48 protein-coding genes and 4 pseudogenes (1 of these 52 cut by a window edge) are annotated in these 56734 nt (G+C 72.9%); 22 read left to right on the top strand and 30 right to left on the bottom strand.

Annotated elements, in window-relative coordinates:
• From ACFY3N_RS13830 to ACFY3N_RS13855, 6 genes and pseudogenes are all read right to left on the bottom strand, one after another.
• Window positions 1-200: pseudogene (locus ACFY3N_RS13830) on the bottom strand (ABC transporter permease); the annotation flags it as partial.
• Between the two features lie 98 nt (window positions 201-298).
• Complete coding sequence (locus ACFY3N_RS13835) at window positions 299-1171, bottom strand: glycosyltransferase family 2 protein (protein ID WP_390817192.1); 873 nt, start codon at window positions 1169-1171, stop codon at window positions 299-301.
• A gap of 8 nt (window positions 1172-1179) precedes the next feature.
• Window positions 1180-1959 (bottom strand): CDP-alcohol phosphatidyltransferase family protein, encoded by a 780-nt coding sequence (locus ACFY3N_RS13840; protein ID WP_390816874.1) that lies wholly within the window; start codon window positions 1957-1959, stop codon window positions 1180-1182.
• Window positions 1937-2998, bottom strand: coding sequence for an iron-containing alcohol dehydrogenase family protein (locus tag ACFY3N_RS13845; protein WP_390816876.1), 1062 nt, complete (start codon window positions 2996-2998; stop codon window positions 1937-1939). Before ACFY3N_RS13845 ends, ACFY3N_RS13840 begins: the two co-directional genes overlap by 23 nt.
• Window positions 2986-3738: a sugar phosphate nucleotidyltransferase gene (locus ACFY3N_RS13850; RefSeq protein ID WP_390816877.1), complete on the bottom strand. Its 753-nt coding sequence runs from the start codon at window positions 3736-3738 to the stop codon at window positions 2986-2988. The genes ACFY3N_RS13845 and ACFY3N_RS13850 overlap by 13 nt, the downstream gene beginning before the upstream one ends.
• On the bottom strand, window positions 3735-5555 hold the full coding sequence (locus ACFY3N_RS13855) for a DUF5941 domain-containing protein (protein WP_390816878.1): 1821 nt from the start codon (window positions 5553-5555) through the stop codon (window positions 3735-3737). Before ACFY3N_RS13855 ends, ACFY3N_RS13850 begins: the two co-directional genes overlap by 4 nt.
• 286 nt (window positions 5556-5841) lie before the next feature.
• Between ACFY3N_RS13855 and galE the strand changes: the two genes are divergently transcribed.
• The 3 genes from galE (at window position 5842) to idi (ending at window position 8648) form a co-directional block, all read left to right on the top strand.
• A complete protein-coding gene (gene galE / locus ACFY3N_RS13860) occupies window positions 5842-6813 on the top strand; it encodes a UDP-glucose 4-epimerase GalE (protein WP_390816879.1) in 972 nt (323 codons plus the stop codon).
• A gap of 144 nt (window positions 6814-6957) precedes the next feature.
• Window positions 6958-7896, top strand: a complete 939-nt coding sequence (locus ACFY3N_RS13865; RefSeq protein ID WP_390816880.1) for a cation diffusion facilitator family transporter — start codon at window positions 6958-6960, stop codon at window positions 7894-7896.
• Between the two features lie 158 nt (window positions 7897-8054).
• On the top strand, window positions 8055-8648 hold the full coding sequence (idi, locus tag ACFY3N_RS13870; protein WP_390816881.1) for an isopentenyl-diphosphate Delta-isomerase: 594 nt from the start codon (window positions 8055-8057) through the stop codon (window positions 8646-8648).
• 1 nt (window position 8649) lies between these two features.
• On the opposite strand, the gene ACFY3N_RS13875 is transcribed toward idi, so the two are convergent.
• Both ACFY3N_RS13875 and ACFY3N_RS13880 read right to left on the bottom strand, forming a co-directional pair.
• A complete protein-coding gene (locus ACFY3N_RS13875; RefSeq protein ID WP_390816882.1) occupies window positions 8650-9111 on the bottom strand; it encodes an ATP-binding protein in 462 nt (153 codons plus the stop codon).
• A gap of 138 nt (window positions 9112-9249) precedes the next feature.
• Complete coding sequence (locus ACFY3N_RS13880; protein ID WP_390816883.1) at window positions 9250-9912, bottom strand: HdeD family acid-resistance protein; 663 nt, start codon at window positions 9910-9912, stop codon at window positions 9250-9252.
• A 102-nt stretch (window positions 9913-10014) separates the two neighbouring features.
• Between ACFY3N_RS13880 and ACFY3N_RS13885 the strand changes: the two genes are divergently transcribed.
• Window positions 10015-10764, top strand: a complete 750-nt coding sequence (locus tag ACFY3N_RS13885) for an enoyl-CoA hydratase/isomerase family protein (RefSeq protein WP_390816884.1) — start codon at window positions 10015-10017, stop codon at window positions 10762-10764.
• On the opposite strand, the gene ACFY3N_RS13890 is transcribed toward ACFY3N_RS13885, so the two are convergent.
• Window positions 10757-11392, bottom strand: a complete 636-nt coding sequence (locus tag ACFY3N_RS13890; protein ID WP_390816885.1) for a DJ-1/PfpI family protein — start codon at window positions 11390-11392, stop codon at window positions 10757-10759. The two genes, ACFY3N_RS13885 and ACFY3N_RS13890, sit on opposite strands and share 8 nt — an antisense overlap.
• 10 nt (window positions 11393-11402) lie before the next feature.
• Entirely contained in the window at window positions 11403-12365 is a 963-nt protein-coding gene (locus ACFY3N_RS13895) for a GlxA family transcriptional regulator (RefSeq protein WP_390816886.1), read from the bottom strand.
• A gap of 156 nt (window positions 12366-12521) precedes the next feature.
• Here ACFY3N_RS13895 and ACFY3N_RS13900 point away from each other — a divergent pair, with 156 nt between their 5' ends.
• Both ACFY3N_RS13900 and ACFY3N_RS13905 read left to right on the top strand, forming a co-directional pair.
• Window positions 12522-12653, top strand: coding sequence for an LPFR motif small protein (locus tag ACFY3N_RS13900; protein ID WP_390816887.1), 132 nt, complete (start codon window positions 12522-12524; stop codon window positions 12651-12653).
• 105 nt (window positions 12654-12758) lie between these two features.
• Window positions 12759-15119 (top strand): Tex family protein, encoded by a 2361-nt coding sequence (locus tag ACFY3N_RS13905; protein WP_390816888.1) that lies wholly within the window; start codon window positions 12759-12761, stop codon window positions 15117-15119.
• Between the two features lie 165 nt (window positions 15120-15284).
• Here ACFY3N_RS13905 and ACFY3N_RS13910 read toward each other — a convergent pair whose 3' ends face one another.
• The 6 genes and pseudogenes from ACFY3N_RS13910 to ACFY3N_RS13935 all read right to left on the bottom strand — a co-directional run bounded on the left by ACFY3N_RS13910 (window position 15285) and on the right by ACFY3N_RS13935 (window position 23235).
• The gene (locus tag ACFY3N_RS13910) at window positions 15285-16931 is read right to left on the bottom strand and encodes an ABC-F family ATP-binding cassette domain-containing protein (RefSeq protein ID WP_390816889.1); all 1647 of its coding nucleotides are present in this window, start codon (window positions 16929-16931) and stop codon (window positions 15285-15287) included.
• A 48-nt stretch (window positions 16932-16979) separates the two neighbouring features.
• A pseudogene (locus tag ACFY3N_RS13915) lies at window positions 16980-17120 on the bottom strand (oxidoreductase); the annotation flags it as partial.
• Window positions 17121-17284: 164 nt separating this feature from the next.
• Window positions 17285-19006 carry a BCCT family transporter gene (locus ACFY3N_RS13920; protein ID WP_390816890.1) on the bottom strand — a complete coding sequence of 574 codons (1722 nt, stop codon included), beginning with the start codon at window positions 19004-19006 and terminating at the stop codon, window positions 17285-17287.
• A gap of 140 nt (window positions 19007-19146) precedes the next feature.
• Entirely contained in the window at window positions 19147-21099 is a 1953-nt protein-coding gene (locus ACFY3N_RS13925) for a Xaa-Pro dipeptidyl-peptidase (RefSeq protein ID WP_390816891.1), read from the bottom strand.
• 147 nt (window positions 21100-21246) lie between these two features.
• The gene (locus ACFY3N_RS13930) at window positions 21247-21726 is read right to left on the bottom strand and encodes a macro domain-containing protein (protein WP_390816892.1); all 480 of its coding nucleotides are present in this window, start codon (window positions 21724-21726) and stop codon (window positions 21247-21249) included.
• Between the two features lie 42 nt (window positions 21727-21768).
• Complete coding sequence (locus ACFY3N_RS13935; protein WP_390816893.1) at window positions 21769-23235, bottom strand: amino acid permease; 1467 nt, start codon at window positions 23233-23235, stop codon at window positions 21769-21771.
• Window positions 23236-23452: 217 nt separating this feature from the next.
• Between ACFY3N_RS13935 and ACFY3N_RS13940 the strand changes: the two genes are divergently transcribed.
• On the top strand, window positions 23453-24148 hold the full coding sequence (locus ACFY3N_RS13940; protein WP_390816894.1) for a MerR family transcriptional regulator: 696 nt from the start codon (window positions 23453-23455) through the stop codon (window positions 24146-24148).
• Between the two features lie 30 nt (window positions 24149-24178).
• Here the strand turns inward: ACFY3N_RS13940 and ACFY3N_RS13945 are convergent, their stop codons facing one another.
• Genes ACFY3N_RS13945 through ACFY3N_RS13955 form a run of 3 tightly spaced genes read right to left on the bottom strand, consistent with a single transcriptional unit; the run spans window position 24179 to window position 28773 of the window.
• On the bottom strand, window positions 24179-26356 hold the full coding sequence (locus ACFY3N_RS13945) for a 3-hydroxyacyl-CoA dehydrogenase NAD-binding domain-containing protein (RefSeq protein ID WP_390816895.1): 2178 nt from the start codon (window positions 26354-26356) through the stop codon (window positions 24179-24181).
• 39 nt (window positions 26357-26395) lie between these two features.
• Window positions 26396-27610, bottom strand: a complete 1215-nt coding sequence (locus ACFY3N_RS13950; protein WP_390816896.1) for an acetyl-CoA C-acetyltransferase — start codon at window positions 27608-27610, stop codon at window positions 26396-26398.
• A gap of 11 nt (window positions 27611-27621) precedes the next feature.
• Window positions 27622-28773, bottom strand: a complete 1152-nt coding sequence (locus ACFY3N_RS13955) for a CaiB/BaiF CoA transferase family protein (RefSeq protein WP_390816897.1) — start codon at window positions 28771-28773, stop codon at window positions 27622-27624.
• 452 nt (window positions 28774-29225) lie between these two features.
• On the opposite strand from ACFY3N_RS13955, the gene ACFY3N_RS13960 reads away from it, so the two are divergent.
• Window positions 29226-30404, top strand: a complete 1179-nt coding sequence (locus ACFY3N_RS13960; protein WP_390816898.1) for a saccharopine dehydrogenase family protein — start codon at window positions 29226-29228, stop codon at window positions 30402-30404.
• Window positions 30405-30422: 18 nt separating this feature from the next.
• On the opposite strand, the gene mmpA is transcribed toward ACFY3N_RS13960, so the two are convergent.
• From mmpA to ACFY3N_RS13975, 3 genes are all read right to left on the bottom strand, one after another.
• Entirely contained in the window at window positions 30423-30569 is a 147-nt protein-coding gene (gene mmpA, locus ACFY3N_RS13965) for a morphogenic membrane protein MmpA (protein ID WP_390816899.1), read from the bottom strand.
• Window positions 30570-30631: 62 nt separating this feature from the next.
• Window positions 30632-31375 carry an endonuclease V gene (locus tag ACFY3N_RS13970; protein ID WP_390816900.1) on the bottom strand — a complete coding sequence of 248 codons (744 nt, stop codon included), beginning with the start codon at window positions 31373-31375 and terminating at the stop codon, window positions 30632-30634.
• Between the two features lie 78 nt (window positions 31376-31453).
• Window positions 31454-31777: a plasmid stabilization protein gene (locus ACFY3N_RS13975; protein ID WP_390816901.1), complete on the bottom strand. Its 324-nt coding sequence runs from the start codon at window positions 31775-31777 to the stop codon at window positions 31454-31456.
• Between the two features lie 367 nt (window positions 31778-32144).
• Here ACFY3N_RS13975 and ACFY3N_RS13980 point away from each other — a divergent pair, with 367 nt between their 5' ends.
• Window positions 32145-32558: an SsgA family sporulation/cell division regulator gene (locus tag ACFY3N_RS13980; protein ID WP_030818754.1), complete on the top strand. Its 414-nt coding sequence runs from the start codon at window positions 32145-32147 to the stop codon at window positions 32556-32558.
• Window positions 32559-32936: 378 nt separating this feature from the next.
• On the opposite strand, the gene ACFY3N_RS13985 is transcribed toward ACFY3N_RS13980, so the two are convergent.
• Window positions 32937-33581: a GPP34 family phosphoprotein gene (locus ACFY3N_RS13985; protein ID WP_390816902.1), complete on the bottom strand. Its 645-nt coding sequence runs from the start codon at window positions 33579-33581 to the stop codon at window positions 32937-32939.
• 313 nt (window positions 33582-33894) lie between these two features.
• Between ACFY3N_RS13985 and ACFY3N_RS13990 the strand changes: the two genes are divergently transcribed.
• The 4 genes and pseudogenes from ACFY3N_RS13990 to ACFY3N_RS14005 all read left to right on the top strand — a co-directional run bounded on the left by ACFY3N_RS13990 (window position 33895) and on the right by ACFY3N_RS14005 (window position 39227).
• Window positions 33895-35517, top strand: a complete 1623-nt coding sequence (locus tag ACFY3N_RS13990; protein ID WP_390816903.1) for an ABC-F family ATP-binding cassette domain-containing protein — start codon at window positions 33895-33897, stop codon at window positions 35515-35517.
• A 10-nt stretch (window positions 35518-35527) separates the two neighbouring features.
• A complete protein-coding gene (locus ACFY3N_RS13995; RefSeq protein ID WP_390816904.1) occupies window positions 35528-37792 on the top strand; it encodes an ATP-binding cassette domain-containing protein in 2265 nt (754 codons plus the stop codon).
• Between the two features lie 54 nt (window positions 37793-37846).
• Window positions 37847-38044: pseudogene (locus ACFY3N_RS14000) on the top strand (N(G),N(G)-dimethylarginine dimethylaminohydrolase); the annotation flags it as partial.
• Window positions 38045-38249: 205 nt separating this feature from the next.
• Complete coding sequence (locus tag ACFY3N_RS14005) at window positions 38250-39227, top strand: acyl-ACP desaturase (RefSeq protein WP_390816905.1); 978 nt, start codon at window positions 38250-38252, stop codon at window positions 39225-39227.
• A gap of 9 nt (window positions 39228-39236) precedes the next feature.
• Here ACFY3N_RS14005 and ACFY3N_RS14010 read toward each other — a convergent pair whose 3' ends face one another.
• The 4 genes from ACFY3N_RS14010 to ACFY3N_RS14025 form a co-directional block, all read right to left on the bottom strand.
• Window positions 39237-39482: a WhiB family transcriptional regulator gene (locus ACFY3N_RS14010; RefSeq protein ID WP_390816906.1), complete on the bottom strand. Its 246-nt coding sequence runs from the start codon at window positions 39480-39482 to the stop codon at window positions 39237-39239.
• Window positions 39483-39610: 128 nt separating this feature from the next.
• A complete protein-coding gene (locus ACFY3N_RS14015; protein WP_390816907.1) occupies window positions 39611-40405 on the bottom strand; it encodes a VOC family protein in 795 nt (264 codons plus the stop codon).
• Between the two features lie 326 nt (window positions 40406-40731).
• Complete coding sequence (locus ACFY3N_RS14020; protein WP_390816908.1) at window positions 40732-41772, bottom strand: LacI family DNA-binding transcriptional regulator; 1041 nt, start codon at window positions 41770-41772, stop codon at window positions 40732-40734.
• Between the two features lie 85 nt (window positions 41773-41857).
• On the bottom strand, window positions 41858-42844 hold the full coding sequence (locus ACFY3N_RS14025; RefSeq protein WP_390816909.1) for a multicopper oxidase domain-containing protein: 987 nt from the start codon (window positions 42842-42844) through the stop codon (window positions 41858-41860).
• Between the two features lie 282 nt (window positions 42845-43126).
• Here ACFY3N_RS14025 and ACFY3N_RS14030 point away from each other — a divergent pair, with 282 nt between their 5' ends.
• Complete coding sequence (locus tag ACFY3N_RS14030; RefSeq protein ID WP_390816910.1) at window positions 43127-45556, top strand: ThuA domain-containing protein; 2430 nt, start codon at window positions 43127-43129, stop codon at window positions 45554-45556.
• Entirely contained in the window at window positions 45556-47760 is a 2205-nt protein-coding gene (locus tag ACFY3N_RS14035) for an OmpL47-type beta-barrel domain-containing protein (protein ID WP_390816911.1), read from the top strand. Before ACFY3N_RS14030 ends, ACFY3N_RS14035 begins: the two co-directional genes overlap by 1 nt.
• 60 nt (window positions 47761-47820) lie before the next feature.
• Here ACFY3N_RS14035 and ACFY3N_RS14040 read toward each other — a convergent pair whose 3' ends face one another.
• Complete coding sequence (locus ACFY3N_RS14040; protein WP_390816912.1) at window positions 47821-49011, bottom strand: zinc-dependent alcohol dehydrogenase; 1191 nt, start codon at window positions 49009-49011, stop codon at window positions 47821-47823.
• 210 nt (window positions 49012-49221) lie between these two features.
• On the opposite strand from ACFY3N_RS14040, the gene ACFY3N_RS14045 reads away from it, so the two are divergent.
• The gene (locus ACFY3N_RS14045; RefSeq protein ID WP_390816913.1) at window positions 49222-50220 is read left to right on the top strand and encodes a DUF3048 domain-containing protein; all 999 of its coding nucleotides are present in this window, start codon (window positions 49222-49224) and stop codon (window positions 50218-50220) included.
• A gap of 18 nt (window positions 50221-50238) precedes the next feature.
• Here the strand turns inward: ACFY3N_RS14045 and ACFY3N_RS14050 are convergent, their stop codons facing one another.
• Window positions 50239-50703 (bottom strand): MarR family winged helix-turn-helix transcriptional regulator, encoded by a 465-nt coding sequence (locus ACFY3N_RS14050; RefSeq protein WP_390816914.1) that lies wholly within the window; start codon window positions 50701-50703, stop codon window positions 50239-50241.
• 206 nt (window positions 50704-50909) lie between these two features.
• Here ACFY3N_RS14050 and ACFY3N_RS14055 point away from each other — a divergent pair, with 206 nt between their 5' ends.
• Genes ACFY3N_RS14055 through pcaD form a run of 6 tightly spaced genes read left to right on the top strand, consistent with a single transcriptional unit; the run spans window position 50910 to window position 56167 of the window.
• Window positions 50910-51665, top strand: coding sequence for a CoA transferase subunit A (locus tag ACFY3N_RS14055; protein ID WP_390816915.1), 756 nt, complete (start codon window positions 50910-50912; stop codon window positions 51663-51665).
• Window positions 51665-52309 carry a CoA transferase subunit B gene (locus ACFY3N_RS14060; protein ID WP_390816916.1) on the top strand — a complete coding sequence of 215 codons (645 nt, stop codon included), beginning with the start codon at window positions 51665-51667 and terminating at the stop codon, window positions 52307-52309. Before ACFY3N_RS14055 ends, ACFY3N_RS14060 begins: the two co-directional genes overlap by 1 nt.
• Window positions 52306-53085: a protocatechuate 3,4-dioxygenase subunit beta gene (gene pcaH / locus ACFY3N_RS14065; RefSeq protein WP_390816917.1), complete on the top strand. Its 780-nt coding sequence runs from the start codon at window positions 52306-52308 to the stop codon at window positions 53083-53085. Before ACFY3N_RS14060 ends, pcaH begins: the two co-directional genes overlap by 4 nt.
• Before the next feature lie 6 nt (window positions 53086-53091).
• The gene (gene pcaG / locus ACFY3N_RS14070) at window positions 53092-53697 is read left to right on the top strand and encodes a protocatechuate 3,4-dioxygenase subunit alpha (protein WP_390816918.1); all 606 of its coding nucleotides are present in this window, start codon (window positions 53092-53094) and stop codon (window positions 53695-53697) included.
• The gene (pcaB, locus tag ACFY3N_RS14075) at window positions 53694-55025 is read left to right on the top strand and encodes a 3-carboxy-cis,cis-muconate cycloisomerase (RefSeq protein WP_390816919.1); all 1332 of its coding nucleotides are present in this window, start codon (window positions 53694-53696) and stop codon (window positions 55023-55025) included. The genes pcaG and pcaB overlap by 4 nt, the downstream gene beginning before the upstream one ends.
• Window positions 55022-56167 (top strand): 3-oxoadipate enol-lactonase, encoded by a 1146-nt coding sequence (gene pcaD, locus ACFY3N_RS14080; protein WP_390816920.1) that lies wholly within the window; start codon window positions 55022-55024, stop codon window positions 56165-56167. The genes pcaB and pcaD overlap by 4 nt, the downstream gene beginning before the upstream one ends.
• Here the strand turns inward: pcaD and ACFY3N_RS14085 are convergent.
• Window positions 56164-56734: pseudogene (locus tag ACFY3N_RS14085) on the bottom strand (ATP-binding protein) (it continues 2109 nt past the right edge of the window). The gene pcaD and the pseudogene ACFY3N_RS14085 overlap by 4 nt on opposite strands.

The following is a 56734-nucleotide window of genomic DNA, read 5'->3' on the forward strand; positions in this document are numbered from 1 at the left end:
TGGGCGGTCAGCTTCGCCCGGGAGAAGGCGAGGATGAAGTGCCGCCGGTCCCACAGCTGACGGACGTACTCGACGAGGGACGGCCGGGCACCGCTCACGGACAGTCCGTACTTGGCGGCGAGCCGGTCCGCCGTCAGGCCCTCGTCGGGCGGCACGGACGCGCTCACCGCGACCGTGCCGTCATGCGTTGTCTCACTCACTGGTGGAAAACTTTCGTCCTCGAGATGCGCGGCCCGCGGGGGCCTGGCATGAGCCGGGGAGCCTGGGTACGGCCCCGATGTTCCCGGATACGAGCTTGTCAGATGACGGGGGGCCGGCCCAGTCGGGTCAGCCGCCACACCGTACGCCACCTCATGGGCCGGCGGGGACCGCAGGGGGTGGCCCAGCCCTCCCGGAATCCGCCGAACCACGCCTTCAGCGCGGGGCGCGAGGGCCGGCGCAGGAGGGTGAGGAGCATCCAGACGCCCAGGTAGACCGGGACCAGGGGCGCGGGGAGGTTGCGGCGGGCCAGCCAGACCCGGTTGCGGGCGACCATGCGGTGGTAGACCGCGTGCCGGGAGGGGGCGGTGGTCGGGTGGTACAGCACCATGTCGGACCGGTAGTCGATCATCCAGCCGGCGTCGAGGGCCCGCCAGGCCAGATCGGTCTCCTCATGGGCGTAGAAGAACTCGTCCGGCAGCCCGCCGACCTCGGCGAGGACCTTGGTGCGCACGGCGTTGGCGCCGCCGAGGAAGGTGGTCACGCGGGAGGAGCGCATCGGGTCGGAGGCGCGCAGCCGGGGCACGTGGCGGCGCTGGGTGACCCCGGTCTCCGGGTCGGCGATGCGGAAGCTGATGATGCCGAGCGCCGGGTCGGCGGCGAAGGCCTCGCGGCAGAGTTCGGCGGTGTCGTGGCCGGCGAGCAGGCCGTCGTCGTCGAGGAACAGCAGGATGTCGACGTCGGTGCCGCCGGGGCCGAAGGCCTCGATGCCGACGTTGCGGCCGCCGGGGATGCCGAGGTTCTCCGGCAGTTCGACGGTGCGTACGCCCTCGGGTACCTCGGGGACGGGCGAGCCGTTGCCGACGACGACGACCTGGACCGGGTCGCCGTCCTGCTTGGCGACCGAGTCCAGCAGGGCCCGCAGCTCGTCGGGGCGGTTGCCCATGGTGATGATCACCGCGCCGACCTTCATGCCGGCGCTCACTTCAGCCTGCTGGAGGCGAGGACGGACACCAGGTGCAGCAGGGTCTGCAGCAGGGCGATGCCGGCGAGGACGGCGGTGCCCAGACGGGTGAAGAACAGGTCGCCCCGGGCCGCGTCCGCGATCGCGAGGACCAGGATCAGCAGGGACGCCTCGATGCCGAGGATCAGGCGGTGGAACTTGAAGGCGGCGGCGGCCCGGCGGGCCAGCGCCATGCCGGAGGAGCGCATCTCGGAGGCGGCCTCCTTCACCGGCGGCAGCCCGTTCTGGTGGCGGGCGACGCCGACGAGGTCGGTCTCGGCCTTGATCAGGACCGCGCCGAGGGCGGCCAGGGTGCCGAGGAAGGCCCAGAGCCAGTCGATCCGCCCGGGACCCCACAGGTCGGCGGCGCGCAGGCCGAGGCCGACCAGGACGGCCGCGTCGGTGAGGTAGGCGCCGACCCGGTCGAGGTAGACGCCGCCGAGCGAGTACTGCTTCCGCCAGCGGGCGATCTCGCCGTCGACGCAGTCCAGCAGCAGGTACAGCTGGACGGCGACCACGCCGAGCACGGCCCCCGTGATCCCCGGCACCAGCAGCGCCGGGGCCGCGAGGACGCCGAAGACGGTCATCAGGTACGTGAGCTGGTTGGGCGTGACCCTGGTGTTCACCAGGTAGCGGTCCACCCGCAGGGACACCTCGCGCATGTAGAGGCGCCCCATCCAGTGCTCACCGCTGCGCCGGTCCTTGACCCCCGGGGGGTGCACGACCGGACGGAGTTCAGCTACCGATGGCCTTGACATAGTCGGCGTAGACGTCCTTGATCTGTTCGGTCTTCAGGTCGAGATGTTCGAGGATGGTGAAGCGTCCGGGACGGGTCTCCGGGGCGAACTCGACGGCCCGGACGAATTCGTCCGGCGTGAACCCGATCTCCTCCGGCAGCACCGGGAGCCCGTGCCGGCGCAGTACCTCGGCCATGTGGGCCGATTCCTCGTGGGCGCCGCGCAGGTACATCGCGAAGGCGGCGCCCAGTCCGCACTGCTCCCCGTGGGCGGCGGCCCGCTTGGGGTAGAGCAGGTCGAAGGCGTGATTGATCTCGTGGCAGGCGCCGGAGGAGGGACGGGAGTCGCCCGACACGGACATGGCGATGCCGGTGAGGACCAGCGCCTCGGCCAGCACCTGCAGGAAACCGTCGTCGCCGACCCCGCCCGGGTGGCGCAGCACCGCCTCGCCGGCCTGCCGGGCCATGGCGGCGGCCAGACCGTCGATCTTCTCCCCGTTGACACGGTTCGCCAGTTCCCAGTCGGCGACCGCGGAGACGTTGGAGATGGCGTCGCCGATGCCGGACCGCACGAAACGGACCGGGGCCTCGCGGATGACGTTGAGGTCGATGACGACCGCGATCGGGTTCGGTACGCCGTACGAGCCGCGGCCCGCGTCGTTGTCGAGGGTCGCGACCGGGGAGCAGAGGCCGTCGTGCGCGAGGTTGGTGGCGACGGCGACCAGGGGCAGGCCGACGCGCGCCGCCGCGAACTTGGCGCAGTCGATGATCTTCCCGCCGCCGAGGCCGACGACCGCGTCGTAACGGCCGGTCTTCATGGCGCCCGCCAGCCGGACCGCGTCGTCGATGGTGCCGCCGCCGACCTCGTACCAGTCGGCGCCGGGCAGCGAGGGCGCGATCCGCTCGCGCAGCCGGGCGCCCGAACCGCCGCTGACCGCGATGGCCAGCCGGCCCGACTGCGAGATGCGCTCGTCTGCGAGGACGCAGGCCAGGTCGTCGAGGGCACCCGGGCGGATGTCCACGACGACCGGCGAGGGGATGAGCCGGGTCAGTACTGGCACGCGATCTCCCGTCCGCGGGCGAGGTCGTCGTGGTTGTCGATCTCCACCCACTGGACGTCGCCGATCGGCGCCACGTCGATCCGGAAGCCGCGGTTCACCAGTTCCTGGTAGCCGTGCTCGTAGAACTGCTGCGGGTCGGTCTCCCACACGGTCTTCAGCGCGTCGGCGAGCTCGGCGGCGGCGTCGCCCTCGATGAGGGTGACGCCGATGTACTCACCGGTGGCCTCGGCGGGGTCCATCAGCTTGGTGATCTTCGTCATGCCCTTGGCGGGGTCGACGACGACCTTCATCTCCTCGTCGGCGAGCTGCTTGACCGTGTCGAGGGCGAGGATGATCCGCTTGCCCTCGCCGCGGGCGGCGAGCAGGGTCTTCTCGACGGAGACCGGGTGCACGGTGTCGCCGTTGGCGAGGATCACGCCGTCCTTGAGGGCGTCACGGCCGCACCACAGGGAGTAGGCGTTGTTCCACTCCTCGGCCTTGTCGTTGTCGATGAGGGTGAGCTCGAGGCCGTACTTCGCCTCCAGGGCCGCCTTGCGCTCGTACACGGCCTCCTTGCGGTAGCCGACGATCACCCCGACCTCGGTCAGACCGATCTCGGCGAAGTTGCCGAGGGTGAGGTCCAGGACCGTGGGTTCGCCCTCTATGCCCGCGGGCCCCACCGGCACCAGCGCCTTGGGAAGGCTGTCGGTGTAGGGGCGCAGACGCCGTCCGGCGCCGGCCGCCAGCACGAGGCCGATCATGCGGGTTCTCCTTCATCGTGTACGGCGGGCGCCCCTGCGGACGCCCAGAAGCGGATGCTCTCGACGAGCACCACCAGGGCCACGGCCACGGCGAGGACCGTGAGCGCGACGGTGAACCGGGAGGCGGTGAGCAGTGCCGCCAGGACGGCGACCACCAGGGTGCGGCCCTCGTGGCCCCCGATCACCCGCACCAGCCAGTGCGGGGGCGCGCCCGCGTCGCCGCGGATGCGGTAGACCGTGTCGTAGTGATGGTAGGCGACCGCGGCCACCAGCCCGTAGGCCGCGGGAAGCGCTCCGTTCACGTCCGCCTTCGCCGCCAGGGCCAGGACGGTTCCGTACTCGGCGGCGCGGAAGAAGGGGGGGACGAGCCAGTCGAGGGCGCCCTTGAGGGGGCGGGCGACGGCGAGGGCGGAGGTCAGGACGTAGGCGCAGGCGGCGACGACCGTCCAGGGGCCGCCGAAGCCGGTGAGCACGGCCGTGGCGACGACGGCGAGGCCGCCGAGCAGGCCGACTGCGGGGGCGGTGAAGCCCGGCAGGCGGCGGGCGGGGCTCTTCAGCGGGCCGGTGAGGGCCTGGGCGAGCGGGCCGGAGTCGGCGAGGTCGGCGAGCGCCCGCGCCGCCCGGTCGGTGCGGCGGGCCTTGCGGGTCAGCGAGCGCAGGACGCGGCCCGCGGTGGTGTACATCGCGGCGAAGGCGCAGCCGACGAGCAGGGCGTAGAAGGTGATCCGGGGGGTGGTGACGGCCGTGAGGACGGCGATCATCGCCCAGCGTTCGCCGATGGGCAGGACGATCATGCGGCGCAGCCAGACCGTCCAGCCGACGCTGTCGAGCCGGTCGGAGAGGGCTGCGGTGGGGCTCGTGTTGGCGGTGGCGTCGTGGTTGGCCTCGTTGAAGGAGAAGTCGACCACGTGCCGGCAGGTCTGGAGGACCATCGCGCCGAGGGCGAGGGCCCATACGTCGTCGCCGCCGCGGGCGGCGCCGAGGGCGAGGCCCGCGTAGTAGGCGTACTCCTTGGCGCGGTCGAAGGTGGCGTCGAGCCAGGCGCCGAGGGTGGAGTACTGCAGGGAGTAGCGGGCGAGCTGGCCGTCGGTGCAGTCCAGCACGAAGGAGGCGATGAGCAGCACGCCGGCGGCGACGAAGCCGCCGCGGGTGCCGGTGGCGGCGCAGGCGGCGGCTATGAGCGCGGTGAGCAGGGAGGCGGTGGTGACCTGGTTGGGGGTCAGTCCGCGGCGGGCGCACCAGCGGGCGAGGTAGCGCGAGTACGGGCTGACGAAGTGGGTGGTGAAGAAGCCGTCGCGGGCCTTGACGGCCGACTTCAGGCGCACGGCCTCGTCGTCGACGGCGGCGACGGCCTGCCGGGCCTCGTTGCGGGTCTGGGGGTCGCCGGGGACGGTGGCGACGAGGCTGCCGAGCTCGGGGCGGTGCACGTCGGCGCCGTCGGCGCCGAGGGCCGCGACGACGCGGTCGGCGAGGCTGTCGACCAGGGTGGTGCCGCCGGCCGGCTCCGCGGTGGCCGCGGAGTTCTCGCGGGTCATCGCGCGGCTCAGGGCCTGGCGGCCGGCCGGCTGGGCGGTGACGGCGCCGGGGATCGCGGAGAGCGGGAAGCGCGGGTCGGTGAGGCCGAGGCGCAGCGCGTGCGCGTGGCCCACGAAGCGGGCGTCGACCACGGCGACCCGCTGTCCGGCGGGCACCCCGGCGAGCAGGGCCTGGGCCTCGGCGGCTCCGGAGGCGATCCGTACGTCGAAGCCGAGGGAGCGCAGATCGCCCTCGAGTGACGAACCGGGGACCGGCTGGCCGGTGAGGATGGCGGTCGACAACCGAATCTCACTCCCTGGGTGCCGACGCGTCGACGCCGGTCATGTACACGATGAGGCGCCCGTACGGACCCCCGGGCGGCATGTCGGCAGAGGTTATCGGATGCCCGGAAGTCCGAGTTCACCGCCCGTTCGACGACTGGTCCGGCACGGTTCGCCCGCGCGCCGCTGCCGCGATCATCATCGGTGATGCGGGGCCCGGCCCACAAACCGCCGTACCAGAACGGTCATTTGAGACGAACCCGAACATTGGGGACCATGGAGTCCGCTCGGCATAGGGTGGGCGACCATGACATGGCTGATCACCGGCGGGGCCGGTTACATCGGGGCACACGTGGCGCGGGCCATGACCGGTGCCGGGGAGCGGGTCGTGGCTCTGGACGACCTCTCGGCCGGGGTGCCCGCGCGGCTGCCCGCCGACGTCCCGCTGGTCAGGGGCTCGTCGCTGGACGGCGGGCTGCTGAGGCGGGTGTGCGCGGAGCACGGGGTGACGGGGGTGGTGCACCTCGCCGCGCGCAAGCAGGCCGGCGAGTCCGTGGCGCAGCCGACCCGGTACTACCGGGAGAACGTGGGCGGCCTCGCGACGCTCCTGGACGCCGTCGCCGACGCCGGGATCGAGCGCTTCGTCTTCTCCTCGTCCGCGGCCGTGTACGGCGACCCCGGGGTGGATCTCATCACGGAGGACGCCCCCTGCGTCCCGGTCAACCCCTACGGCGAGACCAAGCTCGCCGGTGAGTGGCTGGTCCGGGCGGCGGGCCGGGCGCACGGCATCGACACGGTGTGCCTGCGCTACTTCAACGTGGCGGGGGCGGCGGCGCCGGAGCTGGCCGACACCGGTGTCTTCAACATCGTGCCGATGGTCTTCGACCGGCTCACCCGCAACGAGGCCCCGCGCGTCTTCGGCGACGACTACCCGACGCCGGACGGCACGTGCGTCCGTGACTACATCCACGTGGCCGATCTGGCGGAGGCGCACCTGGCGGCGGCCCGCGGGCTGGCGCGGGGAGACATCGCGGGAGACCTGACGGTGAACATCGGCCGCGGCGAGGGCGTCTCGGTGCGCGAGCTGATCACGGTCATCGGCGAGGTCACCGGCGACACCCGGGCCCCGCTCGTCGAGGGCCGCCGCCCCGGCGACGCGCCCCGCGCCGTGGCCTCGGCCGCCCGCGCGGCCGAGCGGCTCGGCTGGACCGCCCGGCGCCCGGTGCCGGAGATGATCGAGTCGGCGTGGCGGGGGTGGCTGCTGCACCACGGCGGCTGAGCGGCGGACGGCGCCGGCCACCGTCTGACCTGCGGATCGTTTGCGCAGGTCAGAGCAGATGACAACGGTGTTCAGTGCCGCGTTGCGGATACCCCCTCCCCGTAGTTCACTGTGATCCGGACGGGGCACGGGAAGGGGCCTTTCATGGGGGCTGGGCACGCGCACGGGCACGCGCACGGCGCGCCCGCCGGCGGTACCGCGGGCGCGGCGTACCGCGGCAGGCTGCGGGGGGCACTGGCGATCACCCTCGGTGTCATGGTCGTGGAGATCGTCGGCGGGGTGCTGGCCGACTCGCTGGCGCTGGTGGCGGACGCCGCGCACATGGCGACGGACGCCCTGGGGCTCGGCATGGCCCTGCTGGCCATCCACGTGGCGAACCGCCCGCCGAGCGAGCGCCGCACCTTCGGGCTGGCCCGCGCGGAGATCCTGGCCGCGCTGGCCAACTGTCTGCTGCTGCTCGGCGTCGGCGGCTACGTCCTGTACGAGGCGGTCGAGCGGTTCGTCACCCCGGCCGGCACCGAGGGCGGGCTGACGATGGTGTTCGGCGCGATCGGCCTGGCCGCCAACGCGGTGTCGCTGACGCTGCTGATGCGCGGGCAGAAGGAGAGCCTGAACGTGCGCGGCGCCTTCCTGGAGGTGGCGGCGGACGCTCTCGGCTCGGTCGCGGTGATCCTCGCCGCGCTGGTGATCCTGGTCACCGGCTGGACGGCCGCCGACCCGATCGCCTCCCTGGTGATCGCGGTGATGATCGTGCCCCGGACCTGGAAGCTGCTGCGCGAGACCCTGGACGTGCTGCTGGAGGCGGCGCCCGAGGGCGTCGACATGGGACAGGTACGGGCGCACATCCTGGCCACGGAGGGCGTGGAGGACGTGCACGACCTGCACGCCTGGACCATCACCTCGGGGATGCCGGTGCTCTCCGCGCACGTGGTCGTCAGTTCCGACGTCCTGAACGCCATCGGGCACGAGAAGATGCTGCACGAACTGCAGAACTGCCTGGGCGCCCACTTCGACGTGGAGCACTGCACCTTCCAGCTGGAGCCCGGCGGGCACGCGGAGCACGAGGCGCGCCTCTGCCATTAGGACCGGTCCGGGCGCGCCGCCGCGCGCCGACGCGCCCGGGAACGCAGCCCTCCGCCCCCGCGGGGAGCGTCCCGGGACATGCGGGTGCGTCGGGGAGTGCCGGGAGTGCCGGATTCGTGCGGCAGACTTGGGGCGCGAAGACCGAGTGAAGGATGGGTATGCCGATCACACCTGCCACCGCGACGAACAGCCCGTCGAGCGGCACCGCCGAGCCGATTTTGCTGGAACTGGTCGACGAGGACGGCGTGACGATCGGCACCGCGGAGAAGCTCGCCGCCCATCAGCCGCCGGGGCGGCTGCACCGGGCGTTCTCGGTTTTCCTGTTCGACGAGCGCGGACGGCTGCTGCTGCAGCAGCGGGCGCTGGGCAAGTACCACTCCCCCGGTGTGTGGTCCAACACCTGCTGCGGTCACCCCTACCCCGGTGAGGCGCCGTTCGCGGCGGCGGCCCGGCGGACCTTCGAGGAGCTGGGCGTGTCCCCGTCCCTGCTCGCCGAGGCCGGCACCGTCCGCTACAACCATCCGGACCCGGCCTCGGGCCTGGTGGAGCAGGAGTACAACCACCTCTTCGTCGGCATGGTGCAGTCGCCGCCGCGGCCGGATCCCCAGGAGGTGGCGTCCACGGCGTTCGTGACCCCGGCCGAGCTGGCGGAGCGGCACGCCGGGGACGTCTTCTCGGCGTGGTTCCCGACCGTCCTGGACGCGGCCCGCCCGGCGGTCCGCGAACTGACCGGACCCGCGGCGGGCTGGTGACCTAGCCGATCCGCGAGGGCTTGAGCGGCAGGACGGCCCAGACCACCTTGCCCCCGGTGGCGGTGTGCTCGACGTCGCACACCCCGCCCGCCTCGCGGGTGATCTCCCGCACCAGGAGCAGTCCGCGGCCGCCGGTGCGGCCGTGGTCGGTCTCCAGGGCGGTGGGCCGGTAGGGGTGGTCGTCCTCCACGGAGACCCGGACCCGGTCGGCGCCGACGGCGACCTCGACGGCGAGCGTCGGGGACAGCAGCGCCGCGTGCCGTACGGCGTTGGTGACCAGCTCGGAGACGATCAGCAGCAGTCCCTGTACGACGTCGTCCGCGACCGGCACCCCTTGGCGCAGCAGCAGGTCCCGTACGGCGTGGCGGGCCTGCGGGACCGAGGCGTCGACGGCCGGGGCGGTGAACCGCCAGACACCTTCGTACGGCAGCGGATCGCCGCTCTCACGCTCGATTGTCACCACACGTCGAGTGTTGGTACCGATCGGCTCCGCACCTCGGCCCTGAACAGAAGTCAGCGGATATCGAGCGTTTCCGACCGCCCGTGTGCGACGTGGTCGCTTTCGGGGCCGTTCCGGTCCGCCCGGTGCCGGATCGGCGCACTATTCGGGTGGTACGGGTTTGGCGGCCCGGTGATCGTCGCCGTACCCGTGCGGCCCCTTCCCCGGCGCCCGCGCGGTCTCCTCGCCGGCCAGCCGGCCGGAGACCATGCCGACGATCCGGCGTCCGCCGTAGCCGGTGGCGATCAGGCCGAGCCCGTCGAAGAGCAGGGAGAGGGAGAAGAACGTACCGATGACGTACTTGCTGCTGCTGGGCCAGGTGGCCAGTACCAGGACGCCGAGGAGGAGTCCGAAGGCACCCTGCACCAGCGTCCAGCCGAACTGCGGTCCGCGCACCACCAGGCTGCCGACGAGGCGGAACAACCCGCCGGTGAGGAACAGCAGCGCGGCGAACATGGTGAGCGCCTCGGCCGCCGCCTCCGGTGTCTTCAGGACGACCACGCCGGCCGCGAGGTTCAGGGCCGCGACGACCACGCCGAGCCAGAAGAAGCTGGTGTGCCGCGCCTGGACGGCGTGCAGCAGTCCGACCAGGCCGCCGATGAGCAGCAGCCAGCCGAACAGCACCATCGAGGTCAGGGTGGCGAGGCCGGTGTAGACCAGGCCGACCAGGCCCGCGACGACCAGGATCACGCCGAGTACGGCGAGCCAGCTGAAGCCGCGGCTCAGTTTCGCGGCCTCGCCCTGGGGCTTGGTGGACTTGGCCATGACTGCCTCCTCGCTCCCGTTCCCCCCTCTCCCAGTCTCCGCCGTCCGCCCGCCCCCCGCCGGGTGGAGTCCCGGCCGGCCGGGGCGGATAGCATCCGGCGCATGGAGCCCCAGCTGCTGCACGGCGTCACCGAGCACGTCGCCACGGTCGTCATCCGCAATCCGGCGAAGCGCAACGCCATGACGGCCGGGATGTGGGGTTCCCTGCCACCGCTGCTGGAAACGCTGGCGGCCGACCCGGACGTACGGGTGCTGGTGCTCACGGGTGAGGGCGGGACGTTCTGCGCCGGCGCCGACATCTCCACGCTCCGGGGGTCGCCGCTCCGGGCGCAGCGGCTGGCCGTGGCGGCGGAGGAGGCGCTCGCCGCCTTCCCCAAGCCGACCCTGGCGGTGGTCCGCGGGCACTGCGTGGGCGGCGGGGCGCAGTTGGCGGCCGCCTGCGACCTGCGATTCGCCGAGGAGGGGGCGCGGTTCGGGGTGACCCCGGCGAAGCTCGGCATCGTCTACCCGGCCTCCGCGACCCGGCGGCTGGTCTCCCTGGTCGGCCCGGCCACCGCCAAGTACCTCCTGTTCTCGGGCGAGTTGATAGAGGCCGGGCGGGCGCTGCGCACCGGTCTGGTGGACGAGGTGCTGCCCGAGGGGGAACTGGACGGGCGGGTGGCCGGGTTCACCCGGATCCTGGCGTCCCGCTCGCAGCTGACGCAGGCGGCGGCGAAGGAGTTCGCGAACGGCCGCACCGACCGGGACGCGTACTGGGACGAACGGGCCGGGGAGAGCGGCGACACCGCGGAGGGCGTCACCGCGTTCCTGGAGCGCCGGCCGCCGCGCTTCACCTGGAGCGCGTCTACGTGAGGACGAAGCGGCTCTTCGACCGGAACTCCTCGACGAGGTGCGCGGGCGCCTTGTGCGGGGAGCCGGCGTCGTAGGGCGGCTGCGGGTCGTACTCGGTGAGCAGTTGGACCGCCCGGGCGTGTTCGTCGCCGGCGATCCGGCCGAGCAGGGTGAGCCCCATGTCGATGCCGGAGGAGACGCCGGCCGCGGTGACGTACTTGCCGTCGGTCACCACCCGCTCCCCGGTCGGCTCGGCGCCGTACCGCCCCAGGTGGCCGAGCGCGAGCCAGTGGGAGGTGGCCCGGCGCCCCCGGAGGAGTCCGGCCGCGGCCAGCAGCAGGGAGCCGGTGCACACGGACGTCGTCCAGGTGCTGGTCGCGTCGGCGCCGCGCAGCCACTCCAGCAGGGCCTCGTTCTCCATCTGGGGCGTCTGGCCGGGGCCGCCGGGGACGACCACGATGTCCGGGCGCGGTACCTGCTCCAGGGTCTTGTCGGCGGTGATCGCGAGGGCGCCGGTGTCGGTGCGCACGGGCCCGGTCCGTTCGGCGACGAACACGGTCTCCGCGTCCGGGAGCCGGCCGAGGGTCTCGTAGGGGCCCACCGCGTCGAGGGCGGTGAAGCGGTCGAAGAGGACGATGGCGATCTGCATCGGTGGCCTTTCAGGTGTGGGTGGGTGCGGGCCGGAACCGGCGGCGGTACTCCGCCGGGGACGCCCCGAGGGTCCGGACGAAGGCGCGCCGCATCGCCTCGGGGGTGCCGTAGCCGCTGGCGCGGGAGATCTCCTCGACGCCGCCGCCGGTGTCCTCCAGCAGCCGCCGGGCGTGTTCGAGCCGTACCCGGTCGACGTAGCGGCCCGGCGTCACGCCGGTCTCGGCGTGGAAGGCGCGGGCGAAGTGACGCGGCGAGAGGGCCGCGCGGGCGGCGAGCGTCTCGACGGTCAGATCCGCGTCGGGGTGCTCGGTGATGTGCCGCTGGACCTCGCGCAGCGGCTCGCGCCGCGCGGTCTGGGCGGCGAGCTGGGCGCTGAACTGGGCCTGGTTCCCGGGCCGGCGCAGGAAGACCACCAGGTGCCGGGCCACGGTGAGCGCGACGTCGCGGCCGAGGTCCTCCTCGACCAGGGCGAGCGCGAGGTCGATGCCCGAGGTGACGCCGGCGGAGGTGGCGACCCGGCCGTCCCGGACGTAGATGGGGTCCGGGTCGACCTCGACGGCCGGGTGATCGCGGGCCAGCGTGTCGCAGTGGGCCCAGTGGGTGGTGGCGCGCCGGCCGTCCAGCAGCCCGGCTCCGGCGAGCAGGGCCGCTCCCGTGCAGACGGAGACCAGCCGCTCGGCGCGCGGCCCGTGCCGCCGCAGCCAGTCGGTCAGCCGCGGGTCGGGCCGGCGGGTGCCCCGGCCGCCGGGCACCAGCAGCGTGTGCGGCTCCGGCGCGTCCGCCAGCGCCCCGTCCGGTACGACGGTCAGCCCGCTGGTGGTCCGTACGGGAGCACCGTCCAGGGAGGCGGTGCACAGCCGGTACGTCCCCGGCGTGTGCTTCTCGGCGCCCGCGAAGACCTCCACGGGACCGGTGACATCGAGGCTCTGCACGTCGTCGAAGAGGACGACGAGAACGGTTCGCTGCGCCATGCCGTCGATTCTTGGCGGGTCCCCCCGCGGCCGCAACGACGGGTTCCCCACCTTTCCTGCCGCGCCCGGACCGGGACGGCAGGCATGTCGAAGCGTTGACGAGGTACACGCAGTCAGACCCGGCCGACCGGGCCGGGGAAACGGAAGGAGAACATCGTGCTGCGTGCCGTCGCGGACGTCCTGCGCCAGATCGGCGGGGCCGTCGCCACCGTGGTGACCCTGCCGTTCCGGGCTCTCGCCAGGCTCTTCGGCGGGGCCTCGTCCACCGCCCGGGGCCGCCGCGCCTGACGCCGCCCGGGCGGTCCCCCGGCACGTCGCCGCCCTGCTCCCCGATTGTCGGCGCCGCCTGCCACAATTGCCGCGCAACCTCAGTGGAGAAGGCGGTACGGGAACGTGACGACACCCCTGACAGGGTCCATCGAAGGCAGGATCGCCGAGGAGCTCGGCGTACGGGAGCGGCAGGTCAGGGCTGCGGTGGAGCTGCTCGACGGCGGTTCGACCGTGCCCTTCATCGCCCGCTACCGCAAGGAAGCGACCGAGATGCTCGACGACGCGCAGCTGCGCACGCTCGAGGAGCGGCTGCGCTACCTGCGGGAGCTGGAGGAGCGTCGTACGGCGATCCTGGAGTCGGTGCGCGAGCAGGGCAAGCTCACCGACGAGCTCGAGGCCCGGATCCGGGGCGCGGAGACCAAGGCGCGCCTGGAGGACGTCTACCTGCCGTACAAGCCCAAGCGCCGCACCAAGGCGCAGATCGCGCGCGAGGCGGGCCTGGAGCCGCTGGCGGAGGGGCTGCTCGCCGATCCGGGCGTGGAGCCCCTCGCCGCGGCCGCCGCGTTCGTGGACGCCGACAGGGGCGTCGCCGATCCCCAGGCCGCCCTGGACGGTGCGCGGGCGATCCTCACCGAGCGGTTCTCGGAGGACGCCGACCTGATCGGCGAGCTGCGGGAGCGGATGTGGGTGCGCGGGCGGCTGGCCGCGAAGGTGCGCGAGGGGAAGGAGGAGGCGGGCGCGAAGTTCGCCGACTACTTCGACTTCGCGGAGCCGTTCACCGAGCTGCCCTCGCACCGCGTCCTGGCGATGCTGCGCGGCGAGAAGGAGGAGGTCCTGGACCTGGTCCTGGAGCCCGAGGAGCCGGTGGACGGGCCCTCGTCGTACGAGGGGATCATCGCGCGCCGGTTCGGGATCGCCCCACAGGGGCGTCCGGCCGACACGTGGCTGGGCGACACGGTCCGCTGGGCCTGGCGCACGCGCATCCTGGTGCACCTCGGCATCGACCTGCGGCTGCGGCTGCGCACGGCGGCCGAGGACGAGGCGGTGCGGGTCTTCGCGGCGAACCTGCGCGACCTGCTGCTCGCCGCCCCCGCCGGTACGCGCGCGACGCTCGGCCTCGACCCCGGTTTCCGTACGGGGGTGAAGGTCGCCGTGGTGGACGCGACCGGCAAGGTCGTGGCCACGGACGTGATCCATCCCCATGTCCCGGCGAACCGGTGGGACGAGGCGATCGCGAAGCTGGCGCGGCTGGCGAAGGAGCACGCGGTCGAGCTGATCGCCATCGGCAACGGCACGGCGTCCCGCGAGACCGACCGGCTCGCCGGTGAACTCATCACCCGGCATCCCGAGTTGAATCTGACGAAGGTGATGGTGTCCGAGGCGGGCGCCTCCGTGTACTCGGCCTCCGCCTTCGCCTCCCGGGAACTGCCCGACATGGACGTGTCGCTGCGCGGCGCGGTGTCGATCGCGCGCCGGCTCCAGGACCCGCTCGCCGAGCTGGTGAAGATCGACCCGAAGTCGATCGGGGTCGGCCAGTACCAGCACGACCTGTCCGAGGTGAAGCTGTCGCGTTCGCTGGACGCGGTGGTGGAGGACTGTGTGAACGGCGTGGGTGTGGACGTCAACACCGCGTCGGCGCCGCTGCTCGCGCGGGTCTCCGGCATCACGTCCGGGCTCGCCGAGAACATCGTGGCCCACCGGGACGGCAACGGACCGTTCCGGTCGCGTGGTGAGCTGAAGAAGGTGGCGCGGCTCGGTCCGAAGGCGTACGAGCAGTGTGCGGGCTTCCTGCGGATCCGCGGCGGTGACGACCCGCTGGACGCGTCCAGTGTGCACCCGGAGGCGTATCCGGTGGTGCGGCGGATGGTGAAGTCCTCCGGGGCGGAGGTCGCCGCGCTGATCGGGAACACGGCGGTGCTGCGGTCGCTGAGGCCGGACGACTTCGTGGACGAGACGTTCGGTCTGCCGACCGTGAGCGACATCCTGAAGGAGCTGGAGAAGCCGGGGCGGGACCCGCGGCCGGCGTTCAGGACCGCCGTCTTCAAGGAGGGGGTGGAGAAGATCTCCGACCTGTCCTCCGGGATGGTCCTCGAGGGTGTGGTGACCAACGTGGCCGCTTTCGGCGCCTTCGTCGACGTCGGTGTGCACCAGGACGGCCTGGTGCACGTCTCGGCCATGTCGAAGACGTTCGTCAAGGACCCGCGGGACGTGGTGAAGCCGGGTGACGTCGTCAAGGTGAAGGTGCTGGACGTCGACATCCCGCGCAAGCGGATCTCGCTGACGCTGCGGCTGGACGACGAGGCCGCGCCCCAGGGGGAGCAGCGGGGGCAGCGCGGGGAGCGGCAGGGGGGCCGGCCGCCGAAGCAGCGGCAGCAGCAGGGGCGGTCCGGTTCCGGGGGGAAGGGGCGGTCCGCGGCTGCGCCCGCTCCCGCTCCCGCGAACGGGGCGATGGCCGACGCGTTGCGGCGGGCCGGGCTGGCGTAGGTGCGGCCTGGCCGGGGCCGGGCGGGGGTGGGTGCGCGGGCCGGTGCTTGCCGGGTGCCGCCCGCGCCCACCCGTGCCGCCCTTGGGGGTACCTCCCAGGCCCTTAAGGCACAGGGGGAGGCACGATTGCCCGCGGAGGGGGCGGGCAGGGTTGACTGCCCGCGGTTATGCGGGGGTCTCCGTCACCTTGCCGTCCGTGACCTCCAGGCGTCTGGTCACCTTCACCGCGTCGAGCATGCGGCGGTCGTGGGTGATCAGGAGGAGGGTGCCCTGGTAGGTGTTCAGGGCTGATTCGAGTTGCTCGATGGCCGGCAGGTCCAGGTGGTTGGTCGGCTCGTCGAGGACCAGGAGGTTGACGCCTCTGCCCTGGAGGAGGGCCAGGGCGGCCCGCGTGCGTTCGCCCGGGGAGAGGGTGCCCGCGGGGCGCATGACGTGGTCCGCCTTGAGGCCGAACTTGGCCAGGAGCGTGCGGATGTCGGCCGGTTCCAGGTCCGGTACCGCCGGGCGGAACGCGTCGAGCAGGGCCTGAGGGCCGTGGAACAGCGCGCGGGCCTGGTCGACCTCGCCGAGGAGTACGCCCGAGCCCAGGGCCGCGTGTCCGGCGTCGAGCGGGACCCGGCCCAGCAGGGCGCCGAGGAGCGTGGACTTGCCCGCGCCGTTCGCGCCCGTGACGGCCACCCGGTCCGCCCAGTCGATCTGCAGGGACACCGGGCCGAGCGTGAAGTCGCCGCGCCGGACCTCGGCGTCCCGGAGGGTGGCGACGACCGCGCCCGAGCGGGGGGCCGCCGCGATCTCCATGCGCAGTTCCCACTCCTTGCGCGGCTCCTCGACCACGTCGAGGCGTTCGATCATGCGCTGTGTCTGACGCGCCTTCGCGGCCTGCTTCTCGCTGGCCTCGCTGCGGAACTTGCGGCCGATCTTGTCGTTGTCGTTGCCCGCCCTGCGGCGCGCGTTCTTCACGCCCTTGTCCATCCAGGCGCGCTGCATCTGCGCCCGGTCCTGGAGCGCGGCCTTCTTGTCGGCGTACTCCTCGTACTCGTCGCGGGCGTGCCGGCGGGCCACGTCCCGCTCCTCCAGATAGGCCTCGTAGCCACCGCCGTAGAGGTTGATCCGCCGCTGGGCGAGGTCGAGTTCGAGGACCTTGGTGACCGTGCGGGTGAGGAACTCGCGGTCGTGGCTGACGACGACCGTGCCGGCGCGCAGCCCGGTCACGAAGCGTTCGAGGCGTTCCAGGCCGTCCAGGTCGAGGTCGTTGGTCGGCTCGTCGAGGAGGAAGACGTCGTAGCGGGAGAGGAGGAGGGAGGCGAGTCCGGCGCGGGCCGCCTGGCCTCCGGAGAGCGAGGTCATCGGCTGGTCCGGGCCGACGGCCAGGCCGAGGGAGCCCGCGACCTCCTCGGCGCGCTCGTCGAGGTCGGCGCCGCCCAGGGACAGCCAGCGCTCCAGGCTGGTGGCGTAGGCGTCGTCCGCGCCCGGGGCGCCGTCGACCAGGGCCCGGGTCGCCTCGTCCATCGCCCGCTGGGCCTCGGCGACCCCGGTGCGGCGGGCCAGGAACTCCCGTACGCTCTCGCCGGGCCGGCGCTCCGGTTCCTGCGGGAGGTGCCCGACGGTCGCGGTGGGCGGCGAGAGGCGCAGCTCGCCCTGTTCCGGGGCGGTGAGGCCGGCGAGCAGGCGCAGCAGCGTGGACTTGCCCGCGCCGTTGGCACCGACCAGACCGATCACGTCGCCGGGCGCGACGACGAGGTCGAGGCCGGTGAACAGGGAGCGGTCGCCGTGTCCGGCGGCGAGGTTCTTGGCGACGAGGGTGGCAGTCATCAGACCGCCGATCCTAGTGGCCGCGCGCGGCCGGTCGCGCCCCGGCCGTCACCGTGCCAGCGCCGTCACCCGCACCGTGCCGCCGGTGCGCGCGACGGGGTACGCCTCGCCCTTCACCGCCCTGCCGTCCAGCGGGACGCGGTGGCGGCCGGGTTCGAGTACGCCGTCGAAGAGGTCCCGGGCGAAGGTCGCGTACTCGGCAAAGACGCCGTGAGTGTTCCCGTCGTGGGACGGACCTGAGCACGGCATGACGTGTTCCGCCACGGTCCCGAGGGGAACCGGACGGGACCGCGATGTCCCGGTGACCGGCGGCGCGGGCGTCACGGTGCCCCGGGAGCGGCGGCGAGGAGTCGTCAGTGCGTGTCGATGGGGTCGCCCTCCACGTCCGGGCCGCGGCCCGGGCCCACGCGGAGTTCGAATTCGCCGTCGTATTTCCTGTGGCCCTCGATGACCGCGAGCTCCACCGCCTCGGAGCCCATCTCGCCCCGCACGATGAGCGGGTCGCGGCGCAGGTCGCGCATGAGTGCCACGCACATGAGGAGCATCACGACGACGAACGGGGCCGCCGCGAGGATCGTGAGGTTCTGCAGGCCGGTCAGCGCGTCGCCCTGCCCGCTGCCGACCAGCAGCATGACCGCCGCCACCGCGCCGGTGACCACGCCCCAGAACACCACCACCCGGCGGCTGGGTTCGAGCGCGCCCCGCTGCGAGAGGGTGCCCATCACGATGGAGGCCGCGTCGGCGCCCGAGACGAAGAAGATGCCGACGAGGGTCATCACCAGCAGGCTGGTGACGGTGGCGGCGGGGTACTCCTGCAGCACGGCGAAGAGCCGTCCCTCGGGGGTCGTCTCGTCGCCGAGCCGGTTCTGTTCCTGGAGCCTCATCGCCGAGCCGCCGAAGACCGCGAACCAGACCAGGCTGACCGTGCTGGGCACGAGGATGACTCCGCCGATGAACTGGCGGATGGTCCGGCCCCGGCTGATGCGGGCGATGAACATGCCGACGAAGGGCGTCCAGGAGATCCACCAGGCCCAGTAGAAGACGGTCCAGCTGCCCAGCCAGTCGGCGACGCCCTCGCCCCCGCTGACCTCGGTGCGGCCGGCCAGTTCGGGCAGGTCGCCGAGGTAGGCGAAGACCGAGGTGGGCAGCAGGTCCAGAACGAGGACGGTCGGGCCCGCGACGAACACGAACACGGCGAGGATCAGGGCCAGCACCATGTTGGTGTTGGACAGCCACTGGATGCCCTTCTCCACACCGGAGACCGCGGAGGCCACGAACGCCACGGTCAGCACCGCGATGACGCCGACCAGCAGCCCGGTGCCGACCTTGTCCATCCAGTCGAGCTTCTCCACACCGGAGCCGATCTGCAGCGCGCCGAGGCCGAGCGAGGCCGCGGATCCGAAGACCGTGGCGATGATGGCGAGCACGTCGATGACCCGGCCGCCGACGCCGTCCGCGTTCTTCTCCCCGATGAGCGGGGTGAACACGGCGCTGATGGTCTGCCGGCGGCGCCTGCGGAAGGTGCTGTAGGCGATGGCGAGGCCGACCACCGCGTAGATCGCCCACGGGTGGAGCGTCCAGTGGAAGAGGGTGGTCGCCATGGCCGTCTCCATGCGATCGCCCGAGTCGGCCGGGCCGGTGCCCGGCGGGGGCGTCGTGTAGTGCGCCAGCGGTTCGCTCACGCCCCAGAACATCAGGCCGATGCCCATGCCGGCGCTGAACATCATGGCGATCCACGACACCGTGCGGAACTCCGGTTCCTCGCCCTCGGCGCCCAGGTGGATCCGGCCGTAACGGCCGGCCGCGAGCCAGAGGGCGAAGACGACGAAGCCGGAGGCGGCCAGCATGAACGCCCAGCCGCCGTGGTGCATCAGCCCGCCGAGCATGGTGCCGGACACGTCCTCGAGCGAGTCCGTCGCGACGGCGCCCCACAGCACGAACGCGAGGGTGAGCACGGCCGTGACGCCGAACACCACCCGGTCGGTCCGTGGGCGCCCCCGGCCCGGCAGGCCCGCTTCGGAACCCGGCAGCGGGCCCGCCGTGTCGTCCTTGTCGCTGTGCTGGTTCCGCGTCACGGGTGGCGCCTTTCCTCAGAGCCGTCGGGCGGAGTGCACTCCTCCCGTTACGCCCCTACCACCTTTGGCGCAAAACTCACCTCAGCGGCAGAAAGTACTCACCTCCTCCACCAGGCACTATGCGATGAGGGCGCGTTTCATCAGGCGCCGGGGACGCGGTGGCCGGTGACGTCCGGCCGGCCCACGCCGTCCAGGAAGGTCTCCGGGGCCGTGGTGCGCGGGCCCGCCGTGGCACGGGCGAACTCGGCCGTTCCGCCGACGAACGGCACCCGCGCCGAGGTACGGGCCAGGTCGAGGGTGAGCGTCGGGGTGTCGGCGGGGGGATCGATCAGGCCCCGGTCGGTGCCGGCGACGATCAGTGCCAGGCGGTGGCCCCGGGGGACGACGTGGTCGGTGGCGGCCAGGTCGAGGGTGAGGGTGTACCGCTTGCCGGGGGTGAGGGGCTCGCCCCTTCCGTCGTCGGCGTGGTCGCCGAGGTCGGCCCAGCCGCGGCTGACGATCGTGTGCTCGACGTCGGCGGTCGTGGCGCGGGTCTCCTGGAAGCAGGAGCTGTCGCCCGCGGTGCTCGCGCCCCAGCAGGTCCGCTCGGGGAGGGTGGTGATGCCCTCTCCGTCGGCGGTGTGGTCGCGGACGGTGTCGGGGCCGAGGTCCACGAGTACGGCGGAGAGGTGGGCCGTGGGTGTGCTGGGGGTGGCGGTGACGGTGACCCGGGAGGCGCCGGCCAGGCGCAGGTCGCGGGTGAGCGGGCCGGTGACGAAGCCGGCCTTGTCCGGGGTCGGGGTGCCGACGCGGGCGGCCCAGTCGGTCTCGCCCAGCCGCGGGTCGTCGGTGAAGGTCTCGGTCCCCCCGCCCGTGCGCAGGCCGAGGGTGCCGACGCCGGCCTCGGCGCCCCGTGCGGGGCGCAGGGTCGTGGTGTGCGTGCCGCGCGGCGGCCAGCTCTTCGAGGTCACCCACTGGTCCGGCCGGCGTTCGATGTCGGCCATGGGCTCGCGGTCGATGCCGTTGTCGTAGCCGAGGAGTTCGTGGTCGAACCAGCGGTGCAGGGTGTCGACCCACTCGGCGCGGCGGAAGTCGAAGGGGTCGACGTGGCCGGTCCGGGAGAGCCAGATCTTGCGCTCGACGCCGTTCTTCGCGAGGGCGTCCCACCAGGGGCCGACGTGCTGCATCCGTACGTTGAGGTCCTGCATGCCGTGCACCAGGAAGACGCTGGCCCTCACCTTCTTCGCGGCGCGCACGTAGTCGCGTCCGGTCCACAGCGGGGTCAGGTCGCCGGTGCGCGGGGCGCCCTCGACGAGTTCGCGCTGGACGGCGGCGCAGCCGGCGCGGGCCTCGGGGCTCTCGACGTACTGGGACAGCCAGTCGGGGCCGGAGTCGTGGAGCGGGGCGCCCCGGCTGAAGTAGTAGTCGTACCAGGAGGAGATGGCGGCGATCGGGACGATGGTCTCCAGGCCCTCGACGCCGGTGGCGGCGACGCCGTTGGCGATGGTGCCGTCCCAGCTCTTGCCGATCATCCCGGTGCGGCCGTCGGTCCAGTCGGCCCCGGCCCGTTCGGTGCCGGTGCGGGTGGTGTACGCCGTGCCGCGGCCGTTCAGCCAGTCGACGACGGCCTTCGCGGACTGGACGTCGGAGCGGCCCCCGACGTCCACACAGCCGTCGGACCGGTTGGTTCCGGCCAGGTCGACGCCGACGACGGCGTAGCCGCGCGGTACGAAGTAGTTGTCGTAGAACAGCGGCATCCGTACGACGTCGCCGTTCGCGTCGTAGGTCTTCCTCTGGCTCTCGTTGCCGCGCCCGCAGCAGGAGTAGTAGGGGCTGGCGTCCATGATGACGGGGACCTTTTGGCCCCGCTGTGCGGGTTCGCGGGGCCGGACGATGTCGACGGCGACCCGGTCGGTGCGTCCGTCCCGGTCCTCGTCGAGTCCGGTGTCCACCCAGACGGCCTCGCGGACGGCGTCGTCGTAGGAGTGGACGGGCAGGCTCTCGCGCGGCGGTGCGGCGCCCGCCGCCGCGGGAGTGAGGAGCGTGGCCGTCAGGGCGGCGGTGGCCACCGTCGCGAGCGGTCTCCAGGTCGTGAAGCGCGTGCGTTTCGGCATGCGCGGGACGGTACATGCGTGAACACCGCCGCAGAAGAGGGCGGTTGACGGGTCGTGAGGTGTCCGGTGACCGGATTCGCCCCCTGTGTCCGGTGGTTCACGACGACCGGGTTCCGGGCCCCCGCCGCCCGGAAGCGGCGAGTCCGCTCAGTCCCCGTGGTCGTACACCGTCACCGGTATCCCGCGCTTCACCAGCCGCTCGGTGATCAGCGGCTCGACGCGGGACCAGGTGCCGCCGGCCAGGCCGCAGCCGATGCGGGGCATGTGGACCGAGGCACCGAGGGCGGCCGCACGGCCGGCGAGGCGGTCGAGGGCGGTGTCGATCGCCTCGTAGCGGACGGGGACGCCCTTGCTGCCGGTCCGCACGCCGCGCTGGCCGATCATGTTGGCCACCCAGACGTACCGCTCGACCTGGACCAGCTGGACCGCGCCCAGACCGAAGTCGTTCGCGGCGCGGTCCCGGTGCCAGGCGCGGTAGGCGGCCTCCGGTTCGGGCCAGCGGCGCGACACGGCCAGGACGAAGCCCTTCCCCCACCCTCCGAGGTCGTTGCAGACGTGGGCGACGACCTTGACGCCCTTCACCGACGGAACGGTGGCGTCACCCCGGACGTAAGTGATCTCCGACATGACGCCACCGTAGGCGTTGCCACCGACAGTGGCCGCGGCCCGCTACTCCGCCGGCCGCGAGAGCTCCCGGTCCGCGTTCCGCGCCACCCGGCGGCGGACGCCGTACCAGCCGGCGACCAGCATCACGGCGATCACCGGGACGAGCAGCAGCGTCCTGCGGCCGACCTCCGGGTCGTTCCACATGAGGCCGAGGACGGAGACCAGGAAGGCGATGGTCGTGATCTCGGTGACCGGGCTGCCGGGGAGCCGGAAGGACGGGCGGGCGAGGAGTCCGGCGCGGGCGCGGCGGACGAAGACCAGGTGGCAGATCATGATGATCACCCAGGTGCTGATGATGCCGAGGGAGGCGACGTTCAGCACGATCTCGAAGGCCTGGGCCGGCACGAGGAAGTTCAGGCCGACGCCGAGGACGCACACGCCGCAGGTCAGCAGGATGCCGCCGTAGGGCACCTGACTGCGGTTCATGCGGGCGGTGAACCTCGGGGCGGAGCCCGCCATGGCCATGGAGCGCAGGATGCGGCCGGTGGAGTACAGGCCGGAGTTCAGGGACGACATCGCGGCGGTGAGGACGACGAGGTTCATCACGTCGCCGGCGGCCGGGACACCGATCTTCGAGAGCACCGTGACGAAGGGGCTCTCGCCGGCCGAGTACATCGAGCCGGGGAGCAGGAGGGCGAGCAGGACCACGGAGCCGACGTAGAAGAGGCCGACGCGCCACATGATGGAGTTCACCGCGCGGGGGACGACCTTCTCCGGTTCGGCGGTCTCGCCCGCGGCGACACCGACCAGTTCCAGCGCCGCGTACGCGAAGATCACGCCCTGCATGACGAGGACGACGGGCAGCACGCCGTGCGGGAGGATCCCGCCGTTGTCGGTGATCATGCCCGGGCCGGGGGTGCCGCCGCCCACCTCGTGCCGCGCGACGAGCAGGAAGACGCCGATGAGCATGAAGGCGACGAGGGTGGCGACCTTGACGATCGCGAACCAGAACTCCATCTCGCCGAAGATCTTCACCGAGATCAGGTTCACCGCCAGGACCACGGCGAGGGCGATCAGCGCGAGCACCCACTGCGGGATGTCGGTGAACGCGCTCCAGTAGTGGGTGTAGAGGGCGATCGCGGTGATGTCGGCGATGCCGGTGGTCGACCAGTTCAGGAAGTACATCCAGCCGGCGACGTACGCGCCCTTCTCGCCGAGGAACTCGCGCGCGTACGACACGAAGGAGCCGGACGACGGCCGGTACAGGACCAGCTCGCCCAGGGCGCGGACGACGAAGAAGGCGAAGACGCCGCAGACCAGGTAGGCCAGGGCGAGCGCCGGGCCCGCGTCGTGCAGGCGTCCTCCGGCGCCCAGGAAGAGTCCGGTGCCGATCGCGCCGCCGATGGCGATCATGTTGACGTGGCGGGCCTTGAGGTCCTTGCTGTAGCCGGCGTCGCCCGCGTCCGCGGGCACCGGGGCCGCATCGGTGGGTGCTGCGGCCGTTGCCGTGCTGACGGCGTCCTTGCTCACGGGTGGTTCCACTTCTGGTGCGCTCGGGCGGGTCGCGCCCGGGTGTCCGGATTGCCTCGGCCGGCGCGCTCGGGTCACGGCGCGGACCGCGGGGGCACCCTTCCCTAAGTGCGCCGCTCGTGCGATGGCGCACGTCACACCGCGGGACATCTCACACGTCCGGGCGGGATGACAGCCGAGGTGTCACACCAGTGGTGGGACAGCGATACTGCTGCACATGACGACCGAGACCGAGCAGCCGCTGACGATCGACGAACTGGCGGCCCGGGCCGGTGTCACCGTGCGCACGGTCCGTTTCTACGGCACCAGGGGGCTGCTGCCGCCGCCGGTGATCGGTCCCCGGCGGGTCGGCCACTACGGGCGGGAGCACCTGGCCCGGCTGGAGCTCATCGAGGAGTTGCAGCACCGGGGCATGACGCTGGCGGCGATCGAGCGGTACCTGGGGCAGCTGCCGCCGGATCTGAGCGCCCGGGACCTGGCGATCCAGCGGGCGGTGGTGGCCTCCTGGGCGCCCGAGGCGGTGGAGACGGTGTCGCGCGGGGAGCTGGAGCGCCGGGCGGGGCGGGCGGTGAGCGGGGAGGACCTTCGGCGGCTGACGGCGATGGGCGTCGTCGAGCGGGACGGCGAGGTGTTCCGGGTGGACCCCGGGCTGCTGCGGCTCGGGGTGGAGCTGCTGGACGTGCCGCTGTCCCACGAGACGGTCCTCGCGGCGCGCACCGCGCTCATCGAGCACTCCCGCGCGGCCGCCCGCGAGCTGTCGCGGCTGCTGCGCGACGCGGTCGCGGAGCGGGACGCGCGGGACGCGCGGTCCCTGTCCGCCCGGATGCATCCGCTGGTGGTGCAGGCGCTGCTGACCACCTTCCAGCGGTCGCTGCGGGAGGAGCTGGCCCAGTGGCTCGACGAGGAGGGGTGACGGGGCGCGCCCCGTCACCCCCGCGGCGGGTCAGCGGGCGTCCGTGAAGACCTCTCCCCGCTCCGCCTTCGCCACCAGCAGCGCCGGCGGGGTGAAGCGCTCGCCGTAGCGTTCGGCGAGTTCGCGCGCGCGGGCCACGAATCCGGGCAGGCCGCCCTCGTAGCCGTTGATGTACTGCAGGACCCCGCCGGTCCAGCCGGGGAAGCCGATGCCGAGGATCGAGCCGATGTTGGCGTCGGCGACGGAGGTCAGCACGCCCTCCTCCAGCAGCCGGACGGTGTCCAGCGCCTCGGAGAACAGCATCCGCTCCTGCATGTCCCGGAAGGGGATCCGGTGTCCGGGCCCGGTGAAGTGCTCGCGCAGTCCCGGCCACAGCCGTGTGCGCCTGCCGTCCTCGTCGTACTCGTAGAAGCCGGCGCCGCCGCTGCGGCCGGGGCGGCCGAACTCGTCGACCATGCGGTCGACGACGGCCTCGGCGGGGTGGGCGGTCCAGGTGCCGCCGGCCTCCTCGACGGCCCGCTTCGACTCGCTCCGGATCTTCCGCGGGAGGGTGAGCGTCAGCTCGTCCATGAGGGAGAGCACCTTGGCCGGGTAGCCCGCCTGGGCGGCGGCCTGCTCGACCGACGCGGGCTCGATGCCCTCGCCGACCATGGCGACGCCCTCGTCGAGGAAGTGTCCGATGACGCGCGAGGTGAAGAAGCCGCGCGAGTCGTTGACGACGATCGGGGTCTTGTTGATCTGCCGGACCAGGTCGAAGGCGCGGGCCAGCGCCTCGTCCCCCGTGCGGTCGCCCTTGATGATCTCGACCAGCGGCATCCTGTCGACGGGCGAGAAGAAGTGCAGCCCGATGAAGTCGGCCTGGCGCTCGACGCCCTCGGCGAGGGCGGTGATGGGCAGGGTGGAGGTGTTGGAGCAGAGCAGCGCGTCGGGGGCGACGACGTTCTGGACCTCCTGGAACACCTTGTGCTTGAGGGCGGTGTCCTCGAAGACGGCCTCGATGACCGCGTCGCAGCCGGCGAGGTCGGCGGCCTCGGCGGTGGGCGTGATCCGCGCGAGCAGCGCGTCGGCCTTCTCCTGGCTGGTACGGCCCTTGGCGACGGCCTTGGCGCACAGCTTCTCGGAGTAGCCCCTGCCCTTGACCGCGGCTTCCAGGGTGACGTCCTTGAGGACGACGTCGATGCCCGCGCGGGCGCACGAGTAGGCGATGCCCGCGCCCATCATCCCGGCGCCGAGGACGGCGACCCTGGTGACCTTGCGCGGGGCGATGCCCTTCGGGCGGCTGGCGCCGGAGTTGACGGCCTGGAGGTCGAAGAAGAACGCCTGGATCATGTTCTTCGAGGTCTGTCCGGCGGCCAGCTCGACGAAGTAGCGGGCCTCGATGACCTGGGCGGTCTCGAAGTCGACCTGGGAGCCCTCGACGGCGGCGGCCATGATGTTGCGCGGGGCCGGATAGGGCGCGCCGCCCGTCTGCTTGCGCAGGTTGGCAGGGAAGGCGGGCAGGTTGGCGGCGAACTTCGGGTGGGCGGGGGTGCCGCCGGGGATGCGGTGGCCGGGCCTGTCCCAGGGCTGGGCGGACTCGGGGTGGGCGTCGATGAAGGCGCGGGCCTTGGCGAGCATGTCCTCGCGCGTGTCGGCGATCTCGTCGACCAGGCCGTTCTCCAGGGCGCGGCGCGGGTTGTACTGGGTGCCCTGGAGGAGCACCTTGAGCAGCGCGTCGGTGATGCCGAGCATGCGGACGGTGCGGACGACGCCGCCGCCTCCGGGGAGCAGGCCGAGGGTGACCTCGGGGCAGCCGATCTTGGAGCCGGGGGCGTCGAGGGCGATCCGGTGGTGGCAGGCGAGGGCGAGTTCGTAGCCGCCGCCGAGGGCGGCGCCGTTGATCGCGGCGACGACCGGCTTGCCGAGGGTCTCGATGCGGCGCAGGTGCCGCTTGAGGGCCATGCCGCCGTCGAAGAGGTCCTGCGCCGTTTCGGGGGTGACCCGGATCAGGTCGCGCAGGTCGCCGCCGGCAAAGAAGGTCTTCTTGGCGGAGGTGAGGATGACGCCGCGGATGGAGTCCTTCTCCGCCTCCAGGCGGTCGGTGATCACGGCGAGGGAGTCGCGGAACGCCTGGTTCATGGTGTTCGCGGACTGGTGGGGATCGTCGAGGACGAGGGTGACGACGCCGCTGCGGTCCTGTTCCCAGCGGATGGTGGTGCTCTCGGTCATGAGGAGGTCTCCGTGAGTGAGGTGGCGGGTCGCCGGGGTTCAGAGGCGTTCGACGACGGTGGCGATGCCCATGCCGCCGCCCACGCACAGCGTGGCGAGGCCGTAGCGCTTGTCCTGGCGTTCGAGTTCGTCGACGAGGGTGCCGAGGATCATCGCGCCGGTGGCGCCGAGCGGGTGGCCCAGCGCGATGGCGCCGCCGTTGACGTTGACCTTGTCCAGGGACAGCCCCATGTCCCGCGCGTAGCGCAGGACGACCGCGGCGAACGCCTCGTTGATCTCGACGAGGTCGATGTCGTCGATGGTCAGGCCGGCCTTGGCGAGGGCCTTGCGGGTGGCGGGGGCGGGGCCGGTGAGCATGATGGTGGGCTCCGAGCCGGACACGGCGGCGGAGACGATCCGCGCGCGGGGGGTGAGCCCGTGGCGCTCGCCAGCCTCCTTGGAGCCGATGGCGACGAGCGCGGCGCCGTCGACGATGCCGGAGGAGTTGCCCGCGTGGTGGACGTGGTCGATCCTCTCGACCCAGTGGTACTTCTGCAGGGCCACGGCGTCGAAGCCGCCCAGCTCGCCGATGTCCGCGAAGGACGGCTTCAGCCCGGCCAGCGAGTCGGCGGTGGTGCCGGGGCGCAGGTGCTCGTCGTGGTCGAGGACGGTGAGGCCGCTGCGGTCCCGCACCGGGACGACGGACCGCTCGAAGCGGTTCTCCTTCCACGCCGTGGCCGCGCGCTCCTGCGACAGGGCCGCGTACTCGTCGACGTCCCGCCGGGAGAAGCCCTCGATGGTGGCGATCAGGTCGGCGCCGATGCCCTGCGGGACGAAGCCGGTGGCGAGGTTGGTCATCGGGTCGTTGAACCAGGCGCCGCCGTCCGAGGCCATCGGCACCCGGGACATCGACTCGACACCGCCCGCGAGGACCAGGTCCTCCCAGCCGGAACGGACCTTGGCCGCGGCCAGGTTGACCGCTTCGAGCCCGGAGGCGCAGAAGCGGTTCTCCTGGACGCCGGCCACCGTGTCCGGCAGTCCGGCCGCGATGGCGGCGATGCGGGCGATGTCGGAGCCCTGGTCGCCGACCGGGCCGACGACACCGAGCACGACGTCGTCGACGGCCGCCGGGTCGAGGCCGGGGAAGCGGTCGCGGAGCTCGTGGATGAGGCCGACGACCAGGTCGACGGGCTTGGTGCCGTGCAGGGCGCCACTGGCCTTGCCGCGCCCGCGCGGGGTGCGGATCGCGTCGTACACGTACGCTTCGGTGCTCACGAGGGGGCCTTTCACTGGTTCGGGGGCTTCGGGGTCGGGGACAGCAGCCGGGGCACGTCCCAGTCGCGGGCCACCTCGTCCGTGTCGGCGCCCGGCCGGGCGGGCCCGGTGCGGACGGTGGTGGGGGTCGCGGAGAACCGCGGGGCCGGTGCGGGCTGGGTGACGCCGTCGTGGTCCGTGAACGTGGAGCGGGCGGCGAGGTGCGGGTGGTGCGGGGCCTCGCGCAGGGACAGTACGGGCGCCACGCACGCGTCGGAGCCGTCGAAACGGGCCGTCCACGCGTCGCGGGTACGGGTCCTGAAGCGGGCGGTGACCCGTGCGCGCAGTTCCGGCCAGCGGGTGACGTCGGTGTGGGCCCCGGCCTGGTCGTCCAGGCCGAGCAGGCGCAGGAACTCGGTGTAGAACCGCGGTTCCAGCGCGCCCACCGCCATGTGCTTGCCGTCGGCGGTCTCGTAGGTGCCGTAGTAGGGGCAGCCGCCGTCGAGGAGGTTGGCGCCGCGCCGGTCCTGCCAGGCACCGGCGGCGAGCATGCCGTGGATCATCGCGGAGAGGTGGGCGGTGCCGTCCACGACGGCGGCGTCGACGACCTGTCCGGTGCCGGTCGCGCGCGCGTGGTGCAGCGCGGCGAGGACGCCGACGACGAGGTAGAGGGAGCCGCCCGCGTAGTCGCCGAGCAGGTTGGCCGGGACGGCCGGGGGCCCGTCCGGGGCACCGATCATGCCGAGGGCGCCGGTGAGGGCGATGTAGGCGATGTCGTGGCCCGCGCGGTCGGCGAGGGGTCCTCGCTGGCCCCAGCCGGTCATCCGGCCGTAGACCAGGCGCGGGTTGCGGGTGCGGCACTCCCCGGGGCCGACGCCGAGCCGCTCGGCGACTCCCGGGCGGTAGCCCTCGATGAGGACGTCGGCGCGTTCGACGAGGTCGAGGACGCGCGCGGGGCCGTCGGGGGCCTTCAGGTCGACGAGCACGGAGCGCTTGTTGCGGTTGGTCACGTCGAGGGCGGGGTCGATCCCGAGTCCGGGGCCGCCCGGGCGGTCCACGCGTACGACGTCGGCGCCCAGGTCGGCGAGGAGCATGGCGGCGAACGGGCCGGGCCCGATCCCGGCCAGCTCGATCACGCGCACGCCGTCGAGCGGACCGTGTCCCGGCGCCTTCGCCTCCGTCATCGGGCCCCCATCGGCTGTGACACTACTGGTGTAACACCTTCGATGTTAGGAACGTGTCCCACCCGGCACAAGACCGGGCGAGCAAGCGCTTGGCCACTTTACGGCGCGGCGCCGGTCCGCGCTCCGTTCCGCGCGCCGGTCCGATGTGCGCCGGGTCCGGCCGCCGGCCGCTTCGGCGCGGCGGCTCTCCCCCGTCCGGGGCACAGCGGCCCGGCGACCGGGGCGCCCCCGGGCCCCGGCGGGACGCGCACCCGGCCGGCCTCCCCCGGGCCGTACCCGGCGGGCCCGGCGGCTCCCGGTGGCCCCGGGGCGCGGGCGCGCGCTTCCTCCCGCTCCTTCAGGGCGTTCGGGGGCACGGTCATCGGTTTCCTCCGGGCTCGTCGTCGGGCTCCGCACCCCTCACGCTAGCCTCGGCCATCGACAGCGGCGCGGCTGCACGACCAAGGGGTGTCATGAACAGGCTGAGCAGGACGGACCGTCCGTACGACATCGTGCTCTTCGGAGCGACCGGCTTCGTCGGAACACTGACCGCGGAGTACCTCGCCGACCGTGCCCCCGCCGGACTGCGCTGGGCGATCGCCGGCCGCAGCACGGACCGGCTGGAGCGGCTGCGGGAGCAGCTGCCCGGCGGCGCGGAGGTCGGGCTGCTGCGGGCGGACGTGTCCGACCCTGCCTCGCTGCGCGCCCTCGCCGAGCACGCGCGGGTGGTCGCCACGACCGTCGGCCCCTATGTGGAGTACGGCGGGGACCTGGTCGCCGCCTGCGCGGACACCGGGGCGGACTACGTCGACCTCACGGGCGAGCCGGAGTTCGTGGACCTGATGTACGTCCGGCACGACGCACGCGCGCGGGAGACCGGGGCGCGGCTGGTGCACGCCTGCGGCTTCGACTCGGTGCCGCACGATCTGGGCGCGTACTTCACCGTGCGGCAGCTCCCGGAAGGGGTGCCGCTGACCGTGGACGGCTTCGTGACCGCCGACGCGGCCTTCTCGGGCGGGACCCTCGCCTCGGCCCTGAACCAGTTCGCCCGGCACCGCGGACTCCGCGCGGCGGCCCTGGACCGCCGGCGCCATGAACCGCGGCTGGTGGGCCGCCGGGTGTCGGCCTCGGCGGGCGCGCCGCGCTACGCGCCGGAGGTCGGCGCCTGGGCCCTGCCCCTGCCGACCGTCGACGCACAGATCGTGCGCCGTTCGGCCAGGGTGCTCGACCGGTACGGCCCCGACTTCCGCTACCGGCACCACGCGGCCGTGCGGCGGCTCCCGATGGCGGTGGGCGGGGTGGCGGCCGTGGGCGCGCTGGTGACGGCGGCCCAGGTCCCGCCGCTGCGTCGCCGGCTCTCCGACCGGCTCGGGCCGGGCACCGGGCCGAGCCCCGAGAAGCGCGCCCGGAGCTGGTTCACCGTCCGCTTCGTCGGCGGGGGCGGCGGCCGCCGGGTGTACACGGAGGTCGCGGGCGGCGACCCCGGTTACGACGAGACGGCGAAGATGCTGGCCGAGGGGGCGCTCTGCCTGGCCCTCGACGACCTCCCGCCGACGTCCGGCCAGGTCACGACGGCGGTGGCGATGGGCGACGCGCTGATCGACCGCCTCCGCGCGGCGGGCATCCGCTTCCGCGTCGCCGCGACCCGCTGAGCCCGGCCGGGCGGAGGATCACAGCGGCCACTCGACCAGCGTGTAGATCATCCCGGCGATCCAGCCCAGTCCCGCCAGTACGGCGAGGGTGAGCCCGACGGTCACGGCCCGCTCGACGGGCCGTCCGTCGGCGGCAACAGGCTTGGCGGCACGGTGCGTTGTCATGTGCGCCAGCCTGCCGGGGCGGGCCGGGGGCCGGCATCCGTACGGGTACTCAGGAGCGGTACTCAGACCGCACGGGCCCGTTCCCCGCCGGATCGCACCCCCGCCGAGGACTTCTGCGCGCCTCGCGCCCCGGAGAGTGCGCGGCGGCACAGGGCGTCGGCCCTGCGGGTGGTCTCCGGGAGGCGGTGGGCAGGGGTCAGGGCGAGGGTGTGGGCGCAGGCGTTGTCCAGGCTCACGCGGTGGCCGACCGAGACGAAGACCGGCTTGACGGCGTCCCTGGTGCGCAGGGCGCGGCCGACCTCCTCGCGGCCGGCGAGCAGCGGGGAGGCGCTGCCGCGCGGGGTGCCCGGTCGGTCGTGGGTGAAGGTGAAGGGGTTCTTGGCGACGCCGATCGTCGGCAGGCCGGTGAGGACGCCGAGGTGGCTGGCCAGGCCGAAGCGGCGGGGGTGGGCGAGGCCGTAGCCGTCGCAGACCACCAGGCCGGGCGGGCACGGCAGGGCGTCGAGGGCGGCCAGCACGGCGGGGATCTCGCGGAAGGCGAGCAGTCCGGGGACGTACGGGAAGGAGATCCGGCCGACGGCCGTGGACTCGGCGACCACGTCGAGGGTCGCCGCGTCGAGGACGACGGCCGCCGCGGCGACGACGTCCCGCTCGTCGTCGTACGCCACGTCGACTCCGGTCACGTGACCCGTCCCGGGCGGCGGTCCCGGTTCGTCGAGCACCACCCGCGGGCGGAGCGCGTCCTGGACCGCGCGGGCCCCTTCCTCGGTCACGGGCCAGTCGGCCGGTGTGCGTACGGTCGTCATGGTGCCCCTGAGCCTACGGGGCGCGCGTGCTCCGCGCGGAGGGCGCCTTCCGGCCCGTCCCCTCCGCGCGGAGGCGGCTCACTTGCCGAGCGCCCGCTGGAGCTGCCCCTTGTTCATGTTCGAACGGCCCTCGATACCGCGCTTCCTGGCCTCCTCGTACAGCTGGTCGCGCGTGGGGCCCTGGGGGCCCTTGCCGGACCGCCGGCCGCCGCGCCTGCCGGACGACATGTCCTGTGTGGAGGTGCGGCTTGCCGTCTTCGACTCGCCGGACCGGGCGCGCTCCTTGTTCACCGTCCGGGCGGCGATCTCCTCGGCGCGTCCGGTGCTCTCGCCCCGGTCCTCGGCACTCTCCTTGATGTGCTCGTACTGACGCTCCCGCTTGGGGCTGGAACCGCGTGGCATGGTCGCTCACTTCCTCTCGCGTACGGCGCACGGGTACCCACGTCGGCGGCGATCAGGGCACACCGCACGCGCCGGTGCTCCGGGCGGGCGGCCCGCCCCTTCCCGTCCGTCCCGCCGGCCGCGTGCTCCCGAGCGCCTCGTGGCGGGCGAAGCCGGCCCACCGCCCCGGTGGCGTCCGGAGGGCCTCCGGGGCGGTGCGCGTGTCCCGGTGACCACGCGAGAAGCCCCGTGTCACTCGGGTGCATGAAGGCGGTGACAGAGGTCACTCGCTCTTCGTGTGCACGGATTGGCCGATTCCGTCGTCTCATCCAGTAGCCGACCCGATCCGCCCCGGAAGCCTGTCCAGCCGTCACGAGGGAGCAAGGCGTTGTCCACCGTCATCGAGCAGACCGTCGAGGCCCGTCTCGTCGCCGCCGCGCCGCGGATGCCGAGCATCCCGGCCACCCTGCACTACGACCGCGACGACCCGTTCGCCGTCCGCATGACCTTCCCCGCGCCCGCCACCCTGGAGGGTGTGGAGGTCTGCTGGACCTTCGCCCGGGATCTGCTCGCCGCGGGGATGCAGGAGCCGGAGGGCGACGGCGACGTACGGGTCCGGCCGTACGGCTACGACCGCACCGTGCTGGAGTTCCACGCCCCCGAGGGGACCGCCGTGGTGCACGTTCGCTCGGGCGAGCTGCGCCGGTTCCTGGAGGCCACCGGCGAGCTGGTGCCGACCGGTCTGGAGCACCTCCGGCTCGACCTGGACCACGATCTCGCGGAGCTGATGCGCGACGCCTGACGCGCACGGCCGACGCCCGGCGCCCCGAGGGGCGCAGGGCGTGCCGTGCGGGTGACCGTCGTCCTGCACGTCCCCCGTGCCGGGCGGTTCCCGCACGGCGGGCCGGGGCCGGGTGTCACGGGCGGCGGGCGCGTGGACGTCGTCGGCGGGGTCCGTGCCGTTCCGGGCCGACGGCCCCGGCGGCCCGGCGACGGGTCCGTCGGCCCGGAACGGACGCGCGCGGGTCCGTACGGAGCGCCGTCCGCGCCCACCGGAGCATGGCGCTGATCGACGGCGCCGGGCGGAAGCGGATGTGGGTGCGCCCCGTGTGCGTGCGCCCCGTGGGGCGCACGCACACGGGGCGCACCCATATGGGGCGGACCCTCGCCGGACGAGGGCTCACCGCCCCCTGGTGAGCGAGGCCGTCGGCGCCTCGTCCCTCAGCCCCGCGCACAGCTCGCGCAGGACGGCGCCGAACGCGGGCGCCGCCGATCCGGCCCGGCGGGTCAGGGTCTCCGCGCGCCCGTCGCGGGAGGAGCCGGCCGGGGCCGGCGGCAGACCCGCGGCGGTCACGAGGGCGAGTGCGGTCGCGGTCGGCCCGGGGACGTCCTCCACCGGTGCGGACCCGGCCAGGATGCGGTGGGCCTCCCGGCGCAACGCCTCCGCCCGGGCGGTGTCGGCCAGGACGTGGTCCACCGAGGGGAACACCCCGAGGACCCGGTGTTTCTCGGCGCGCAGCACTCCCTCGGCCACCAGCTGCTCCCGGGCCGCGTCCAGGGTGTACCGCGCGCGCAGCCTCACCCAGACGCGCCAGCGGTGCGGGCAGGACTCGCTGACCAGTTCCAGAAGACCGTCCAGCACCGGGTCACCGGTCCGGGAGTCGAGGTCGCGGGGTGTGGCGATGCCGTCGTCGTCGACCAGCAGGCCCCGCCGGGCCAGCTCGGCGAGGGCTCCGGCCCGCACCACGGGGGCCTGCCGGGACGGGTCGGCGTCCCAGACCAGCAGGCACAGGCGGGCCGGCAGCGAGAGCGGGCCGTTGGACACGGGGCCTCCTCGGGGGCGGTGACGTGGTGCTCCGAAAAGCCGTTGACAGCCGTTTCGGGCACTCCTACGGTGTACAGCGGTCCTGTTGCCGTCGATAGGAGAAGGACGTTGCTCGTCTGAGGTTCTGAGACACCGCGTCACACCACTCGGGTGTGTACGTCGCGTGCGACCTCGGCGTTCGAGCCGTCCTTGCGGTCCTTGCGGAACAGGGCTTTTCCATGCCCAGGCCTTCCCTCCCGGCTGCCGGTCCTCGTCCCGCGGTGTCTCGACAGGCGTTTGCCCCTGATCGTCCCGAGCAACCGCGGAGGCCCGCATGACACCATCCATCACCTGTACGTCCCTCACCTTCACCTGGCCCGACGGCACCACCGTCCTCGAGGGCCTGGACGTCGCCTTCGGCCCCGGCCGCACCGGCCTCGTCGGCGTCAACGGGTCGGGGAAGTCGACCCTGTTGAAGCTGATCGCCGGTGAGCTCCGGCCGGCCGACGGCACCGTCCGGGTCGCCGGCGAGGTGGGGTACCTGCCGCAGAACGTGACGCTCGACACCGCGCTGAGGGTCGACGAGGCCCTCGGCATCGCCGGCCGGCGGGCCGCGCTGCACGCCATCGAGGCGGGCGACGTGGCCGAGGAGCACTTCGAGACCGTCGGCGACGACTGGGACGTCGAGGAGCGCGCCCTGGCCACGCTCGGCGAACTCGGCCTCGGGCACATCGGTCTCGACCGCACCGTCGGCGAGGTGTCCGGCGGCGAGTCGGTGCTGCTGCGGCTGGCCGCGCTGCTGCTGAGCCGCCCGGACGTGCTGCTGCTCGACGAGCCCACCAACAACCTCGACCTGTACGCCCGCAGGCGGCTGTACGCGGCCGTCGCGGGCTGGCCGGGCGTCATGGTCGTGGTCAGCCACGACCGTGAACTGCTGGAACTGGTGGACCAGATCGCGGATCTGCGCGCCGGGGAGGTGACCTGGTACGGCGGCAGCTTCTCGGCGTACCAGGAGGCCCTGGCCGTCGAACAGGAGGCCGCCGAGCGCATGGTGCGCGTCGCCGAGGCCGACTTCCGCAAGCAGAAGCGCGAACTGGCCGACGCCCAGGTCAAGCTGGCCCGCCGCAAGCGGTACGGCCAGAAGATGTGGGACAGCAAGCGCGAGCCGAAGATCGTCATGGGGGCGCGCAAGCGCGCGGCGCAGGAGTCCGCGGGCAAGCACCGCATCATGCACGAGGAGAAGCTCGCCGGGGCCAGGGAACGCCTCGACGACGCGGTGGAGGCCGTACGGGACGACGACGAGATCCGCGTCGACCTGCCGTACACGGCCGTACCGCCGGGCCGTGGCGTCCTGACGCTCATGGACCTGGAACTGGCGTACGGCGCCCGGGTGGGCGGCTTCGATCTGCGCGGCCCGGAGCGGGTGGCGCTGATCGGGCGCAACGGCGCGGGCAAGACGACGCTGCTGCGGACGATCGCCGGGGAGCTGGAGCCGGTGGCGGGCGAGGCGGACGTCCATGTGCCCCTGCGGTTCCTGCCGCAGCGGCTCGACGTCCTCGACCCGGAGCTGACCGTCGCCGAGAACGTGGCCCGGTTCGCCCCGGGCGCCACCAACAACCGGGTCCGGGCCCGGCTCGCCCGCTTCCTGTTCCGGGGCGCCCGCGCCGACCAGAGGGCGGAAACGCTCTCCGGCGGCGAGCGTTTCCGGGCGGCGCTGGCCGCGCTGATGCTGGCGGAGCCCGCGCCGCAGCTGCTGATGCTGGACGAGCCGACCAACAACCTCGACATGGCGAGCGTCCGGCAGCTGACCACGGCGCTGGAGTCGTACGAGGGAGCCCTGATCGTGGCCAGTCACGACCTGCCGTTCCTGAAGTCGATCGGCATCACCCGGTGGCTGCTGATGGAGGAGGGGGAGCTGAAGGAAACCACGACAGAAGCTGTCGGGTATTCCGCCTAGCGTCGGCGGTATGAACCAGTCCAGCGAGTTCATCACCATCACCGGAGCCGGGGAGAACAACCTCAGGGGCGTGTCGCTCCGCATCCCGAAGGGCCGGCTGACCGTGTTCACCGGCGTTTCGGGGTCGGGGAAGTCGTCGGTCGTCTTCGACACGATCGCGGTCGAGTCGCAGCGCCAGCTCAACGAGACGTTCACCTGGTTCGTCCGCAACCGGCTGCCGAAGTACGAGCGGCCGCACGCGGAGGCCCTGGAGGATCTGACGCCCGCGATCGTCGTCGACCAGCGGCCCGTGGGCGGCCACTCCCGGTCGACGGTCGGCACGATGACGGACGTGTACTCGGTGCTGCGGGTGCTGTTCTCGCGGCACGGCACGCCGAGCGCCGGACCGGCGACGGCGTACTCGTTCAACGACCCGTCGGGCATGTGCCGCGCGTGCGACGGCCTGGGCCGGACCGTGCGGCCGGACTGGGACCGCATCCTCGACACGGACCGCTCCCTCGCCGAGGGGGCGGTCCGCTTCCCGCCGTTCGCCGCGGGGACCTGGCAGGGGCAGGCGTACACCAACAGCGACGAGCTGGACCCGCACAAACCGGTGCGTGAGTTCACCACGGCCGAGCGGGGGTTCCTGATGCGGGGGCGCCCCGGAAGCAAGGTCACCGTGAACGGTACGGGCGGCACCTGGACCACCGAGTACGAGGGGCTCGCCGACCGCTTCGAACGGCTTTATCTCAAGCGGGACCTGGCGGGGATGAGCCAGAAGACCCGTGACATGGTGCGGGAGTTCCTGACCGAGGGCGTCTGTCCCGCCTGCCGGGGCGCGAGGCTGAACGAGGCGGCGCTGGCGTCCCGGATCGGGGGCCGGTCCATCGCCGACTGCGCGGCCATGCAGGTCACCGATCTCATCGCCGCACTGCGGGAGATCGACGATCCGGTGGCCGGCGCGGTCGCCGGGGCCGCCGTCGCCGCGCTGGAACGGATCGAGACGATCGGGCTCGGCTATCTGAGCCTGGACCGGGAGACGGGCACGCTCTCCGGCGGCGAGGGGCAGCGGCTGAAGACCGTACGGCACCTCGGATCGAGTCTGACCGGGATGACGTACATCTTCGACGAGCCCAGCGCCGGACTGCATCCGCGGGACGTGCACCGCCTCGGCGAACTGCTGCTGCGGCTGCGCGACAAGGGCAACACCGTGCTGGTCGTCGAGCACGACCCGGACGTCATCGCGCTGGCCGACCACGTGGTCGACATGGGCCCGGGCGCGGGCGCCAAGGGCGGCCGGGTGGTGTTCGAGGGGACCCCGCGGGAGCTGGCCGCCTCGGGCACCCTGACGGGGCGGTGTCTCGGGCGGCGCACGACGGTCAAGGACGCGGTGCGGGAGGCGACGGGCGAGCTGTGGGTGAAGGGGGCCGACCGGCACAATCTGCGGGAGGTCACCGTGCGGTTCCCGGCCGGGGTGCTCACCGCCGTGACCGGGGTGGCCGGTTCGGGCAAGAGCACACTGGTCGCCGAGTTCGCCGCCGTGCACCGTGACACCGTGGTGGTCGACCAGTCCTCGATCGGCATCTCGGCGCGGTCCACCCCGGCGACGTACCTCGGGATCATGGACACGGTACGGAAGGTCTTCGCGCGGGAGACGGGGGCGGAGCCGGGGCTGTTCAGCTTCAACTCCGGCGGCGCCTGCGGGACCTGCGAGGGCCGCGGGATCATGTACACCGACCTGGCGTTCATGGACCCGGTGACCACGACCTGCCCCGCCTGCGAGGGGCGGCGGTTCAAGGACGACGTGCTGCGGCTGACCGTCGGCGGCCGCTCCGTCGCCGACGTGCTCGGGATGACCGCCGAGGAGGCGCTGGACTTCTTCCACGACACGGGCGTGCGGCGCCGGCTGCGCGCCCTGCGGGACGTGGGCCTCACCTACCTCACGCTGGGGCAGCCGCTCTCCACCCTCTCGGGTGGTGAACGGCAGCGGATCAAGCTGGCCACCCGGTTGCACCGCAAGGGCGTGGTGTACGTGCTCGACGAACCGACGACCGGGCTGCACATGGCGGACGTGGACGGTCTCGTCGGCCTGCTGGACCGGCTGGTGGACGCGGGCAACACCGTGATCGTCGTCGAGCACGACCTCGATGTCGTCGCCCGCGCGGACTGGGTGATCGATCTCGGTCCGGACGGCGGGAGGGACGGCGGCCGGGTGGTGTTCGAGGGCACGCCGGCCCGGTTGCTCCACGCCGGCGGGTCCTTCACGGCGGAACATCTGCGGCGGGCCGGGCGCTGAGGCCGTCACCGGTGGTGCATCCCCCGCGGCCCGGGGTGGCCCTGTCCGGATCCGCCCCGCATGACGGCTGCGCCGACGCCCGTCGTGGTGCCGCCCGGCGGGGACGGGCCGCCGATGGCGGCGAGCGCGCCGAAGACCGCGGGACCGTTCGCGGGCCTCGGCCGCGAGCCGGTCCCGGTGGACATCGGCGAGTCCGGGAAGCCCCAGGGCTGTGTGACGTGCCTCTCGGTGCGCCTTCGGGAGCTGCGCGCCCGACCGGTGACCGTCTCCCCCGTACGGTGCAGCGACCTGCGGCTCCGGGGCGGGACGACACCCGGAGGGACCCCCGCTGATCAGCCCTCTTTACGGCACCCTTAACCTACGGCTACGTAACCTACGGCTACGTAGCCTACGATTCCGTAGGTTCCCGGCCCGCTCGCCGGGCCTTCCGCATGTCACCGTCCCCATGGAGTCACCCGTGTCGCTCACTTCTCCCCACCTCGGCAGCCCCTCGGTCTGGACCGACGCCCGGCTGTTGTACGCACTGGAGGAAGTGGTCGAGAAGGAGCTCAACCGGCATCTGAAGGTCACCAAGGACTGGATGCCGCACGAGTACGTGCCGTGGAGCGACGGCCGTAACTTCCCGGGCTTCTTCGAGGACGGCGAGGCCTGGGACAAGGAGCAGTCGAAGGTCACCGAGGTCGGCCGGATCGCCCTGGTGGTGAACCTGCTGACCGAGGACAACCTCCCCAGCTACCACCACGAGATCGCCACGCTGTTCGGCCGGGAGGGTGCCTGGGGCACCTGGGTGCACCGCTGGACGGCCGAGGAGGGCCGGCACGGCATCGTGATGCGGGACTACCTGCTCGCCTCGCGGGCGGTGGACCCGGACAAGCTGGAGCAGTTCCGCATGGCGCACATGAGCGAGGGCTTCGAGTCGGACAACCGGCACTCGATGCTCCACTCGATCGCCTACGTCGCCTTCCAGGAGCTGGCCACCCGCATCTCGCACCGCAACACCGGCCACCAGTCCGGTGACCCGGTCTGCGACCGCATGCTGGCCCGCATCGCGACCGACGAGAACCTGCACATGGTCTTCTACCGCAACCTGCTCAAGTCGGCGTTCGAACTGACCCCGGACCTCACGATGCAGGCGGTGCGCGACGTCGTGGTGAACTTCCGGATGCCCGGCCACGGCATCCCCGGGTTCGAGCGGGCGGCCGCGCAGATGGCCATCGGCGAAGTCTACAACCTGCGCATCCACCACGACGACGTGCTCCAGCCGGTGCTCCGCTTCCTGAAGATCATGGAGATCGACGGGCTGGGTCCCGAGGGCCTCAAGGCCCAGGAGGAACTGGGCGTGTTCATGGGCGGCCTGGACGCGGAGGCCGCGAAGTTCGACGAGAAGCTGGCGGCCCGCAAGGCCCGGATGGCAGCCCGCGCGAAGCACGGCTGACGCCGGAACCTACCGGGCGGTGCGGCGCAGTTCCAGGCGTTCCTTCTCGGACATGCCGCCCCAGACGCCGAAGCGCATGTCGTTGACCAGGGCGTACTCGAGGCACGTCGCGCGGATCGGGCAGAGGCCGCAGATCCGCTTGGCCTCGCGGACCGAGCTGCCCGGCTCGGGGAAGAAGAAGTCTCCCCCGGTCTGCGCGCACAGCGCCTCCTCCTGCCAGGCCAGGTCGGGCGACGGGATCGTTTCGGTGTGCATGACCGAAAGCCTGCCGTGCGGCGAAAAACGTTCGATCAACGCGGGATCAACGCAGGGCCCCGGGCCCTCCGCGACCGCATGATGATGACGCCGGGGCACCCGGCGCGCACGGCGGCGCGCCGGGTGGGTCAGGTCTCGCGCGGATCACCCTTGAGGACGGCGAACCGTGCGCCGTACGGGTCCTCCAGGCGGGCCAGTCGGCCGACGCCGGCGAGGGAGGTGGCGGGCAGCCGCACCCTGCCGCCCAGCCCGACGGCCCTGGCGACGACGGCGTCCGTGTCGTCCACCCCGAAGTAGGGCAGCCAGTGGGGCCGGCCGGACTCCGCCCCGGTGGGGTCGTCGGCCGGCGGGACCAGCCCGCCGAACATGCCCTCCTCGCCCGTCCCGGCGGGGTTGACGGAGGTGTAGACGCCGCCGGGGAAGGTCACCGCCGAGGTCTCCCAGCCGAGGACGGAGTGGTAGAACGCGGCGGCGCGGGCGATGTCCGGGGTGTACAGCTCGACCCAGCACAGCGAGCCGACCTCGCCGGCCGCCTCGATGCCCTTGCGCAGCGCGGGCTCCCAGATGCCGAAGGGGACGCCCGCCTGGTCGGCGAGGACGGCCGCCCTGCCCTGCCCCAGCACGTCCACGGGCGGCACGGGCACGCTGCCCCGGGTCCGTCGGGCGGTCTCCGCCGTGGCGTCCGCGTCGGGGCTCCGGAAGTAGACGGTCCAGGCGGGCGGGCCCTGCTCCGGTGCGGTCCGCGTACCGCCCGCGACGATCCGTCCGGCCAGCCGGAAGAAGCCGTAGCCGCCGGCGTCGGGGCCCGCCGAGGTGAACTCCCAGCCGAACAGGCCGCCGTAGAAGGACGCGGCGCCCTCGATGTCGGGGGTGCCGACGTCGATCCAGTTCGGGGCGCCGTCGACGAAGCGGGTGGTGAGCATGCTGCCTCCTTGGAGGGGTCCCGTCGCCTGCTCCGCGGAGTCTTCCACCGGCCGGCCGGCCGGCGCCGACGGAGCACCCGGACGGGTGTGTCACGGGTCCGTGGGCCGGGGCTTGCGGGGTGCCGTCGCGTGGGTGTGGGCCGGGGGGGGTCGCGCGGCCCGGTGCCTTGCCGGATGCCCGCGTGAGTGCGGGCCGGGGGGGCGCGCGGCCCGGCGCTTGCGGGGCGCCGTCGCGCCCACCCGTGCCGCCCCAGCGGCACGACTGCCCGCGGGGACGGGGGAGGCACGACTGCCCGCGGATCGCGGGGCTGCGGATCGCGGGGCTCCTAGGCGGACTCTCGGCGGATCAGGGTCGTCGGGAAGATCACGCCGGGCGGGGGGCCGCCGACGTTCTCGTCGGACGTGGTGGTGCCGTCCAGGCCGCGCAGGAGGAGGCGGGCCATCAGCCGGCCCATCTCCTCGATGTCCTGGCGGACCGTGGTGAGCGGCGGGTCGGTCTGTTCGGCGATCGGCAGCATGTCGTCGAAGCCGACGACCGCCACGTCGTCCGGCACCCGCCGCCCGTGCTCGCGCAGCACGCGCAGGGCGCCCGCCGCCGTGAGGTCGTTGGCGGCGAACACCGCGTCCAGGTCCGGGCAGCGGTCGAGGAGCCGGCGCATCGCCCGCTCGCCCCCGGCCGGGGTGAAGTCGCCCTCCACGACCAGCCGGGGATCGGCGCCGGTCATGACGTCCCGGAAGCCGTCGAGCCGGTCCACCGCCGCGGTCTGGTCGAGGGCGCCGGTGATGTGGGCGATGCGGCGGCGGCCGAGGCCGAGCAGATGCCGTACGGCGTCGCGGGCGCCGCCCCGGTTGTCGCTGTCGACGTAGGGGACGCCGCGTCGGCCGCCGTTCCAGTCGGGGCGGCCGCCGTACACCGTCGGCAGACCGGCCCGCTGGATCAGTTCGGGCAGCGGGTCGTCGATGTGGAGGGAGAACACCAGCGCGCCGTCGACATGTCCGCCGGCCAGGTAGCGGCCGACGCGCGCGTGGTCGTCGCGGTCCTCGGTGAGCAGCAGGACGAGCTGGTTGTCGTGGGCCGTCAGCTCCTTGCTGATGCCGCGCAGCTGCCGAGCGAAGAAGGGGTCGGCGAAGACCCGGGTCTCCGGTTCGGCGACGATGACGGCGATGGCGTCGTGCCGCTTCGTCACCAGGCTGCGGGCGGCCTGGTTCGGCACGTACCCGAGTTCCTCCACCGCCCTCCTCACCCGCTCCGCCAGGCGTTCCCGCACCCCGTCGGAGCCGTTGACGACGCGGGAGACCGTGGCCCGGGAGACGCCGGCCCGCGCGGCCACGGCCTCCAGCGTGGGACGCGGCACTGTGTCGGTCACTTCGGGGCTCCTCACCTGCGGCTGCGGGACAGGATAGCCCCGGTGCGGCCACGGGCGAGAGCGCTCTCGGATCACGTCCGGCGCGTCAGTGACCGTGCTCGTGGTCCTCCTCGGCGGCGGCCCCGTGGGCGTGTTCGTGCGGGTCGTACCCCGGGATGGTGCCGTCCGGCTTCTTCACCAGGAACAGGCCGACCATGCCCATGTCCGAGTGGCTCTGGACGTGGCAGTGGTACATCCAGGCGCCCGCTCCGACGCCCTCCCCCGCGATGATCTGGAAGCCGAAGGAGTCGGCCGGGCCGCAGATCTTGTTGTCGATGACCTGGCTCGGGTCGTCGGGTCCGGTGAGCATGCCGGTGCGGTTGTCGGCCCAGCGGTGACCGTGCATGTGGAAGGTGTGGTAGTACTCGCCGTGCGTGATCATGACGATCTCGACGCGGTCGCCCACGGTGGCCTCGAAGTCCGGGCCGGTGTGGGCGGGCCTGTTGTTGATCGACATGTCGTTGAAGACGATGGTGTGGGTCGCGTCGGGCAGGACGTCGCCCTTGCGGCGGACGATCACCGGGCCGTACAGCCCGTTCCGGATGCCGCCGGTGCCGTGCACGGTGCCGACGACGTGGTCGTGGTAGTGCCAGTAGCCGGCGCTGCCCGCACGCCAGGTGCCGTCCGAGCGGCGGCCGGGCTTGTGGGTGCGCCAGGTGTAGGTGCGGGTGCCGCCGGGCTCGACGTCGCTCCTGTTCTGTCTGGTGCCGTCGCTGGAGATCTCGTAGTCCAGGCCGTGGACGTGCAGGCTCACGGGCACGTCCATGGTGTTCTCGAACTCGATGTGCAGGGTGTCGCCCTCGTTGAGCTCGATCAGCGGGCCGGGGACGGACGCCTTGCCCCTCTCGAGGCCGTAGCCCATCCGTCCGCCGTCCAGCCGCTCCGCGTACATCTTGACGCGCCGCACCTCGCCGCCGGCGGGCGCGGTCTTCGCCGGCGCGGCCGCGCTCACGGCCTCGGGCGCGACGGACAACGATGTCGCGACGGCGGCGCCGCCCAGCAGTACCCGCCGGTTGAAACCGCGTCTGTCCATGCCGAACTCCCCAGGTGGCTGTCATGAACCTGTGAAACCGTAGCGGCCGCCCCGTGGTTTATCCACACTCAGGACAAAGTTCGTTGCATTGCTGCGATAGGTATTGGCGTGTGACGCAAAGAGGTCTAGCTTCCTTGACGCTGTCGCCGCGACCGAGGAGGGGTGGGTGGCCACGTGCGGTCCACATCGCATCAAGAACCCATGCGCTTACGAAGGTTGAGCACGTCGAGCGCCACGGGCGCACGAAGGACGAGAACGGGACGACGCGCCCGGGCGGCCGCCGTGACCGCCGGTGCCGTCGTCGCCGGGCTGCTGTCGGGTCCCGCCGCCGGCGCGCACCCGGCCCCGGATCCGTCCCTGACAACGATGTCCATCACGTCGCCCCCGGGCGGCGCCAACGTACGCGTGCTGCTGTTCCACGGCTCCGCGGCCGGCGGTGAGGAGTCGCCGCTGGTGAACGCCGGGATCGCGGCGATCGAGAAGATCGGTCTGTCCGGCCCGGCCGACCAGCGGTTCAAGGTCACGGCCACGGACGACGCCTCGGTCTTCACCAACGCCAGGAAGCTGGGGCGGTTCAACGCCGTCGTGTTCCTGACCGGCGGCGGGGACGTCCTCGACCCGGACCAGGAGGCGGGCCTGGAGGCGTACATGGAGGCCGGCGGCGGTTTCGTCGGTCTGCACGACGCGGCCCGCGCGGAACCGTACTCGGACTGGTTCACCGGCCTGATCGGCGCGCGCCCGGCCGCGTCGAGTCCGGGCACGGTGCAGCGGGCGACGGTCGAGGTCGGCGACCGGGCGCATCCGGCGACCAAGGGCCTTCCGATGGAGTGGAAGCGGCCCGACAAGTGGCTGAACTGGGTGAAGAACCCGTCCGGCGACGTGCACACGGTCGCCAGGGTGCGCGAGTCGACGTACGCGCCCGGCGCGGGCGCCCACGGCTGGGACCACCCGGTGAGCTGGTGCCGTGACTACGACGGCGGCCGGTCCTTCTACACCGGCATGGGCGGCACGGTGTCGTCGTACGACGAGACCGACTTCCGTGACCATCTGCGCGGCGCCCTGCTGTGGACGACCCGGCTGGTGCAGGCCGACTGCAAGGCCACCATCACCGGCAACTACGAGGCGGAGCGGCTCACCCGGCCCAACCGGCCGGGCCTGAACGACCAGATCGGCGAACCGCACGGCCTGGTCACCGCACCCGACGGCCGCGTCTTCTTCATCGGCCGGGGCGGCGCCGACTCCTCGCAGCCCGTCGTCACCGACTGGAACGACCCGGACATCGGCAAGGGCACGGGCGAGATCCACGTCTACGACCCCAGGACCAAGCAGGTCACCCTCGCCGGGGCGCTCACCGTCTTCGGCAACAAGGGCGGCGGCGACGAGCTGCGCAAGGTCGAGGAGGGCCTGCTCGGCATCGAGCTGGACCCGGGGTTCGAGCAGAACGGGTGGGTGTACCTGCACTACACACCGCACTCCGGAATCGACCGGGACACGCACATGGCCGAGCGGCGGGTCTCCCGCTTCACGCTCGAACGGGCCACCGGCAAGCTGGACCCGGGCAGCGAGAAGGTGCTGCTGAAGTGGCCGGTGCAGATCCACAGCTGCTGCCACGCGGGCGGCGGGATGGCCTGGGACTCCAAGGGCAACCTGTACATCGCCACCGGTGACAACAACTCCAGTGGCTTCAGCGGCGGTTACTCGGGCAACAACCCGGAGCCCAACTTCAAGGGCGTGTCCTTCGCCGACGCGCGCCGCACCGCCGGCAACACCAACAACCTCAACGGCAAGATCCTGCGCATCCACCCGGAGCCGGACGGCACGTACACGCTGCCCGAGGGCAACCTGTTCACCGGGAAGGAGACCGCCGAGGGCGGTGGCAAGACGCGCGGCGAGATCTACGTGATGGGCGTCCGCAACCCGGCGCGCATCTCCGTCGACCAGAAGACCGACACCCTGTACGCGGGCTGGGTCGGCCCGGACGCCGGCTCCCCCTCGCCGACCTGGGGTCCGGCGAAGTACGACACGTTCGCCGTGATCACCGAGGCGTCCAACCGGGGCTGGCCGTACTGCATGGGCAACAAGCAGCCCTACCGGGACCGCAACCTGCCCGATCCGTCGCAGCCGCTGGGCTGGTACGACTGCGACGCCCCGAAGAACGAGTCGCCGAACAACGACGGCCTGGTCAACCTGCCGCCGGTGACCGGCAACAACATCTGGTACTCGCCGCAGGGCGGCGGCCCGGACTACCCGCGCGACGGCAGCGGCGTCCCGTCGTACGAGCAGGACGAGGCCACGTACCGGCTGCCCTGGCTCAAGGGCGGCGGGCAGGCCGCGATGAACGGCCCGGTCTACCGCTACGACGCCGACAGCGCCAGCGAGGTCAAGTGGCCGGCGTACTGGGACGGCAAGTGGTTCGTCGGCGACTTCTACGACACCGACCAGCCGCGCAACGCGGTGCTGATGGACCCGAGGACGCAAGGAGACGGCGGTCTTCCGGTGCACTCGGAGTCCCTGAAGAAGATCGTGCCGGTCGGCAACGACGGCATCAAGAACCTGATGGGCTGGGAATTCGGCCCGGACGGCTCGCTGTACGTCCTCGACTACGGGCGCGGCTTCTTCACCTCCGACGCCAAGTCCGCGCTGTGGCGGGTCACCTACACGGGCGGCGGGCCGACCCCGGCCGCCGGTCAGCTGGCGAGGGGAACCGAGTGATGCGGCAACGAAGGACGTGGGCCGCCCTGCTGGCCGCCCTCCTCATGATGCTCGGCCTGCAGGCGACGACCTCCGCGGCCGACGGGACCGGTTCGGCCGGCGCGGCGGCGGAGCAGGTGCTCACCTGGACCGCCGGTGACGGCATCACCGAGTACACCTCCGCGCCGGCGACCGCGGTGGCCGGTCCGGCGACCATCGTGTTCGAGAACAGCGCGGCGACCGGCAACACCACCGGGATGCCGCACACGCTGACGTTCGTGACCTCCGACCCGGAGTTCAACGACGACGTCCAGCTGAACATCCTGGCCAACCCGGCCGACGCCCAGGGCGGCCGGCACACCGCCGAGGTGACGCTCACCCCGGGCCGCTACTTCTACCACTGCACCATCCCCGGCCACGGCGAGATGCAGGGCGTCCTGACGGTGACCGAGGGCAGCGGTGAGGACACCACCGCGCCCGAGGCCACGGCGAGGGTGACCGGCTCGCAGAACGCCGAGGGCCAGTACGTCGGTTCGGCGAGCGTGACGGTCGGGGCCACCGACGAGGGTTCGGGCGTGGACCGGATCGAGTACGCGATCGGGTCCGACGGCGCCTGGCAGCCGTACACCGCCCCGGTCGTCGTCGACCGGGTCGGCACGCACACCGTGCGCTACCGCGCCCTGGACAAGGCGGGCAACGTGTCGGCGGAGCGGAGCGTCGAGTTCACCGTCGTCGCCCCGCAGTCGGACGACACCACCCCGCCGGAGACCTCGGCGACGGTGACCGGCGAGAAAAACGGCGACGGCGCCTACATCGACATGGCGACGGTCACCGTCACCGCGTCGGACACCGGCACCGGCGTCAACACCATCGAGTACGCGATCGGCGCCTCCGGCGCCTGGCAGCCGTACACCGGTCCGGTGATGGTGCACGAGGTGGGCACGCACACCGTGCGCTACCGCGCCACCGACCGGGCGGGCAACGCGGCGGCGGAGCGGAGCGTGGAGTTCACGGTCGTCGCCGCTCCCCCGCAGGACACCACCCCGCCGGCGACCGGCGTGACCGTGGCGGGCACCAAGAACTCCGACGGCGCCTACGTCGGTGACGCCACCGTGACCGTCGTCGCCGACGACGGGCACGGCGGTTCCGGTGTCGCGGGCATCGAGTACTCGCTCGACGGCGGACCGTACCTGGCGTACACCGGGCCCGTGGTGGTCGACCGGGCGGGCCGGCACACCGTGACGTACCGGGCGAGCGACCGGGCCGGGAACACTTCCGATCCGCTGACGGTGAGCTTCACGGTCGTGGCGGACGGCGGGGTACCCGCACCCCACTGCCCCGAATACGACGAGCGGTTGACGGTGATCGTCGGCACGGTCGACTCGGGCGTGCCGAACCGGGTCACCGACAACCGGTGCCGGATCGGTGAGCTGATCGAGGACGAGAAGGAGTGGACCTCGCAGGCGCTGTTCCTGAAGCACGTGAAGAGCGTGCTGGACAGGCTCGAGAAGGAGGGGGTCGTCGACCAGCGGGAGTACCGGGCGATCAACAAGGCGGCCCGGCAGTCCGGCATCGGCAGGCCCGGCCAAACCGAGGGCTACCGCAAGATCCTGGACGGCAGCGAGGAGTCGTTCGCCAAGTGGGAGCAGGTGGGCGGCGGTTCGTTCGCGCTGAACCCGGACGGGTCGATCACCTCCGGCACCACCCGGGGCGGGCTCGGCATGCTGTGGTTCCCGGAGCGCACGTACGGCGACTTCTCGCTGAAGCTCCAGTGGCGTGACGACGCCCCGGGCACCGGCAACGCCAACTCCGGTGTGTTCGTGCGGTTCCCGCAGGTCCACGACCACCCGGAGGAGTCGCGGCCGGAGTGGGTCGCCATCAAGTACGGTCACGAGGTGCAGGTGTTCGACTCACCCACCGGCGACATGTACAAGACGGGCTCGGTCTACGGCTTCGACCGGGTGGGCCTGGCCGGCGCGGGTGTGACGCAGAAGGGCACCTGGAACGACTACGAGATCCGCGTGGTGGACCAGCGCTACTCGGTCTACCGCAACGGTGTGCTGATCAACGAGTTCGACAACACCGGCGGCCAGGACTTCACCCCGCCGCGCTCGGACGACCCGGGCACGGACGGGCGACGGTTCGCCTCCGGCTACATCGGACTGCAGGTGCACGGCACGACGGACGTCGTCTCCTACCGGGACGTCCGGATCAAGGAGCTGTAGTCGTGACGGGGCGGGAGGCCGGGGTTCCCGGCCTCCCGCCCCGTCACGGCAAGCCGTGGGTCAGGGCTGCATCAGCACCTTGACCGCGCCGTCGCGCTTGTTCTGGAACATCGCGTAGGCCTCCGGGCCCTCGGCGAGCGGCACGCGGTGGGTGGCGAAGTCGTCGACGCCGAGCGGGTCCTCGTCGGTGAGGTAGGGGATGATCTCGTCGGTCCAGCGGCGTACGTTCGCCTGGCCCATGCGCATCTGGATCTGCTTGTCGAACAGGGTGAGCATGGGCATCGGGTCGGCCATGCCGCCGTAGACGCCGCTGATCGAGATGGTGCCGCCGCGGCGCACCAGTTCGATGGCGGTGTGCAGGGCGGCGAGCCGGTCGACGCTGAAGCGTTCCGCCATCGGGCCGCTGAGCTTGCGGGGCAGCAGCGCCGAGGCGTTCTGCACCATGCGGGCCGCCGCGCTGCCGTGCGCCTCGGTGCCGACGGCGTCGATCACGGCGTCGGGGCCGCGGCCGTCGGTCTGGTCGCGGATGGCGGCGACGAGTTCCTTCTCGTTGTCGAAGGAGCGCAGGTCGAAGGTCTCCACGCCCCGCTCGCGCGCCCGGTTCAGCCGCTCGGGGACCAGGTCCACGCCGAACACCCGTCCGGCGCCCTTGACCTGGGCGACCCGGCAGGCCATGTCGCCGATGGGGCCGAGCCCGAGCACGGCGACGCTGCCGCCCTGCGGGACGCCCGCGTAGGCGACCGCCTGCCAGGCGGTGGGCAGCACGTCGGAGAGGTAGACGAACCGGTCGTCGGACGGCCCTTCGGGCACCTTGATCGGGCCGTACTGGGCCTGCGGGACGCGCAGGTACTCGGCCTGGGCTCCCGGTACCGCGCCGTACAGCCGGGTGTAACCGAACAGGGCCGCGCCCATGTTCTCGGCGCTGACCTGGGTGGTCTCGCACTGGGTGGGCAGTCCGGTCAGGCACATCCAGCAGTTGCCGCAGGCGATCTGGAACGGCACCACGACCCGGTCGCCGACCTGGAGGTCGGGCACCGCCGCACCGACCTCCTCGACGATGCCCATCGGCTCGTGGCCGAGGATGTCGCCCGGGGTCATGAACGGGGTGAGGACCTCGTACAGATGCAGATCGGATCCGCACAGTCCGGTGGAGGTGATGCGGATGATCGCGTCCGTCGGCTCCTCGATCCGGGGATCGGGCACGTTCTCCACCCTCACGTCCCGTTTTCCCTGCCAGGTCAGTGCCTTCATCGCCGCCCGCTCCCTCCGTGGTGGCCGGTGTGTCGCTCATGCGGTGGGCGTCCGGGTACCCGAGCGGCCGTGCGCCGAACCGCCGATCGCCGAACCGGTCACTGAGCCGATCGGCGGAAGCCGCCGCGCGGAAGCGCCTCCGATCGGCGATGGCCAGCAACTATCAGAAAAGCGCACAATGAAGACAACGGATGACGCGAGGCGGGCGCGGTGGCGACGGTGAGCACGGAGCGAAGGGCGCGCCGACGGCGCGGCACCGGGGCGAGGGTGCTGGTGGCCGCGTTGCTGGCGGCCGGACTGGCGGCGGGCTGCACGGTGTCGCAGGGGCCGCGCGACGACGGGCGCGGATCGTCCCGGGAGTCACCGGCCCAGTCCGGGGAGACCCGGCGGGAGAGCCCTCCGGTGCTCGCCGTGAAGATCGACAACGCCCGCGCCGCCCGGCCGCAGACGGGCCTGGACGCCGCCGACGTGGTGTACGCCGAGCAGGTGGAGGGCGGGCTGAGCCGGCTGATGGCGGTGTACGCCGGCCGGCTCCCCGACTCCGTCGGACCGGTGCGCAGCGCCCGGGAGTCCGATCTGGAGCTGCTGCGCCAGTTCGACCGGCCGGTGCTGGCCTTCTCCGGCGCACAGGGCAAGCTGCTGCCCCTGATCGACCGGGCGCCGCTGGAGGCGGTGACCCCCGAGTCGGCGCCCGGTGCCTTCACCCGGGGCACGGACCGGTCCGCCCCGCACAACCTGTACCTGCGGCCGGGGCGGCTGATGGACGCTCCGCCCGGCGAGGCCGCCCTGACCACCGGCTTCCGCTTCGGTCCGCCGCCCGCGGACGGCAAGCCCGAGGACGAGGTCACCGTGCGCCAGCCGGCGGCCCGCTTCACCTTCACCTGGTCCGGCGACCGCGACCGCTGGCTGGTCTCGATGGACGGCGCCCCGGCGCTCACCGCGGACGGCGAACGGCTGGCGCCCGCGACGGTCGTCGTGCAGTACGTGACCGTGCGCCGCTCCGCGTTCCGGGACTCCCTCGGCAACCACACCCCGTACACCGAGACGGTGGGCTCCGGGGAGGCCACCGTGCTGCGCGGCGGACACGCGTACGAGGCGCGCTGGGACCGTCCGGCCGCGCGGGACGGCACCTCGTTCACCACCGAGGAGGGCGGGCGGATGAACTTCGCGCCCGGCCAGGTGTGGGTGGTGTACGCGCAGACGGCCTGACCGGCCCCGCCGGTCCGGTCAGCGCGGGGCGGACGGGGAGGGGGCGGGATCGCGCAGCCCCTCGGCGGCGTCCGCCACCCGCCGGATCAGGTCGATGAAGAGCGCCTGTTCACCGGCGTCGAGCGGGGCCAGGAAGACCTGGTTCATCCGCGCGGTGCGCACCGTCAGCCTGCGGTGTGTGCGCACGCCGTCGTCGGTGAGGCGCAGCAGGAAGCGGCGGCCGTCCTGCGGGTCGCGGACCTTGTCCAGCAGCCCGCGCCGGATGAGCCGGCCGATCACCTCGGCGATGGTGGAGCGGTCGAGTCCGACCCGCTCCCCCACGGTGCGCTGGTCCAGGCCCGGCTCGGCGACGAGCGCGTTGAGGACCGCGAACTGCGGCGAGGTGATCTCCTCGGAGACCATCGTGTTCCACAGCAGGTAGTGCGCCTGCTGGAGCCGCCGGGCGAGGTGCCCGGGATGGGTGGTGAGGTCCACCGCGGCCATGTACGCTCCCCAGTCGTTTCGTTTGTGTACTGAACAATACCCGTACATGCACACTCTCGCCGTGCCCTAGTGTGCCGTTCGATGCGGAACTGACCAGGGTATTGACGCTCCGACCTCCTCGATGGCAGCGTGAGCCCGACCTCGCGTAAATAATCAGTGCCCTGACTAACTCGGTCGGGTCGCCCGGAAAGGACGGGATCCCTCGGATGGACAAGGTGGTCGCCTCGGCTGCGGAGGCGGTGGCTGACGTGCCGGACGGCGCGTCCCTGGCGGTGGGCGGATTCGGCCTCAGCGGTGTGCCGGACGTGCTGATCCGGGCGCTGTACGAGCGCGGGGTCGGCTCTTTGAGCGTCGTCTCGAACAACTGCGGGGCGATGGAGTCCGGGCTCGCGGTGCTGCTGGCGGCGGGCCGGATCGCCCGGGTGACCGGTTCCTACATCGGCGCGAACAAGGAGTTCGCCCGGCAGTACCTGGCCGGTGAGCTGGAGGTGGAGCTGATCCCGCAGGGCACGCTCGCGGAGCGGCTGCGGGCCGGGGGCGCCGGCATCCCGGCGTTCTACACCCCGGCCGGGGTGGGTACGCAGGTCGCCGAGGGCGGACTGCCCTGGCGCTACGACGGCTCCGGCGGGGTGGCGCTGGCCTCGCCCGCGAAGGAGGTCCGGGAGTTCGACGGCACGGAGTACGTGCTGGAGCGCGGCATCCGCACCGACTACGCGCTGGTGCGGGCGGCGAAGGGCGACCGGCACGGCAACCTGGTGTTCAGCAAGTCCTCCCGCAACTTCAACCCCCTCGCCGCGATGGCGGGCAAGGTCACGGTCGCCGAGGTCGAGGAGCTCGTCGAGCCCGGCGCGATCGAGCCGGACGCGGTGCACCTGCCGGGGATCTTCGTGCAGCGGGTCGTCGCCCTCACCCCCGGGCAGGCGCAGGACAAGAAGATCGAGAAGCGGACGGTGAGCTCCTGATGGCCTGGACACGGGAAGAGATGGCGGCCCGCGCGGCCCGCGAACTCCGGGACGGCCAGTACGTCAACCTGGGCATCGGCCTGCCGACGCTGATCCCGAACCACCTCCCGGCGGACGTGGAGGTGGTCCTGGAGTCGGAGAACGGCATCCTGGGCACCGGCCCCTACCCCACCGAGGAGCAGGTCGACCCGGACCTGATCAACGCGGGCAAGGAGACCGTCACGGTCCTGCCGGGCGCCTCCTTCTTCGACTCGGCGCTGTCGTTCGGGATGATCCGCGGCGGGCACATCGACGTCGCCGTGCTCGGCGCGATGCAGGTGTCGCAGACCGGTGACCTGGCCAACTGGGCGATACCCGGCAAGATGATCACCGGCATCGGCGGCGCGATGGACCTGGTCCACGGCGCCCGCACGGTCATCGTCGTCATGACGCACACCGCCAAGGACGGCAGCCCGAAGATCGTCGCCGAGTGCGCGCTGCCGCTGACCGGCAAGGCGTGCGTGGACCGGATCATCACCGACCTCGGCGTCCTCGACGTCACCGGCGACGGACTCGTCCTCGTCGAAACCGCTCCCGGCGTGACCGCCCGGGAGATCACCGCCAAGACCGGAGCCGAACTCACCCTCGGGGAGGGCCTGTCGTGACCCACGCACTCACTCAAGCAGACATCGACCGGGAGATCGCGGCCGAGCACGCCGCGTACGAGAAGCGGGTCGCCGACGGCGCGCCCGTCGAGCACCAGCCGCGCCGCGACTACGCGCCGTACCGCTCCTCGGTGCTGCGCCACCCGAAGCAGCCGCCGGTCGCCATCGACGTCACCAAGGACCCCGAGCTGGTGGAGCTGTCCTCCCCCGCGTTCGGGGAGCGGGACATCACCGAGATCGACAACGACCTCACCCGGCAGCACACCGGTGAGCCGATCGGCGAGCGCATCACCGTCTCCGGCCGGCTGCTGGACCGCGACGGGCGCCCGGTCCGCGGCCAGCTCATCGAGATCTGGCAGGCCAACTCGGCGGGCCGCTACGCCCATCAGCGCGAACAGCACGACGCCCCGCTGGACCCGAACTTCACCGGCGTGGGCCGCACCCTCAGCGACGACGAGGGCCGCTACCACTTCACCACCGTCCAGCCGGGCCCGTACCCCTGGCGCCAGCACCTCAACGCCTGGCGGCCCGCCCACATCCACTTCTCGGTCTTCGGCTCGGCGTTCACCCAGCGGCTGGTGACGCAGATGTACTTCCCCAGCGATCCGCTCTTCCCGTACGACCCGATCATCCAGTCGGTGACGGACGACGCCGCGCGGCAGCGGCTGATCGCGACGTACGACCACAGCCTGTCGGTGCCGGAGTTCTCGATGGGCTACCACTGGGACATCGTGCTGGACGGACCGCGGGCCACCTGGATGGAAGAGGGGCGCTGACCCACCATGACGAAGATCGACACCACTCGTCCGGAGACCGTGCTGCCCACCCCGTCGCACACGGTCGGCCCCTTCTACGGCCACGCCCTGCCCTTCCCCGGCGGCGGCGACATCGCGCCCGTCGGCCACCCGGACGCCATCGCCCTCCAGGGGTACGTGTACGACGGCAACGGCGACCCGCTGCCGGACGCCTTCGTGGAGCTGTGGGGCCCGGACCCGGACGGCAACGTGCCCCGGGTCGACGGCTCCATGCGGCGCGACCCGGCGACGGGCGGCTTCCTCGGCCGCAACGGCGTGGAGTTCACCGGCTTCGGCCGGATCCAGACCGACGCGAACGGCCACTGGTACGCCCGTACGCTGCGCCCCGGAGCGCGCGGGGGGAACGCGCCGTACCTCAGCGTGTGCGTGTTCGCGCGGGGGCTGCTGGTGCACCTGTTCACCCGGATCTACCTGCCGGGCGACGAGGCGGCGCTGGCGGCGGACCCGCTGCTGTCCCGGCTCGACGCCGGGCGGCGCGACACGCTGGTGGCGAGGGACCAGGGCGACGGCACGTACCGTTTCGACATCCGCCTCCAGGGCGAGGGCGAGACGGTCTTCCTGGAGTTCCGGTGACACCGGCCGACACCGGCACCGGCCTGCTCGCCCCCGGGTGGGCCGGTTCCCCGGCCGCCGCCGGGACGGCGGACGCGGCGTTCCTGCGCGCGCTGCTCGACGCGGAGGCCGCGCTGACGCGCGCCCAGGCGGCGCTGGGGCTCGCCCCGGCGACGGCGGCGACGGCGGTGACGGCGGCGGCCGACCCGGCCGGTTTCGACGTCGCGTCCCTCGCCGAGCGGGCGCGGGGCGGCGGCAATCCGGTGATCCCGCTGGTCGCGGAGCTGACCCGGGCGGCCGGCGCGGAGCACGGCCCGTACGTGCACCGGGGCGCGACCAGCCAGGACATCATGGACACCGCGATGATGCTGGTCGCCCACCGCGCGCTGGGCCCGGTCCTCGCCGACCTCGACCGTTGCCGGCGGGCCCTGGCCCGGCTGGCCGCCGAGCACCGTGACACGCCGATGCCGGGCCGGACACTGACCCAGCACGCCGTACCGACGACGTTCGGGCTGAAGGCTGCCGGGTGGCGGTCGCTGGTGCTGGACGCGCGGGACCGGGTGACGGCGGTACGCGGCTCGCTGCCCGCCCAGCTCGGCGGTGCGGCCGGGACGCTGGCGGCCTTCTCCGCGTACGGAGCCGAGGACGCCACCGCGCTGCCGGGCGCGTACGCCCGTGAACTCGGCCTCGCCGAACCCCTGTTGCCCTGGCACACGCTCCGCACGCCGGTCGCCGATCTCGCCGGCTGTCTCGCCTTCGCCGCCGGCGCGCTGGGCAAGCTCGCGGCGGACGTCCTCACCCTCTCGCGCACGGAGATCGCCGAGGTCTCCGAGGGGAGCGGCGGCGGCTCCTCGGCCATGCCGCACAAGGCGAACCCGGTGCGCTCGACGCTGATCGCGGCCGCCGCCCGGCGCGCACCGCAGCTCGCGGCGACGCTGTACGGCTCGCTGGTGGCCGAGGACGAGCGGCCGGCCGGTGCCTGGCACGCCGAATGGGAACCGCTCAGGGACCTGCTCCGGCTGGTGGGCGGCGCCGCCCGGGACGCGGCCGAACTGACCGAGGGGCTGCGGGTGCACCCGGAGGCCATGGACGCACACCTCCGGCTCACCCACGGACTGATCGTCTCCGAGCGGCTCTCCGCCGAGCTGGCGCCGGTCCTCGGTCGTGCCCGCGCGAAGGAGCTGCTCACCGGGCTGGCCCGGCGGGCGTACCAGGAGGGGCGCGACCTCGGCGAACTGCTCGCCGCCGAACCCGGGTTGGAGGAGTTCGACGTCTCCTCCCTCGTCGACCCCGCCCACTACACCGGTTCCGCCGGGACCCTCACCGACCTTGCTCTGGAGCGACGTTGACCGACCGACTTCTCCACTACGCCGAAGAAGGGCCCGCTTCCGCTCCCCCGCTGCTGCTCGGCCCCTCGCTCGGCACCTCGTACGCCCTGTGGGACGAGGTGGCGCCCGAGCTGTCGGCCGCGCACCGCGTGGTCCGCTGGGACCTGCCGGGGCACGGCGGTTCGGCGGCGGGGCTGATCGGTCCCGGTGCGACCGTCGGCGACCTCGCCGGCCTGGTGCTCACGCTCGCCGACGCGCTCGGCGTCGAGCGGTTCGCGTACGCGGGCGTCTCGCTGGGCGGTGCGGTGGGGCTGCACCTGGCCGTGCACCATCCGGACCGGCTGTCGTCGCTGGCCGTGATCTGTTCCTCGGCCCACTTCAACGGCGCCGAGCCGTGGCGGGAGCGGGCGGCACGGGTGCGCGGCGAAGGGCTCGCCGGCCTCGCGGAGGGCGCGGACGCCCGGTGGTTCACCCCCGGGTTCACCGTGCCGGGGCTGGTCCGGGACCACCGGGAGGCCGACCCGGAGGCGTACGCCGCCTGCTGTGACGCGCTGGCCGCGTTCGACCTGCGGGACCGGCTGGCGGAGGTGTCCGTGCCGACGCTGCTGGTGGCCGGCCGGCAGGACCCGGCGACGCCGCCCGAGCATCTGCGGGAGATCGCGGACGCGGTGCCGGACGCCACGCTCGTGGAGATCCCGGGCGCCTCGCACCTGGCACCGGCACAGCGCCCCGAGGCGGTGCTGACCGCGTTGCGGGCGCACTTCGACGGGACCGCCCGGCGCGGCATGGAGGTACGCCGGGAGGTGCTGGGCGACCCGCACGTGGACCGGGCGCAGGCCCGGCAGACGCCGTTCACGGCCCGCTTCCAGGACTTCATCTCACGCTACGCCTGGGGCGAGATCTGGACCGACCCGACCCTCACCCGCCGCGAACGCAGCATGATCACGCTCACGGCGCTGGTCGCACACGGCCACTACGACGAGCTCGCCATGCACGTCCGCGCGGCGCGCCGAGGCGGGCTCACCCCCGAGGAGATCGGGGCGGTGCTGCTCCAGACGGCCGTGTACTGCGGGGTCCCGGCGGCCAACTCGGCGTTCGCGACGGCCCAGCGGGTGCTGGCGGAGGAGGAGGAGCCGGGGGACGTCCTCGACGACAGGGCCTAGCGCGGTCCCACGCCCGTTCCGAGCTCCTCCGCGGCCCGCTCCGCCAGGCCGTCCGCGCCGCAGGAGCGGGCCAGGGCGAGGCCGCGTTCGAGGTCGGGGACGGAGCGGGCGAGGATGCCGTACTCGACGCGGGCCACCGCGTGTTCGTACTGGCAGGGGGAGGACTCCAGGTAGGCGACCGCCCGGGCGGCGAGGCGGACCGCGCGCCGGCCGGTCTCCAGGGCGGCGGCGACGCGCAGGGCCTCTCCTATGGCGGTGTCGGTGCCGAAGCGTTCGGCCTGCCGGCGGACGTCGACGGCGAGCCGGGCGGCGCGGGCGGGGTCCTCGGTCGCGAGGGCGCGGGCGAGGTCGGCGGCCCAGAAGACGTGCACCGGATTGTGGTGGCCGCGCGCGGCAGCCGCCTTCTGGGCCGCCTCCAGTTCGTTGACGCCCTCCTGGACGCGGCCGACGGCGAGCAGCAGCCGGCCGCGCACGGAACGCGGGTCGGGCAGCACGATGGTGGACGGGTAGGGCGGTGCGAAGTCGTGCCGTTCGGCCACGTCCCAGGCCTCGTCGACATGACCGCGC

The organism is Streptomyces sp. NPDC000348 (assembly GCF_042898795.1).
Lineage (GTDB): Bacteria > Actinomycetota > Actinomycetes > Streptomycetales > Streptomycetaceae > Streptomyces.

Excerpts from the sequence above, each read along its gene's own strand:
- ACFY3N_RS13835 (WP_390817192.1), bottom strand. The coding sequence starts at position 1,171 with ATGAAGGTCGGCGCGGTGATCATCACCATGGGCAACCGCCCCGACGAG.
- ACFY3N_RS13840 (WP_390816874.1), bottom strand. The coding sequence starts at position 1,959 with ATGTCAAGGCCATCGGTAGCTGAACTCCGTCCGGTCGTGCACCCCCCG.
- ACFY3N_RS13850 (WP_390816877.1), bottom strand. The coding sequence starts at position 3,738 with ATGATCGGCCTCGTGCTGGCGGCCGGCGCCGGACGGCGTCTGCGCCCC.
- galE (WP_390816879.1), top strand. The coding sequence starts at position 5,842 with ATGACATGGCTGATCACCGGCGGGGCCGGTTACATCGGGGCACACGTG.
- ACFY3N_RS13865 (WP_390816880.1), top strand. The coding sequence starts at position 6,958 with ATGGGGGCTGGGCACGCGCACGGGCACGCGCACGGCGCGCCCGCCGGC.
- idi (WP_390816881.1), top strand. The coding sequence starts at position 8,055 with ATGCCGATCACACCTGCCACCGCGACGAACAGCCCGTCGAGCGGCACC.
- ACFY3N_RS13880 (WP_390816883.1), bottom strand. The coding sequence starts at position 9,912 with ATGGCCAAGTCCACCAAGCCCCAGGGCGAGGCCGCGAAACTGAGCCGC.
- ACFY3N_RS13885 (WP_390816884.1), top strand. The coding sequence starts at position 10,015 with ATGGAGCCCCAGCTGCTGCACGGCGTCACCGAGCACGTCGCCACGGTC.
- ACFY3N_RS13890 (WP_390816885.1), bottom strand. The coding sequence starts at position 11,392 with ATGCAGATCGCCATCGTCCTCTTCGACCGCTTCACCGCCCTCGACGCG.
- ACFY3N_RS13895 (WP_390816886.1), bottom strand. The coding sequence starts at position 12,365 with ATGGCGCAGCGAACCGTTCTCGTCGTCCTCTTCGACGACGTGCAGAGC.
- ACFY3N_RS13910 (WP_390816889.1), bottom strand. The coding sequence starts at position 16,931 with ATGACTGCCACCCTCGTCGCCAAGAACCTCGCCGCCGGACACGGCGAC.
- ACFY3N_RS13925 (WP_390816891.1), bottom strand. The coding sequence starts at position 21,099 with ATGCCGAAACGCACGCGCTTCACGACCTGGAGACCGCTCGCGACGGTG.
- ACFY3N_RS13930 (WP_390816892.1), bottom strand. The coding sequence starts at position 21,726 with ATGTCGGAGATCACTTACGTCCGGGGTGACGCCACCGTTCCGTCGGTG.
- ACFY3N_RS13940 (WP_390816894.1), top strand. The coding sequence starts at position 23,453 with ATGACGACCGAGACCGAGCAGCCGCTGACGATCGACGAACTGGCGGCC.
- ACFY3N_RS13945 (WP_390816895.1), bottom strand. The coding sequence starts at position 26,356 with ATGACCGAGAGCACCACCATCCGCTGGGAACAGGACCGCAGCGGCGTC.
- ACFY3N_RS13955 (WP_390816897.1), bottom strand. The coding sequence starts at position 28,773 with ATGACGGAGGCGAAGGCGCCGGGACACGGTCCGCTCGACGGCGTGCGC.
- ACFY3N_RS13960 (WP_390816898.1), top strand. The coding sequence starts at position 29,226 with ATGAACAGGCTGAGCAGGACGGACCGTCCGTACGACATCGTGCTCTTC.
- mmpA (WP_390816899.1), bottom strand. The coding sequence starts at position 30,569 with ATGACAACGCACCGTGCCGCCAAGCCTGTTGCCGCCGACGGACGGCCC.
- ACFY3N_RS13970 (WP_390816900.1), bottom strand. The coding sequence starts at position 31,375 with ATGACGACCGTACGCACACCGGCCGACTGGCCCGTGACCGAGGAAGGG.
- ACFY3N_RS13975 (WP_390816901.1), bottom strand. The coding sequence starts at position 31,777 with ATGCCACGCGGTTCCAGCCCCAAGCGGGAGCGTCAGTACGAGCACATC.
- ACFY3N_RS13990 (WP_390816903.1), top strand. The coding sequence starts at position 33,895 with ATGACACCATCCATCACCTGTACGTCCCTCACCTTCACCTGGCCCGAC.
- ACFY3N_RS13995 (WP_390816904.1), top strand. The coding sequence starts at position 35,528 with ATGAACCAGTCCAGCGAGTTCATCACCATCACCGGAGCCGGGGAGAAC.
- ACFY3N_RS14010 (WP_390816906.1), bottom strand. The coding sequence starts at position 39,482 with ATGCACACCGAAACGATCCCGTCGCCCGACCTGGCCTGGCAGGAGGAG.
- ACFY3N_RS14015 (WP_390816907.1), bottom strand. The coding sequence starts at position 40,405 with ATGCTCACCACCCGCTTCGTCGACGGCGCCCCGAACTGGATCGACGTC.
- ACFY3N_RS14025 (WP_390816909.1), bottom strand. The coding sequence starts at position 42,844 with ATGGACAGACGCGGTTTCAACCGGCGGGTACTGCTGGGCGGCGCCGCC.
- ACFY3N_RS14035 (WP_390816911.1), top strand. The coding sequence starts at position 45,556 with ATGCGGCAACGAAGGACGTGGGCCGCCCTGCTGGCCGCCCTCCTCATG.
- ACFY3N_RS14040 (WP_390816912.1), bottom strand. The coding sequence starts at position 49,011 with ATGAAGGCACTGACCTGGCAGGGAAAACGGGACGTGAGGGTGGAGAAC.
- ACFY3N_RS14050 (WP_390816914.1), bottom strand. The coding sequence starts at position 50,703 with ATGGCCGCGGTGGACCTCACCACCCATCCCGGGCACCTCGCCCGGCGG.
- ACFY3N_RS14055 (WP_390816915.1), top strand. The coding sequence starts at position 50,910 with ATGGACAAGGTGGTCGCCTCGGCTGCGGAGGCGGTGGCTGACGTGCCG.
- ACFY3N_RS14060 (WP_390816916.1), top strand. The coding sequence starts at position 51,665 with ATGGCCTGGACACGGGAAGAGATGGCGGCCCGCGCGGCCCGCGAACTC.
- pcaG (WP_390816918.1), top strand. The coding sequence starts at position 53,092 with ATGACGAAGATCGACACCACTCGTCCGGAGACCGTGCTGCCCACCCCG.